The following is a 57,342-nucleotide window of genomic DNA, read 5'->3' on the forward strand; positions in this document are numbered from 1 at the left end:
CCCGAATGACCCACTCGCCGCGCACGGTTTCGGCGACCTTGAAGGCAGGAGAATCCGGATCAGCGACGATCTGGGTCAGGCCATAATTGTCGCGCAGGTCGATGAAGAGAAGGCCGCCATGATCGCGCACGCGATGCACCCAGCCCGACAGGCGAACGGTCGAGCCGACGTCGCTCTTCCTCAACTGGGCACAGGTATGGCTGCGGTAACGGTGCATTGTCATTGGTAAGGTCCGGGGTGCTGGGTTGCAGGCCGAAGCATCCGGCCTGAAAATTTGCGCGAAAAGCGCATGGGAGGCCGGATTTGTCAAGGCAACAGCCCGGGTTGGTATCTCGGCCCCGCTTTCCCAGGCGACCTATGAGCCCAGTGCCGATAGGCGAAGACGCTGAGCAAGGTGATCGACGACCAATGCAGCGCTGGCGGACGACGTTGCGGCACGATGAAGGCGAATCTCCGCCCCCGGCAGCGGCGGTACATGCCGGCCGGGATGGACATCTCGCAGGCCTGGCGCAAGCATGCTGCCTTTAACCACGGTGACCGCCAGGCCCTGTTCGACAATTGCCTCCGTGGCTGAGAGGCTCGGGCTGACATAGGCCAACCGCCATGGCCGGCCTGCCTTGTTGAGCGCCTCAATGGCCCAGGAACGAAACAGGCAATCGGGGCTCGACAGAGCGACGGGCAGCGGATCGAGTTCCTCGACGGCCCGCGTCGCCGCCGCCGCCCAAATCGCCCTTTCGCGGCATATCAAATCCCCCTCGGTTGTGCCTTCCGGGTGCATGGCGATGACGGCGTCGAACGACGACCCAAGCCGTTTCAGGAGCCGGGTGGTGAGACCAATCTCCATTTCGACCTGCACCAACGGAAATCGCTCGGCGATGCCGGCAAGGAGGCGCGGCAGGATCTTGGTGCCATAATCTTCCATGACCCCGATGCGAACCTGTCCGGCCACCTGCTGACCGGAAACACGCGCAATCGCCTGCTCATTGAGAGCAAGTATGCGGCGGGCATCGATCAGAAAGCCCTCCCCGGCGGCGGTGAGTTCAACGCGGGCTGTCGAGCGCGCGAACAAGATGGTCTCGATGCGCTCCTCAAGACGTTTCACCTGCAAGCTGACGGCCGCCTGCGTTCTATTGAGCTGCTCGGCGGCTCGCGTGAACGAGAGGCGCTCGGCAACGACGACGAAGGCCCGCAGAAGGTCCGGATCCAGATTCGGGATACTCATAGTGGAATGTTATCAAACTCATTGAGCTTATTCGATTCCTTATGGCCCGCCTTCCCGATATTCCCGGTTCCGAGCCAGCAAGGTCGGGAACCATGGAAATCACAGGAGTGCTCGCCGCGATTCTCTCCAGCGCTTTCGGGGGCACCGCCGTTGGCGCAACGCGATATCTCGCGGGCACGCTCGATCCTCTGGCTATCGGTGCGGTCCGGTTCGGCGGCGGCTTTCTGGTTTTGGCCGCCGTCGCTCTCTGGCGGCGAGACAGGTGGCCGCCGAAGAGCGACTGGCTCGGCACTGGCGCATTGGGTCTTCTGTTCTTCGGGCTGTTTCCGGTGCTCTTCGATGGAGCCCTTGTCTACACGACGGCCGCGCGAGGTGCGCTTGCGCTTTCGACACTGCCTCTGCTCACGATGCTTGCCGCGGCAGTTCTGAAGATCGAGCCGCCGACCATCCGCAAGATCGTCGGTGTCCTGATCGCAATGGCAGGAGTGGCCGTAGCGCTCGGCACGAGCCTGACGACTGCTCCCCCAGATGCCTGGCGCGGAGATCTTCTCATGGTCGCGGCCGCTTTCTGCATGGCGCTCTACAATGTCTGGTCGAGACCATTTCTATCCCGCACCGCGCCAATCCCGTTCGTGGCGTTTGGCATGGGCGTGGGCGCGGTCTGCCTATCGGTGCTGGTGGTTTCGAGCGGAGGCTTCGCGCGACTTGCCACTCTCAGCGCACCTCAGTGGATCGCGAGCGCTTATCTGGCCATAATTTGCGGCGCCTTCATTTTCTTCCTCTGGGCATTCGCGCTCGAGCGCGCGTCGCCGACACTGGTTGCCGTTTCCGTTGCGGTGAATCCGGTGACGGCATCGATCTTCGGTGTTGTCTTCCTGGGCGAACAAGTGAGCGCGAACCTGATTGTCGGGCTGATGGCAGTCCTCGCAGGAATAGGCGTCGCAACGGGAGCAGCCGAGCGGCTTGGCCTGTGGCCCGACGATCGGCAGTCACGTCGAAGGCAGCCCTGAGCGCTGACCAAGCAAAACGGGGGAAACGAATCCAGGCGAATACAGCGATCATCCCTGTTGGCGCAGGGAATTGCTGCTGGCGTTGGCCAGGGCGATGGTCCAAGAAGGGATCACCGACACGTGATCGCCTCTTCATGTCCTCCATCCGCCCGATGATCCCGCTTCTTCTCGCCGCCGGCATCCTGCTCGGCGGCAATGGGCTGCAGAGCACGCTGATCGCGCTGCGCGGCGCGCAGGAAGGGTTTTCGGCTTCCGACATCGGCCTGATGGGCACCTTCTACTTCGCCGGCTTCCTGCTCGGCTGCCTGGCCATCACCCGCATCATGAAGGCGGTCGGCCATATCAGGGCATTTTCGGCGCTGGCGGCAATCGCCTCGGTCGGTACTTTGCTCCTGGTGCTGGTCATCGATCCGGTGATGTGGTGCGCGGTGCGCCTCGCCGGCGGCTTCTGCTTCGCCGGGCTGTTCACCATCGTCGAAAGCTGGCTGAATTCCGGCGTCGGCAATCACGACCGGGCACGCGTGCTGGCGATCTACCGGATGGTCGACATCGGTTCGGTGACATCAGCCCAGTTCCTGATCCCGGTCTTCGGCGCCGGCGGTTTCGCCATCTTCGCCATCATGTCGATGATGATCACCTTGTCGCTGGTGCCGGTGTCGCTCGGCGACCGCTCCAACCCGGCACCACCCGATGAGGTCAAGCTCGACCTGGCGCGCGTCTGGCGGATTTCGCCGCTGGGCTGCTTCGGCTGCATCGCCGTCGGCGTCACCAACAGCGCCTTTCGCACCTTGTCGCCGGTCTATGCCGAGCAGATCGGCATGTCGGTCGCCGATGTCGTCACCTTCGTCAGCGTCGGCATCTTCGGCGGCGCCATCATCCAGTATCCGCTTGGCTACCTCTCCGACCGCTGGGATCGGCGCCGCGTGCTCTTGATCACGACCTGCTGCGCGATGCTTTCGGCACTGGCGCTGGTGTTCATCGCCGGCAGCAATCCGGCGCTCAACTTCATCCTCATCTTCATCTTCGGCTGTTTCGCCATGCCGCTCTATTCGCTGTCGGCGGCGCATTCGAACGATCGCGCCGACACGGGCGAGTTCGTGCTGATCAATGCGGCGCTGATGCTGTTCTATTCCTTCGGCGCCATTGGCGGCCCGTTCGCCGCCTCGACGGCGATGCAATATTTCGGACCGGGCGCCCTGTTTGTATTCAGCGCGGTGGTCTATGCGATCTTCATCGCCGTCATCCTTTACCGCATGCAGGCCCGGTCCGGTGTGCCGGCAGGCAGGCGCGGCCGCTTCACCGCGCTTCTGCGCACTTCGACGGTTTTCGCGCGGCTGGCCAGGAGAAACGACGATTCCGATGGTCCGGGAACCTGATGATGGCGGTGCCAAAGCTTGACGAAAGCCCCGGCGGCTGAAATCTAGGAAGACCTTACTCCTGTCAAAAGCGATTTGATGCACGTCATCACCACCCAGAAAGAACTCGAGACCGTTCTCGCCGCTTTCGAAAAGTCGGATTTCGTCACCGTCGACACCGAATTCATACGAGAAACGACGTTTTGGCCGATCCTGTGCCTCATACAGATGGCCGCACCCGGCGTGACGGCGTTGATCGATCCGCTGGCTCCCGATATCAACCTGAAGCCGTTCTTCAGGCTGATGGCCAACGAGGCGGTGGTCAAAGTCTTCCACGCCGCGCGGCAGGACATCGAAATCATCGTCCACCTCGGCGATCTGGTTCCGCATCCGGTGTTCGACACGCAAGTGGCGGCGATGGTCTGCGGCTTCGGCGACAGTGTTTCCTACGATCAGCTCGTGCAGCGCATCACCGGCGCACGGCTCGACAAGTCATCGCGCTTCACCGACTGGCGCCACCGGCCGCTTTCCGACAAGCAGCTCGACTACGCGCTGGCCGACGTTACGCATCTCATCGAGGTCTATCAGCACCTCAGCGCCGAATTGGAGCGAGAAAACCGCGCCCATTGGCTCAACGAGGAGATGGAGGTCCTGACCTCCCGCGAGACCTATGATCCTCATCCCGAGGACGCTTGGAAGCGGCTGAAGATGCGGTTGCGGAAACCGCAGGAACTGGCGATCGTGCAAGGCGTTGCGGCGTGGCGCGAGCGCGAGGCGCGCGAACGCGACGTGCCGCGCGGCCGCGTTCTGAAAGACGACGCGATCTACGAGGTGGCGCAGCAGGCGCCGCGCGACGCGGCAGCCCTCGGCAAGCTGCGCACGACGCCGAAGGGCTGGGAGCGCTCCTCGACGGCAACGGCGCTGCTTGGCGCGGTCAACACCGCGCTTGCCTTGCCCAAGGAAGAGATGCCGAAACTGCCAAAGAGTTTCCAGCCGCCCGAGGGCTCGAGCGCCGCGGCGGAACTGTTGAAGGTGCTGCTGCGGATCGTTGCCGAAAAGGAGGGCGTCGCTTCCAAGGTGCTGGCCTCCAGCGACGACATCGACCGTATCGCCGCCGAGGGCGAGGAAGCCGACGTACCGGCGCTGCAAGGCTGGCGGCGCGCGGTGTTCGGCGAGGCCGCGCTCAAGCTGGTACGCGGCGAGATCGGCATCAAGTTCGACAAGCGCAAGATCGCGGTGTTCGACCTTTAGGCGAACGGACTTCCCTTCTCCCCTGTGGGAGAAGGCAGAAGCGCTCTGCTCAGACCGCGCCGAGCAGGTGCAGCGCGAACCAGATCCATCCCAGCAGGAGAATCACCGCACTGACGAAGAATGACCGGCTGCGCAGCAGCAGATTGTTGCTGGTCAGGTGAATCCAGGCATGGAAATAGCGGGACGCGACGAAAACCCACATCAGCGACAAGGTCAGATAGTTGACGCCGTTGGTCAGGTGCAGCGTCAGGCACAGCACGTAAAACAGCACCGGCAGTTCGAACTGGTTGGTGAGATTGGCGGCAACGGTGACGCTGGAGGCCGGTTCGGCCGAACGCACCTTGAACTGACCGGCCTTCGCCTCGCCTGACCTTATTGCGCCGTATCTGCGACGACCCAGGACGCAGTAGACGATGTAGATCAGCAGCACATGCGCGAGAACGGGCCAGAAGATCGTGGTCTGGTTCATCAAGTGCCCCCTGCCCGGTTGGGCTTCGCGTGCGGCATCAGGCCTGGCGTTTCTGGCCCGCCAGCCAGAAGGCCGCGATGACGATCACCGGTATGGCGAAAAGCGCGAATTTGGTGACGGTGAGCGCCGAGGCGAAAGACAGCGAGTCCGGGTTGGCCGACAGGAAATCGGACAGAAGCCGCGCCACCGCAAAGTTCTGAACGTAATGTGCAAGCGTGTAGGGAAGCACCAGGACCAACGCGAAAATCGACTGCAGCTGCGCTGGCAGCACGCGGAAAGCCTTCAATCGCCGGCCGGTGGCCAGGATGAGGCTGACCAGCGTGACCGACAGCAGCGCCGGGAACAACAGATCGAAGGTCAGATAGTGCCAGACGAGAATGATCTCGCCGCCGCGCCGGCCGAGCGCCGTCAGCCAGGCCATGCCTTCGTCCGGCGTAAACCCTAAAATGCGCATGTCGAGCGACGGCAAGCCGCCGCTCAACTGGCGGAAATAGAAGAATTCCAGAGCCGTCATGGCGATGAAAACCACCGCCGACAGGAAACAGAGCGCGCCTGCGTGGCGAGACAGCCGCAGGATCGTTGCCGTCAGGTTCCGCCCGAGCCCGTACTGGTCAGGCTCCACCGGGATAGTTCGGGCTTTCGCGGGTAATCGTGACGTCATGGGCGTGGCTTTCACGAAGTCCGGCATTGGATATGCGCACAAAAGTGGCGCGCTCGCGGAAATCGGCAAGGTCGCGGCCACCAACATAACCCATAGCGGCTTTCAAGCCGCCCGCAAGCTGGTGCAGCACGCCAGACACAGGTCCCTTGTAGGGAACCTGCCCTTCGATGCCTTCCGGAACCAGTTTCAGCGTGTCGCGCACCTCGGCCTGGAAGTAGCGATCGGCGGAGCCGCGGGCCATCGCGCCGACCGAGCCCATGCCGCGATACGCCTTGAAGGAGCGGCCCTGGTGCAGATAGACCTCGCCGGGGCTTTCGTCGGTCCCAGCCAGCAGCGAGCCGATCATGGCGGCACTTGCGCCGGCGGCGAGCGCCTTGGCGAGATCGCCGGAATATTTGATGCCGCCATCGGCGATAACCGAGACGCCGGATTTGTGCGCCGTCTCGACCGCCGACATGATCGCCGAGAGCTGCGGCACGCCGACGCCGGCGACGATGCGGGTGGTGCAGATGGAGCCCGGACCGATGCCGACCTTGACGGCGTCGGCACCGGCGTCGATCAGCGCCTGCGTGCCCGCGGCGGTGGCGACGTTGCCGGCCAGGATGCGAACTGAGTTGGAGAGTTTCTTGGCGCGCGTCACCGCGTCGAGCACGCGTTGCGAGTGGCCATGCGCGGTGTCGATCACCAGAAGGTCGACGCCGGCATCGATGAGACGTTCGGCGCGTTCATAGCCGTCATCGCCGACGCTGGTGGCCGCGGCGGCGCGCAAGCGGCCCTGTGCGTCCTTGCTGGCGTGCGGGTTGAGCTGCGACTTCTCGATGTCCTTGACGGTGATCAATCCGACGCAGTTGCCCTGCCTGTCGACGACAACCAGCTTTTCGATGCGGTGCTGATGCAGAAGCCGCTTGGCCTCGTCCTGGTCGACGTTCTCCTTGACCGTGATCAGGTTGTCACGGGTCATCAGCTCATGGACCTTCTGCGCTGGATCGGAGGCAAAGCGCACGTCGCGATTGGTCAGGATGCCGATCAGCCGCCCGACTTTGTGGCCGCCAGTGCCACCATTCTCGACCACCGGAATGCCCGAGATCGAATAGCTGCGCATCAGGCCCAGCGCGTCGGCGAGCGTCGCGTCGGGGCCGATGGTGACAGGATTGACCACCATGCCGGATTCGAATTTCTTGACCTGCCGCACCTGCTCGGCCTGTTCGGCCGGCGAGAAATTGCGGTGGATGACGCCAATGCCGCCGGCTTGGGCCATGGCGATGGCGAGCCTGGCCTCGGTGACGGTGTCCATCGCCGCCGAGAGGATCGGCACGTTGAGGTCGATGTCGCCGGCGATGCGGGTGCGGACATCGGTCTCGCCGGGCATGACCTCGGAATGGCCGGGCTGCAGCAGCACGTCGTCAAAGGTCAGCGCCAATGCGCCAGTGGACGTTTCGATGATTTTTGCCATGGCCAGTCCCTTGAATATAAAACGCGGTGGGGGAATACAAAAAAGCGCTGGACCGGAATGGACAGCGCCGACTCGTTTCTTCCCTTTCAGGATTGGCGCTGGCTGGTACCACGTCCAAGCGCCAATGAAAAGCCGATCGTCTCGGTGTTTCGCGTTCTATCCAGAAGACTCCCCCAAGAGAGCATTGAGCAGTGCGTGACGCGGCGATGCGAAAGGGCTGACGACAGTTACCCCACCCCATGTGAAGCCATCTTGCAGGTCTTCCGAAAGGAGCATCCGACAACCGGTTTGGGAAGCGGTGGACAGAATGACCGCGTCCCAAATGCTGAAGTGGTGGTCCGTAGCCAGATCAGCCGCCATCATCATTACGTCTTGCACTGTCGCGGCAACTGGAAACGCGTCGCGCCAGCTCAGAAGGGCATCCCGAGCTTCCACAGGCGGTCTTCCGGCCTTGCGGACAAGAACATTGTACAGCTCACCAAGGACCTGGACAGGAATAACAGCAGCCTCTTGCGGCAGGTTGCGCAGCAGTTCGAGAACGATATCGCGCTTCTCGGCACCGTTGACCCCTTCCGCGTAGGCAAGGACATTGGTGTCGAGCGCGACCTTCATCGCTCGTCCCCGTAGAGCTCGTCACGGGTCCAACGTCCGACATCCAAAACAGGCTGGCGTTCGAGGCGCGACAACAACGCTAATCGCGAGCGCGAAGCCACACCCTGCTGTCGATCGGCGGGCACGATCCGCGCGACGGGTCGCCCATGACTGGTCACGACGTAGCTTTGTCCTTCGCGAACACCGCGCAGGATGAGAGAAAATCTACGGTTGGCATCGGCTGCCGAAACGGCTTCTTCCATGACAAAGTCCATATAGTAGTTATATACACTACAATAGCGTGGCGCATCTCCATTCGCAAGCTATTCTTTGCTGCTTGGCCAGCGCCTGGAGACGGAACGAGAAGACCTTGGCCGTCCCGGCAGTTCTGATTTAGGCACGGCGGCAGGCCAAGCGAACTGCCTGTCTCCCCGCAGTCGCACAAAAGTGACAGCAAATTAATGCGACATCAGAGCCAGCCCATGATAACCGCCCTGCATGTTGGCTTGCCTCCCGGTCAACCGTAAAAGAATCAAGTCGGACGCTTTTTGTGAACCGCACCATCCCGCTCATCCTGGCGGTCGCCCTTTTCATGGAAAACATGGATTCGACCGTCATTGCGACATCGCTGCCGGCGATCGCCGTCGACATCCACACCAGTCCGATCGCGCTCAAGCTGGCGTTGACTGCCTATCTCGTGTCGCTGGCGATCTTCATTCCGATCAGCGGCTGGATGGCAGACCGTTTCGGCGCCAAGAATATCTTTCGCGCCGCGATCGCGGTCTTCATCGTCGGGTCGATCGCTTGCGCCCTCTCCGGCTCGCTGCCGGCTTTCGTGGTGTCGCGCTTCCTGCAAGGCATCGGCGGCGCCATGATGACGCCGGTTGGGCGTCTGGTGCTGGTGCGCGCGACACCGAAAAGCGAACTCGTCGCGGCGATGTCCTGGCTGACCGTTCCGGCGCTGGTCGGGCCGCTGGTCGGACCGCCGGTCGGTGGCTTCATCACCACCTATTTCACCTGGCACTGGATCTTCCTGATCAATGTGCCGATCGGCGTGGTCGGCATCTGGTTGGCGACGCGTTTCCTGCCGGAGACCGAACCCGCGCAGACCCCGCCACTTGATTTCATCGGCTTCGTGCTGAGCGGGCTGGCGGCATCCGGGGTGGTGTTTGGCCTGTCGGTGGTCAGCTTGCCCTATCTGCCGCCAATCGTCGGTGTCACCACCGTAACGGTCGGCCTCGTGTCGGGGGCGCTCTATCTGCTGCACGCGCGGCGCGCCAAAAACCCGCTTCTGGCGCTCGAACTGTTCCGCAACCAGGTGTTCCGTTCTTCGGTGCTCGGCGGGTCGCTGTTTCGCATCGGCATCGGCGCGGTGCCGTTCCTCCTGCCGCTGATGTTCCAGATCGGCTTTGGGCTGACGCCATTCCAGTCCGGCATGATCACCTTCGTCTCTGCAATCGGCGCCATCGGCATGAAATTCGTCACCGCGCTGATCTTCCGCGTCGCCGGCTTCCGCCGCGTTCTGGTTGTCGGTTCGCTGGTCGCCGCCGCCTCGATCGCCATCAACGGCCTGTTCACACCCGACACACCTTATCTCTTGATGCTGGCCATGCTGCTCGTCGGCGGCTTCATCCGCTCGATGTTCTTCACTGGCGTCAATGCGCTCGCCTATGCCGAGGTTTCGGCTGAAGACACCAGCAAGGCGACGCCGATTACAGCCGTGTTCCAGCAGTTGTCGATCGCGCTCGGCGTGGCGCTGGCCGGCGGAATCCTGGAAGTATCGACGTCAATCCATGGCGGCCCGCTGTCGCTGGATGACTTCCACATTGCCTTCTTCATCGTTGCAGCGGTCTCGGCGGCGGCATCGCTATCCTTCGTCCGGCTGGCACCCGACGCCGGCAACGCCATTTCCGGTCACGGCCGGCTGACAACACCCAAGACGCTGGAAACGGTGAGCCCACCCGGCAACTGATGGCAGCCTACGCTTCGGCCTCGCCTTCTCGACGGCCCGATTCGCCCGACGGCGGACCGGCGGTGCCCTGTCAGTCGTCGGCGTCCCCCGGCCCTTCGCTATGGCTCCGGGCGCTCGAGGCCTTCGGAACGTCCACTGGACGTTCCGATCCGCCTGACGACGGACCGGCCTCTCGCCCTTTAAAATCTTTGGCCAGCAAATAGAGCTCGACCGATTCATCCCGCGACGCCGGCGGCTTGACGTGATGGACGGAACGGAAGTTCTTCTTGAGCATGGAGAGCAACTCGTTTTCGGCGCCGCCCTGGAAAGTCTTGGCGAGGAAATGCCCGCCCGGCTTTAGCACCGACAGCGCAAAATCGGCCGCCACCTCGCACAGATGCATGGTGCGGATGTGGTCGGTCCGCTTGTGCCCGGTGGTTGGCGCCGCCATGTCGGACAACACGATATCGGGATCGCCGCCCAGCGCCTCGGCCAGCTTTTGCGGTGCCAGCGGATCGAGGAAATCCATCAGCAGCACCGGGGCGCCTGGCACGGCGTCCATTTCCAGATAGTCGATGCCGATGACATGCGGCTTGTCGGCCGTCGATTTCGTCCGCGCGGCGGCGACCTGGCACCAGCCGCCGGGGGCGGCGCCGAGATCGATCACCTTCATGCCGGGTTTCAGGAGATGATGCTTGTCGTCGATCTCGATCAGCTTGTAGGCCGCGCGCGAGCGATAGCCGTCAGCCTTGGAGCGCTGGACATAGGGATCGTTGATGTGGCGCTGCAGCCAGCGGCGCGACGATTCCTTCAGCCCGCTCTTCTTCTTGATCCGCGTCTTCAGCACACGAATGCTGGCTGATCCTGGTTTTTCCGGTTTCTTGGTCATTGCTTATTTCTTCGGTTCGGGCTCACGCTCTGCCACGCCCATCGTTGCGCCAGACGCCATCATCGGCCATCAGTTCGCTCAAAATACCTTCGCGCAGGCCACGATCGGCGACTCGCAGCCGCTCGGACGGCCACACGGCGCGGATCGCCTCGAGGATAGCACAGCCGGCCAGCACCAGATCGGCGCGATCTGCACCGATGCAAGGGTTGGCGCAGCGCTGCTGGAAATCCCAGCCAACCAGTCTTTCGACCATGCGATCGACGCTGTCGCGGTCCATCCACAGCCCATCGACACGGCGGCGATCGTAGCGCTCGAGCTCGAGGTGGACACCGGCCAGCGTCGTCACGGTTCCGGACGTGCCCAGCAGATGGAAATTCGGGCTGGCCTTGAGATGGCTCAGCCGATCGCGACCGTCGAAGCTGGCCAGCCGGCCGGCAACGTCGTCGACCATGGCGGCGAAGATCTCGCGCGTCACCGTGCGGCCGCCAAAGCGCTCGGCCAGCGAGACGACGCCGACCGGCAGCGACGTCCACGACACGATGTGATTGGCCAACCTTGGCGAACGGCGGCCGGCGAGATCGATGAGCGCGATTTCCGACGAACCGCCGCCAATATCGAACAGGACGACGCCTTGGGTGTCGCGCTCGACCAGCGAGCCGCAGCCGGACACCGCCAGCCGAGCCTCGGTCTGGCGGTCGATGATCTCAAGCTTCAGGCCGGCCTCGCGTTCGACGCGGTCGATGAACTCGACGCCGTTTTCGGCCGTGCGGCAGGCCTCGGTGGCGATCAGCCGGGCTTTTCTGATCTTGCGGTTGCGCAATTTGTCGCCGCAGATTTTCAGCGCCTCGACCGCGCGGTCCATCGCCGGCTGGCCGAGCCGGCCATTGGCGGTGAGCCCCTCGCCCAGCCGGACGATGCGCGAAAAGGCGTCGATGACGCGGAACTGGCCATGCCGCGTCGGCACGGCGACCAACAGCCGGCAATTGTTGGTGCCGAGGTCAAGCGCCGCAAACACCGGAAGCTCCTGGACCGGCGGCCGACGGGCGCTCTGTTCCGGCCGTGGCACTACAGCGGCGGGCGAGGCCACCGATTCCGACGGTCTGTGGGCCTCCGCCGCCGGGGCACCGGTTTTGGCTGGCGCCGGCGATCGATTCTCCGCGGGACGCACTTCGTCGCGCGCAAAAACCTTGCGCCCGCGCCTTCGCTTGCGCCGCTTCTTGGGCTTGCCTTTGTGGGGTGCGTCGCCCGCCTGCCCGTCTGCGGAGCGGAGCTCCGTCGGGCGGCGTTGCTGCCAGCTTGCGTTCCCCGGGCCAGCCGACCGCTGGGAAGCGCTGGACACGCCCACCTCCGGCGCGCCCGCGCCGGTGTCGTGGTCTTCCACTGTCGTTCCTTCCGGCGCCGCGCGAACCTATGATGGACGCAGCAGGCGCTTCAGTGTTTTAAGTTGCCGCCAGACTAACAGCGCCGCGCCCGATCACCAAGAGCCGCATGCCGAATTTTGCCGGCAGGCCGCTGACCGCCGTTCCAGCGCGGCCGCGTAATGAACCCGCACGCCGCAGTTGCCGGCGCTACGCCTGCCGGCATCTCTTTCGGCCGCTCACTGCGGCAAATCTAGCCGGCCGACGCTGCGACAAGGGTTCGCGGTTGAATAGCCGGCTTCGATGAGGCATTTCTGAAATGAGCGGAAGAATCCGGCAAGGCCGGCCTCCCACCAGCCACGAAAAGGAAGCGGACCCGCAACGCATGGCAGTCAGGCAATGAACTGGAGACGCTATTTCTGGCCGGTTGTCGGCATCGCCGCCGTGATCTTCTCGCTGCTGCTGCTCTGGCACGAATTGCGCGGCGTTTCGCTCGACGACGTCTGGGACGGTATCACGGCCATTCCGACCCGGGGCTGGGTTCTTGCCGCGCTGAGTTCGATCATCGCCTATGCCTCGCTTGCCGGCTACGACCACATCGCGCTCCTGCATATCGGCAAGCGCGTGTCGTGGCTGTTCGTCACGCTGTGCTCCTTCACCACCTATGCGCTGTCGCACAACATTGGCGGTTCGGTGTTTTCGGGCGCCGTCATCCGCTATCGCGCCTATGGTACCAGGGGCCTGACCGGACAGGATGTCGGCGTGCTGGTGGCGGTCTGCTGGATCACCTTCGTGCTGTCGACGATTTTGGCCTCGGGCCTGGTTCTGGTGTTCGAGCCTGAGATACTCGACCGGTTTTCCGGCATCGCCCATCATGGCCTGTCGGAAGCGGCCGGCATCGCGATGCTGCTGCTCGTCGCCGCCTATGTCTTCGGCAGCTGGCTGCATCTGCGCCCGCTGAAGATCGCCAGTTTTCAGCTCCACTATCCGGCGCTGCCAATCGTCGCGCGGCAATTGCTGATCGGCCCGATCGAGCTGCTGGCCGCCGCCGCGATCATCTTCTTCGCCCTGCCCGCAGCCCAAAATCCCGGCTACTTCGTCATACTGGGCGTCTTCCTAGTCTCCTTCTCGATCGCGCAGATCTCACATGCGCCGGGCGGGCTCGGCGTGTTCGAGGTGGTGTTTCTCGCCGGCCTGTCGGACATGGATCCGGTCGGCGTGCTGGCGGCGCTGCTGGTGTTCCGGCTGTTCTACCTGATCATCCCGTTGATTCTGGGCCTGGGGGTGGTGCTGTTCTTCGAACGCTCGCAGTTCAGTCGGACGGAGGGTTGAGACGCGTCCAGCGGACTTCTCCCCGTTCGCGGGAGGAGGTGCCGGCAGGCGGATGAGGGGCAGCGCAAACTTGTGCGATTGCCCAATTTGAACCGCAGAGCAGGCTTGACTATTTTCCGCTGGCGGCTACAAGGCAGCGCTCAAGCGGCTCAGCCGCTCGGCCCGCGCGGTTCATTACCGCGCCTGCTGGGGAATAGGTTAACGGTAGACCCACGGACTCTGACTCCGTTAGTCCTGGTTCGAATCCAGGTTCCCCAGCCAGACATTTCTCAAGTATCTACCAGTGCGGAACCTCCCGACGCCGGCCACGTTCGGCTGCATGGCTTTCTTGACCGGGTTTTCATCTGCAGTGGTCGTTCTGTTTATCGTGCTGCTGTTCACCCACGCAGCCCGTGATCTTCAAAGCTCACCTATGTATCATCGGATATATCACCGACTCCGCCGAGGCTTTAGGTCTTCGTTTTGAAGCGCAACGATGGCTGAACGCGTTATCCCGCCGTCTGCGGCCTAACCGGCCCAGCAGTGTTCCACCGGATGAACTCGGCTTTCTTACGGGTGACGTGCCGCAAGGTCTTCAACAACACCTCATGCGGGACACCGGTCTGCCTGTAGTGGTCGTAATACGGCGATATGAATGGCTTAATGATGCTTAGGTGCAGCGCTTCCGCTGCCATTAGAAAGCGATCAATTTCAGCTTGTGATAATTGCTTTGAGGGTTTTGACCTAGTCATTGCGACACCTTTTGAGAGTCGCCACCCGAGGACAATTCCTACAGCACACCGAACCGGGCCGGCGAGCTTCCCGTCATGTCGAGATCGGCTCAGTCCGACGTAACAGGACCCGACTCGACGACTTGCGCCGTGACTGAGGAAAGGATTCCTCGCTTCGCCAGGACAGGCTTTTCATAGTTCTTTTTCATAAATGCTCCTCGCATCTTCCACTCGCCGAAGGTGCTTTGGAGCGATCAAGTTGTCAAGCTGATGCTAAAAAGCCGCCAAAAGGATAGGAAGTTGGCAAACTCGCCGGGCGAAGACCCCAACGCCCTCGGAGCCCGGCGAGCCTACTACCTAATCGGGTACGCGATCAGGACCGGGGTTCACCCAGTAACAGGTCCGGTGCAAGAGCAATGCCAGCAACCCTGTGCTGAAATGGGACGGGCGGCAAAATGACCGTAAACTTGGCCCCAGCGGAATATGGTCCTTTAATTAAATTAGCGTAGACGCATAAAAAGGCTTATAATTCGGACAGCCGGCACTGCCCCCTCCAAGCCGGTCAGGCTCGGCGCCAGTCCCCCTCGATACCCCCCGACGCCGGGCCGCTGCTCCTAAGCCGCTGGTCAGGACGAGCGCGCTAGCGATACGGCGCGTCATCGGTGTCTATGCGACGGAATCATGGAAGGCGAGATTGCCTGGTCGTTGCGTCCGCCTTAGTGAAGCTTCATGAAGGCTCCTCCACAAGGCCGCGTCATGCTCACTGATAGCCAGTACATTCTCGAACGCATGAGCCAAGGCTGCGTGACGCTCTCCGACGACGCGTTCGTCATCGACAGGCTGGTCAAGTATTTCGGCAATGGGAAGATCCGCTGGCATGTCGAAATCCGTGGGCATCGCATCGAGCTGACGACAGGCCAGCTTAAGAAGCAGCCGACCTTCCGCAGGAAGATACTCGAACAGGCTGGCGTGCTGCCGCCCCAGCGTGCCGGGACCGACTACAGGCGATGGGCACTCGATTTGAGGAAGAATGCCATCGAGCTTCCGTGGCGGGATAGGCCGGTGGACGTCGGCTTCGCCATCGACAGGCTCGCCAGCCACGGCGACGGGCGCTGGACGGTCGAATACCAGGGCAAGGCAATCAAATTCACGACGACCAAACTCCGCAGGCAGGTTAGTTTCCGCAAACGCATGCTGGCCAAGGCCAAGGTGCTGCCGCCCCAGTTGGACCCGGCTGCCTATCGCAAGTGGATGGACTGGATCATTCAAAACGCCACCGAGGCTGACCCGCAGGCCGGCGATGCCTCGATGACAGAAAAAAGTTGGCTGGACGACCTGCCAGAGCTGGCCGGCTGGCAAGACGAAACGCCGGCCAAACGACCAACCGGAGGTGGCGGAAATATCTAAGCAAAGCCGCAATGGCACTCGTTGCCACGCCTACGGATTTCGGCACACATCGATAGTGAGGACTCTGCGACAGGGGTCGCACCCCACAAGATTTGAGTGAGACCCCATGGACCGCTTCGACCTCGGCACCTACCGCCGCCCCATCTCCACTCGCTCCACAGAAACCCAGCGTTGGTTCGACGTTGGCCTCAACTGGTGCTACGGCTTCAACCATGAGGAAGGCATCAAGTGTTTTGAGAAGGCGCTCGAAACAGATCCTGAATGTCCGATGGTGCATTGGGGCATCGCCTATGCCGCCGGACCTTTCTACAATCTGACCTGGAAGGAACATGGCGAGGCCGAGGCCGACAGCGCGACAAGGCGCTGCTTCGAGCATGTCCAGCTGGCGCGGGCCAATGCGGCTTCCGCCAGTGAGATCGAGAAGCGGCTGATCGAGGCGCTGGCCGCCCGCTTTCAGAAGCCGCACCGGGTGAGCCCGGAGGACTTCGAACGGTGGGATGATGCCTATGCCGCCGCGATGCGGCTTGTGTATCGGGACTTTCCCGACGACCATGATGTGATGGCACTGCTGGTCGAAGCGCTGATGATGCGCACGGTGCGGCGGCTGTGGAACCTCAAGACCGGCGCGCCGGCGCCGAATTCCGATGTCGTCGAAGCGCTCGACGTCTGCGAGCGGTCGATCCGGCTTGCCGGTGCGGCCGGCGCAGCACAACATCCGGCGATCGTCCACCTGCACATCCATCTCCTGGAAATGTCCACCATGCCGGAGCGCGGCATCCGGTCGGCGGATTTGCTGGGCGAAATGTGCCCCGATGCCGGGCACATGAACCACATGCCGGGGCACATCTATGTGCTGTGCGGCGAGTATGAGAAAGCAAAACGTGCCAGCGAAAAGGCGGTACGCGCCAACGACCTCTATCTCGCCTATGCCGACGAGCCGACCTACTATTTGCTCGGCTGCTGCCACGATCTGCATCTGATGATGTTCACCTGCATGTTGTCGGGCCAATACCAGCCTGCACTGTGGGCCGCCGATCGAGTGCGCAGCCTGGTCGCGCGCGACGTGGTCGCCATCCAGGGCCGGCCCAAGCTCACGCAGACGGTCGAAGGCTACCATGCGATGAAATCGCATGTGCAAGTGCGCTTCGGCCGCTGGCAGGAGATCATCGACGAGCCTGAAACCGCGGAGCCGGGCCTCTATGTGCTGACGGCGGCCATGCAGCACTACGCCAAGGGTGTGGCGCATGCGACGCTCAGGCAATTTCCTGAAGCCGAGCGCGAGCGCGAAGCGTTCCATCGGCATCTGAAAGGCATTGCGCCCGAGCGGCGCTTCCTCAGCAACCCGGCGCAGGCTTCGCTGGCTGTCGGTGTCGCCCTGCTCGACGGCGAGCTGGCGTACCATCAGGGCCGGCATGACGAGGCCTATGGCCATTTGCGGCAGGCGGTCGAGCTTGACGACAATTTGTCCTACACCGAACCGTGGGCCTGGATGCACCCGCCGCGCCATGCGCTGGCGGCGCTGCTTCTCGACCAGGGCCACTCTGCAGAAGCTGAACAGGTCTATCGCGACGATCTCGGCCTGAGCGGCAAGGTGCAGCGCTGCGCCCAGCACCCGAACAATGTCTGGGCACTGCACGGGCTGGTGGAATGCATGAATCGGCGCGGCGAGACTGATGAATTGCCGATATTGCAGACAAGCCTTGCCGCGGCGCTGGCCAGGGCGGATGTGCCGATCACCTCGTCCTGCCTGTGCAGGACGGGCGCGCAGCAAGGCTGCTGTCACTGACGCGAAGTCAGCCTGCCGCCACTGTTGCGGCCGATCGGCTCGCCAAACAAATTGTCGACCGATCATCGTTGGCGGTGGAACCCTCGCCGCCCGGTCGTGTCACCTGCCGATCAGCCCAGGCTCCACGCTTTGTCTCGTATCACGCCTTCCTCGATCAGCACCGAGCAGTCTATCTCATCGTGAAGTTGGGCGTTTGGGTCGGACAAAAGCCAGGAAGCATAGGACCGAAGCTGCTTGAGCCTGGCTGTTTTCTCAAGCCGGGCCTGGCGCTCATCCTCGGCTGCCGGTCTTCTGTCCTTCTGGGCAGGAAATTGCATGCTGGCTCTCCTCGGTCACCGAGCTGCGCTTCGACTTGAAGCCAACACATGCGCTGGCGAGAGTCGCCATCCATCTGGATGATGGCGGACCCTTATCAACAATGCACCCGCGCCACCGCCGGGTGCTCCCTGGTCCGGGTTCGCTGCGGCGCATCGGCACTCGGCAGTCGGACGCAGCCAGGGGAATGGAACCAGATCGGCCGTGCGACGTCATAGAAGCAGGTGCTCATACAGGAGTGTGACCTCCATGATCAGGCTCGTTCTTGCCGCTGCCGCCATGCTCGTCATGGCATGGGATGCAACGGCGGCGGCAAAACTGGACGCGGTCACCGTCAACAACGCCCAATTTGACGGCAGCGAAGCGAAAGGCGTCAGTGCGACCGTTCTGAAGGCGCAAATCCTCCTGGATCGTGCACGCTTCTCGCCAGGCCTGATCGATGGCCGCCAAGCAGAGAACTTCAGCCGGGCAGTCAGTGCGTTTCAAGCGGCCAACGGATTGCCTGCCGACGGCAAGCTTACCCGCGAGACATGGGACAAGCTGGTCGCGAGCTCCTCGCGGCCCGCGCTTGAGACCTACGAGTTGACGCGCAAGGATGTGCAGGGACCGTTCACCAGGCGAATTCCGACGCGCATGGAGAGGATGGCCCGCCTGCCCAGGCTGGCCTACCACAATGCCCTGGAAAAGATGGCGGAGCGCTTCCACAGCAGCGAGGAACTGCTTGAACGCCTCAATCCCGGCATCGGCTTCAGGAGAGCGGGGCAAAAGCTGCTGGTGCCAGCTGTCGCCCGAGGTGATCCGCCGCAAGACATTGGGAACGTCGAGGTCGACAAGAGCGCTCGCCAGGTTCGCGTGCTCGACCCTTCCGGCAAAGTGCTTGCGACGTACCCCGCCTCGATCGGGAGCCAGGAGAAGCCCGCGCCGAGTGGCGAGGCAGAGGTCAAACGCGTGGTGCGCCACCCAACCTATCACTACGATCCCGAGTTTGCCTTCAAGGGGGTGAAGACGAAGCGCCCCTTCACGATCGCTGCCGGGCCAAACAATCCGGTGGGATCGGTCTGGATCGATTTGTCCATCGATAGTTATGGCATTCACGGGACTCCGGACCCAGGCAAGATCGGAAAGACCTTCTCGCATGGTTGCATCAGGCTGACCAACTGGGATGCCGAAGACCTCGCCTCCGAAGTGCAAAGAGGCACAAAGGTCGTCTTCAAAGAAGAAGCGGCAGGATCGGTCGAACAAGGATCGCAGTAGGCAGGCGCCACGGGCTAACTTTCGACCGTGTGACTGGCGTCACCGAAGGCGTAGGGCGGCGCCCCTACCCCAGCCACTTCTCGTAGTCGGACACCAGCAGATGGACCGGGGCAACGTCTTCGTCGATGTTGGAAAAACGGCCGATCGGTTCGCGAAACACATTGTCGGTGAGATCGTCATTGACGGTCGAGACCTCGCCGATCAGCACGTCCTTGCCCTCGGCCCAGAAGGCATGCCAGACGCCGGGAAGCAGCGTGACGCTCTGGCCCGGGTCGAGCTTCAGGAGCCCGCCCGCAGGCAGCCTGTGGATGGTTCCGTCGACCGGCACCGAAACCTCGGCCTTGGGATCGATGCCGCCGTCGCGGTCATGCATGAACAGTTCCAGCACCAGCTTGCCGCCGCCACGGTTGATGATGTCCTCGGCCTTGATGTTGTGGCGGTGCATCGGCGACAGCTGGTCCTTGCGCGAGATCATGATCTTCTCGGCATAGAGCATGCCCATGCCCTTCTTCATGTCCTCGTAGCGGCCGTTGCGAACGGTGAACAGGAACAGCCCGAGCTCCTTGAACTTCTCCTGGCCGTAATCGGTGATGTCCCAGCCGAGTCGCGAGGTAAACACGGCCGCGGAATCGGCTTGGCGTGCCTTCGCCTCCTGCGGCGACCAATAGGCGAAGGGCGGCATGATGTAGCCGAACGAGCGGATGAAAGCGTCGGCTTCGCGGATAATGTCGTTGATGGCGGAGCGCTTCATGATCATGATCCCTTCGTATCGATTTGTCTGGCAAATCGCATAGCCGAACGTCGATGCTGTGTCGATCCATCTCGCCGTCCAGTCCGGCGTTGCGCAGGGCGTATGGACCACAGATCCGCTTGCCTGGCCGCGTGACATCACGGATTTTCAGGGCCATAAAACCCGCGGTTCCTCATGGGGTGAAAGATGATGCCGACCGTCCAAGATCTCGATACGCCATCCATCCTGATCGACGCCGCGCGCGCGGAAGCCAACATTGCCCGCGCCCAGGCGCATGCCGACAAGAACGGGCTGAAGCTCCGGCCGCATATCAAGACGCACAAATTGCCCTACTGGGCGAAGAAGCAGATAGCGGCCGGCGCCGTCGGCATCACCTGCCAGAAGATCGGCGAGGCCGAGGTGATGGCCGATGCCGGGCTGACCGATATTTTTCTTCCCTACAACATCCTTGGGCGCGCCAAGCTGGAACGGCTTCTGGCGCTGCACGGGCGCGTCACCCTGTCGGTGACAGCGGACAGCATGGAGACGCTCGAAGGGCTGGCAACCACCTTCACCGATGCCGGCCATCGACTGCCGGTGCTGGTCGAATGCGACACCGGCATGGGCCGCTGCGGCGTGCAGACGGCTGATGAAGCAGTTGCGCTGGCAAGGCAGATCGACAGAGCCGGTGGCCTCACCTTCGGAGGACTGATGACCTACCCGGCCGCCGGGCGGGCGGCGGAGGCCGAAGCCTGGCTCGCCGGGGCCAAGCAGGCGCTGGCCGCGTCGGGCCTCGCCTGCGACCGCATCTCCAGCGGCGGCACGCCGGATATGTGGCGCTCCAGCGATACATCCGTTGTCACCGAGTATCGTCCAGGCACCTACATCTATCTCGACCGCTATCAAGTCGCCAAAGGCGTCGGCGGCCTCGACGACTGTGCGCTGACGGTGCTGTCGACGGTGGTCAGCCATCCCACAGCGACGCGCGCTATCCTCGATGCCGGGAGCAAGGCGCTGTCCAGCGACACGCTGGGTCTCGCCGATTTCGGCGAGTTGCTCGGCGTGTCGGGAGCGCGGGTGACGGGCCTGAGCGAGGAGCACGGCACCGTCACGCTTTCGGGCGAAGGCAAGCTGCGCATTGGCGAGCGCGTGCGTGTCGTGCCCGACCATTGCTGCGTCGTCACCAATTTGTTCAACGAGGTCAATCTGGTCGACGGCGACAAGGTGCTGGAAACGCTGCCGGTGGCCGCGCGGGGAAGGATGGGGTGAACTAAGAAGCGTCTTGCCTTCTTCCCCTGTGGGAGAAGGTGAATCGGCGCGCAGCGCCGAGACGGATGAGGGGTGTTCCAGCGGAATGAGACGTTGGCGTTCCCTGGAACACCCCTCATCCGTCGCCTTCGGCGACACCTTCTCCCACAAGGGGAGAAGGGGGAGAGCGCTCGGCCTGCCGAGCCGCGACCCGCCTCATGGCAATCACCCGGCGGCGGCGGATTTCGGTGCGCATCGCCATCAGGTGCAGCGCGAAGAACAGCACGGTGAAACCGAGCGCCATCACCAGCAGCGGCCATAGCAGGCTGGGGTCGATGGTGGAGCCGCCCATGCGGAACACCGAGGCCGGCTGATGCAGCGTGTTCCACCAGTCGACCGAGAACTTGATGATCGGGATGTTGATGAAGCCTACCAGCGTGATGATGGCCGCGGCCCAGGCGGCGCGGCTGGCATCGTCGAGCGCGCGGGTCAGCGCGATGATGCCGAGATACATCAGGAGCAGCACGAACACCGAGGTCAGCCGAGCATCCCAGACCCACCAGGTGCCCCACATCGGCTTGCCCCAGATCGAACCGGTGATCAGCGCCAGCGCGGTGAAGACGGCGCCGATGGGTGCGGCTGATTTCAGCGCGACATCGGCCAACGGATGCCGCCAGACGAGCGTGCCGAGCGCCGAGACCGCCATCAGCGTGTAGCACATCATGGCGAGCCAGGCGAAAGGCACGTGGATGTACATGATGCGGACGGTGATTCCTTGCTGGAAATCCTCAGGCGCGGCGAAGCTCATATAGAGCCCCACGGCGAGGATCAGTGTGGCGATCGTGGCCAGCCATGGCACGACCTTGTCCGCCAGCCCGACGAAGCGCGTCGGGTTGGCGAGGTCCATCCAGCCGGTCAGGCGTGAAGTCGTGTCGCTCATGCGGTTCTACATAAACCGCCGCGGCGTTCGGGGCAATCGAGCGGTGGTGTCGCAGACGCAATCGGGGCGGCCGTGCCTGTACTCTCACCCGGACCTAGGGTCCGACCTCCCACAAGAGGAGGTCGGAGAAAGAAGCTCAGGCGGCTGCTTCCTGCTGTTGCTGTACGGTGCGGCTGAGGCGGCGAACCTCCTCGTCGTTGAGCAGGCCGCCGGCGCGCAGCAGGCTGGCGAAGCGGCCATTGCGCAGCGACAGCTCGGTGAAGCCGCCCATCTCGACCACCCTGCCCTTGTCCATGAACACGACCAGATCGGCGTCGCGAACGGTGGTCAGGCGGTGGGCGATGATGAAGGTCGTGCGGTCGCGGCGCAACTCGTCGATTGCTTCCTTGACGCGGTCCTCGGTCTCGACGTCGAGCGCGCTGGTCGCCTCGTCGAGCACCAGGATCGGTGCGTCCTTCAGCACGGCGCGGGCAATGGCGATGCGCTGACGCTCGCCGCCCGAGAGCTGACCGCCACGTTCGCCAACCACCGTGTCGTAGCCATTGCTCTTGGACAGGATGAAGTCCTGTGCGGCAGCCGCATTGGCGGCGGCATGGATCTCGTCATTGCTTGCATCGGCGCGGCCAACACGGATGTTGTCCTCGATCGAGCGGTTGAGCAGCCCGGCATCCTGGAACACGGTGGCAATCGAATGGCGCACCGACTTGCGGGTCACGGTGCGGGTGTCGATGCCGTCGATCAGGATACGGCCATGGGACGGCGAGAAGACACGCTGCAGCAGGTTGATGAGCGTGGTCTTGCCGGCGCCCGTAGGGCCCACGATGGCGACGGTCTGGCCCGCCTGCACCTCGAAGGACACGTCGTCGATGCCTTGGCCGGAATTGGCGAATTCGAAGCCGACATTCTCGAAGCGGACATGGCCGGTGACGTTGGCAAGATCGCGCAGGCCGTCCGGCTCGGCGGCATCAGCCGCGGAGTCCTCGAGATGGTAGAAATCCTCGAGCTTGGCACGGGCCTCGGAAATCTGGTTGGCGAAAGCCGACATCTGGTCGAGGCGAGCGATCAACATCGTGGCAAAACCGGTGAAGGCAATGACGTCGCCGACACCCAACTGACCACGGGTGACGAGATAGGAGCCGATCGACAACACGATCAGCATCGAGATTGCCGATGACAGACGGTGCAAGGCATTGGCCAGCGCCCACCAGTCGAGAACAGGGTTCTGCGCGTCGAGCAGGTTCTTGACGTAGCGGCGCAGCGTATCGGCCTCGTGGCCGAGGCGATTGTAGCTCTGCAGCACCGCAACGTTGCTGACCGAGTCGGTCACATGCGCGAACACCTTGTGGTAGTGGCGCTCGACCGCGGCCTGACCCGCCTTGGTGCGGCGCATGACCATCCGGCCGATGCCGACATAGAGCAGCCCGAGGCCAAGCAGCACCAGCGACATGCGCAGGTCCATGCTGATCGCGGTCGGGACCAGCAGTACGAGGGCGACAGCCGTGGACAGATGCTGGCGCATGAATTCGAGCCAAAGGCTGAACAGGGTTTCGACGGCGCGCAGCATCGTATGCAGCGCATTGGAGGTGCCGTGCTGATGGTGCCAGGCGAGCGGCATGGTGATCACACGCTCGAAGGACTCGCAAAGCACTTCGCTGCGCCGCGCGTGTGCAAAGCGGTCAGCGCCGCGCGCCACCATGACGAAGGCAACGATGTTGAAGGCTCCGAGACCGGCCCACATGACCAGCGTGGTGAAGACAGAACCACGCTCGGAGATGGCGCCGATGACGCGACCGAACATGATCGGCTCGAGAAGCGCTACGATGGCGAGAGCCACGTTGGCCGAACAGATCAACGCAACGCGTTTCCTGTCCGCCGCCAGATAACCGAGAGCTCGCCAGTAGATTTGCAGAAGGGTCACCCCAGTTACTCCGCCACGCTGTTTATTGTGCACTGCATCATTTTATTCGTACCGGTTGATACGTCGCAAAACAATGGCCGTGTACCCCTTCAGTTCCCCTAGAGCGAACAAAAGATGGCGACGTTCCGAAATCTGCCGTGATCACCTAACGGTTTGAGAAGACAGGTAAAATGTCAGGCATGCGGCGAAATCATGGCAGTTGGCACGTACTGCCACAATTTTAATCAGCAACAATGTCGGGCGGATGACTAAGGCCGAAATCACCTTTTGCGAAGTATAGAGCGAAACAAAGCTGCAGTGCGCCCTTCCAGGTGAAGGGAGGCCAAACTCTCACTGCTCGTGGCGCCCCTGTCGGACGCCTCAAGCCTTTGATTTCATGCACTCCTCGGTGGCATGTCCTTCAATCGGCAGGCGGCAACGCCGGGCGGGACGGCCTCTCATCCCGCCGTGGCGGCAAAAGTCGCGCCCAAGATCCCAGGCCCGAGCGCATAGTTTTTGAGCAACATGCATCAGGCCGGGATCCTGATGACCACCTCGGCAACTTCGCCGTCCTTCAGTTCGACTGCCGAACCCTTGGTCTTTGCCCCATTCACCTCCAGCGACACGGCCTTGGCCTTATTGTCGCGGATCACGCGAATCTTGAGTTCCGCCCCCAGCATTTTGAGATTTGCCGAGTACCCATCCCAGTGTCTGGGTAGCTTCGGCTTGAACTGGACACGCTTGCCGCGCCGCTCGATGCCCAGAATGCCTTCGACCGCAGCCCTGTAGAGCCAGCCGGCGGAGCCGGTGTACCAGGTCCAGCCGCCACGGCCGCCCTTGCCGTTGCCGGCATTGTCGTCCCCGGCATAGATATCGGCCGCCACGACATAGGGCTCGACACGATAGTGCTCGGCCGTGGCCTCGTCGGTCGCATGGTTGACGGGGTTCAGCATCGAGAAACAGCGATAGGCCTCGTCGACCTGTCCCATCTCGGCGAGCGCGATGACGAACCATGTGGCGGCATGGGTGTACTGGCCGCCATTCTCGCGCACACCGGGCGGATAGCTCTTGATGTAACCCGGGTCCTTCTCCGTCTTCGAGAAGGGCGGCGTGAAAAGTTTGACGATCTTCAGCTTGTCGTCCACAAGCAGCTTCGTTGCTTGCTCCATCGCGGTGGTCGACCGTGCCGGATCGCCCTCTCCCGAAAGCACGCTCCAGGACTGGGCGATCGAGTCGATCTTGCACTCCTGCGAGTTGCGGGACCCCAAAGGGGTGCCGTCGTCGAAACTGCCGCGCCGGTACCATTCGCCGTCCCATGCGGTGCTCTCAAGCGCCCGCTTCAGAACATCGGCATGCTTTGCCCAGGCCTGTGCTCGCTTAGCGTCGCCCTCGGCCTTGGCGACGGGGGCGAAATCACCAAGCGTCTTCAGCAGGAACCAGCCGAGCCAGACGCTCTCGCCCTTGCCGTGCTCGCCGACGCGGTTCATGCCGTCGTTCCAGTCGCCGCCGAGGATCAGCGGCAGGCCCGCGGGGCTGCTGCGCTTGATGGCGAGATCGAGCGCACGCGCGCAATGGTCGTAGAGCGACGCCGTCTTCTTCGAGATTTCCGGGGTGAAGAAGGCATCGTGCTCGCCATCGCCCAGCGGCTGTCCATCGATGAACGCCAATTGCTCCTTGAGGATGGTGGCATCGCCGGTGACCAGCAAATAGCGCGCCGTGGCGTGGGCAAGCCAGACCACGTCGTCGGAGATCAGCGTGCGTACGCCAGCACCCGTGCGCGGCAGCCACCAGTGCTGCACGTCGCCTTCGGGGAACTGCCGCCGTGCCGCATTGAGTATCTGGTCGCGCGCCAGTTGCGGGTCATGCGCCAGCAGCGCCAGCGTATCCTGCAACTGGTCGCGGAAGCCGAAGGCACCGCTGGCCTGATAGAAGGCGGAGCGGGCACGGATGCGGCAGGCCAGGCTCTGATAGGGCAGCCAGTGATTGACCATGGCGTCGAGCGCCTTGTCAGGCGTCTCGACCTGGATGGTGTCGAGGAAGCCGCGCCATTCGCGCTCATTGTCGGTCAGCCGCTGGTCGAAGTCCTTGACCTTATGCTCCTGCACCAGCGCGCTCGCCTCCTCGGCGGACTCGGCGTCACCGAGCAGCCAGAGCAGCGTCACGTCGCCGCCAGCCGGGATCTCGACGTCGCGGGCAATCGCCGCGCATGGATCGTCGCCGGCCTCGACACGGCCAGACAGCGCTGCACCACTCAGCACCGCCTGCGGCAGCTCGCTGGAGCCATGCCGGCCCAGGAACTCCGTCCGGTCTGTCGTCACCGAATGAACGCCGCCGTCAGCCGCGAGGAATGCAACGCGCTCGCCGAAATCCAGCCCGTAGGGGTTTTGTGCCAGCAGCGCCCCGCTGGCGGCATCCCGCGACGGGACGATGGTTGCCGCAGTGCGCGACCGGTGCCCGCCGAGCACCCATTCGGCATAGGCATAGACACGCAGCCGCGCCGGCACCGAACCGGAATTCTGGATGCGCAGCCGCGAGATCTTCAGCGGATCGACCGGATCGACGACATGGGTGAGATCCATCGACAATGGTCCGCGCTTCGAGCGGAAGGTCGAGAAACCCTGGCCGTGCCAAGCCTCGTAGGTCATCGTGGGATCGCGCACCACGGCAGCGAGCGGCGAGAATGCCTTGCCGCTGGCCTGATCGTAGATATAGAGGCCCTCGCCCGGCCGGTTCGAGACCGGATCATTCGACCACGGCGTCAACTGGTAGTCGCGGCTGTTTCGGCTCCAGGTGAAGGCAGCGCCCTCGGCGGAGGTATGGAAGCCGAACGAGGCGTTGGAGACGACGTTGATCCACGGCTGCGGCGTCGTGCGGCGGCCGGCCAGGCGCACGACATAATGCCGCCCGTCGCCGTCGAAACCGCCAAAGCCGTTCCACTGGCTGAGACCGCTTCCATCGGCGCTGACATTGGCCACTGCCTGCGAGGCAGGAGTATGCGTCGTGGGTGTCGGCGACGGCAATTCACGCGGAATTGGCAATGCTGCCAGAGCGTCGCGCGCCTGCAGAGCCGCGGCCTCGGCGCGCTCGATCTGGTCGAAGATGGTGCCGTTGCGCGTGTGCAGGACCACCCGGGCGACAGCGAGCAGCGTCTTGTAGGTGGTCTCGTCCATGAGATCGCGGCGCACCGCGAATATGTGCTGGCGAGGTCCGAGCTCCTTGCCGCGCAGGCGGCTGTTTTCGCACAGCGTCTCGACCGCCCGCTGCAGGTCCTGGACATAGGAGGACGCCTGCTCGTTGACGACGACGAAGTCGATCATCATGCCGCGGGTGCGCATATATTCCTGGAAACGCAGCGCCTGGGCAACGATTTCGAGATCGGCGACGTCGCCGATCCTGACCAGGAAGATCGGGAAATCGCCGGAAATGCTTGTCGGCCACAGGCTCGACTGCTTGCCCAGCCCCGAGGCGATGGATTCAGCGGGAAGACGCAGGAACGGATCCGGATAGATCAGATAGCGCGCCAGCTTCTGCACATTGGCGGCATCGGTCAGACTGAGGCCCATATGGCGGGTCTGCACCTGGCTGCGCGTCCAGGCAAGCATGGCCTGGCGGGCAAAGCTCTCCGGATGGTCGAGGCGGGCGATGGCTTCGTCCAGCTCGGTGCGGCCAGCGCCGACGACGGTCCAGAAGGTCAGCGATATCTTCTTGTTGGCCGGCACGCGCACCTGGCGGCGCAGCGAGGCGACGGGATCGAGCGTAAAGCCTGAGTGGCCGCCCAGCCTGGCGCCCGGGTCGAAAGCGGCCGCATCGACGATGGTACGGCCACGGCCGATGAAGGCGCGCCTGTCGGTTTCGGCCTCGGCATCGCGCGCCGATCCGGACGGATCGGTGACGAAATGCACCATGGCGATATCGGGCTCACTGGTCTCGCGCTTGCGCCGCGTGGCGAAGATCGCCGCGTTGTTGGCAGAGATTTCGGTTTCCACGAACATCTTCGAGAAGGCCGGATGCGCGTTGTCGGACGCCTCCAGGCCGAGCACCAGTTCGGCAAAGGAGGTCACTTCGATGTGACGGTCGGACGGACCGTCATTGTAGAGCGTGACCCGACGACCCTCGCCATTGCCTTCCGAGATGACAATGCATTCGACCTCGGAGCGCAACGTGCCCACGGATTTGACGAAGCTCGCCTTGTCGTCGGAGAACAAGGTCTGCGCCTTTTCCTCGGCGGCGCGCTTCGGCTCGGCCGTAGCCGACCACCAATCGCCGGTGCCGGCGTCACGCAGGAAGATGTAGGAGCCGAGCCGGTCCTCGGTCGGATCCGGCTGCCAGCGTGTGACGGAGAGATCGCCCCAGCGGCTGTAGCCCGAGCCGGTCGCGGTGACCATCACCGAATAGCGGCCGTTCGACATGACGTTGGTCGACCGCAGAGACTGCAGCGGATTGAGCACGATGCGGGTGTCGGGGCTGTCGACTTCGGTCTCGTCCTTGGAGCGTTCGTCGGCCTCGGTCCTGACGGTCGCGGTCGGGATGTCGCGCGGCGCCCTCTCCTGCAGCAAGAGTTCGGCCGATTCGATGACCGGATCGCTGTGGAAGCGGTCGCGCATGCGACCTTCGAAGATGGCGTCGGCAACCGCCGCGATCGACATGCCCGAATGATGGGCCATGTAGTTCTGGACGACGACATGATCCGTGCCTTCCGGCACGCGCTGCGGCGTGAAGTCGACGGCATCGTAGTAGCCGTGGCGGCCGAGCGCCCCGATCTCCCGCAATCGGGCGAGATTCAGCACGGCTTCACGCGGATTGAACTGGGCCGCCAGTATGGTGGCGTAGGGCGCGATCACCGTGTTCTGGCCAAGGCCGCGCTTCAGCCCGAGGCCTGGAACGCCGAAATTTGTGTATTGGTAGGTCAGTTCTCGGTCGCGCGCATTGTAGGCGGCCTCCGAAATGCCCCACGGCACGTTCTTCTGGCGGCCATACTGGATCTGGCGCTTGATGATCAGCTTGCTGGTCTGGTTGAGGATCGAGCCCTGCGGCTCCTTCATCACCAGCGGCGGCATCAGATATTCGAACATCGAGCCGGACCAGGACATCAGGGCGCCCTGGAAACCGATTTCGACGATCGGCCGGCCAAGCCGGAACCAGTGCTCGGTCGGCAGGTCGCCCTTGGCGATGGCGAACAGGCTGGTCAGCCGCGCTTCGGAAGCCAGAAGGTCGTAGCAGCTCTCGTCGAGCTGGTGTTCCTCGACCCGGTAGCCGATCGACAACAGCTTGCGCTCCGGCCGCATCAGGAAGGAGAAATCCATCTCGAAGGCGTAACGGCGCGTGCGCTCGCGCAAGGTGAGCAGCTTGGCACGCAGCGCCTCGACGGCATTGTCGTCGCTGTGCGCGTCATGGACGTGCGCTTCGCAGGTGGCTTCCAGCCTTGCCGCCCAGTCGACGATAACGTCGCTCTGGGGCGACACCGCCTCGGTATGGATGGCGGTGGCCAATTTGCGGATCTCGCCGGCCAGCACAGCCAGGTTGATGGTGCGGATCGACGCCATTTCGGGCTGCGCCTTGATGGTGTCGACAGCGCGCCGCATGCCGTCGAGGCGGTCGGCGAGACGCTGGCGCAGCGGGCGCAACTGACGGCGGTCGTCGGGCAGATCATCGAGGCTTTCGCTGAGGATGGTGACCGTGTCGAGAATGCCTTCGAAATCGCCCTGGAGATGGACGGAAGGTGCTTCGGCCCATTCGGCGCAGGCCGCCGCCACCGCCACCAGATGGCCAGCGAGATTGCCGCTGTCGACAGCCGAGATGTAAAGCGGATAGAGCGGCTTCAGTGTCGTCGTGTCGTACCAGTTGAAGAGGTGACCGCGCTCACGCGGCATGCCCTCGATCGTCGCCATGGTGGCGTCGATGCGGGTGATGGCGTCGGACAGGCTGATCCAGCCGAAGTCGCGGGCGGAAACGACGGACAGCAGGTAGACGCCGATATTGGTCGGCGAGGTGCGTGGCGCCACCACCGGCGCCGGGCTTTCCTGGAAATTGTCCGGCGGCAGATGGTGATGCTCTGCCGTCACGAAGCTTTCGAAATAATGCCATGTGCGCCGCGCCACCGTGCGCAACGTATGGATGTCGGCCTGCGATATGCGCAGCCGATCCTCGGTTTCAGCCGAACGGCTGATCCAGCTGGCGATGGCCGGCGAGCCAATCCAGAACAGGGCGAAGAAGAAGGCGACGAAGGCGCCGGTCGAATCGGCCAACACCGGAATGGCAAGGCCGACGAAGCCGATGATCACGGCGCCATACATCATGCCGTAATACGACCCGACATCGTTGTCGCCCGCCTTGTGCGCCTGCGAGGCGGTGCGCCATTCCAAAAGGTTCTGGCGGCTGACGAACAGCCGGTAGAGCGTGCGCACGATGGCATCGCCCATCATCCAGGCATTGTGCGCCATCAGCACGATTTTCAGCGCCACCATGGCGGTGCCGAAGGCGACGTCGCGTGCCAGGGCCGAGAAATGGCCGCGTGGCGTCTGGTCGCCGCTCTTGGGCAGGATGGCGTTGACGATGTCGAATGTCGGCGCCATGAACAGGCTGAGGATCAGCAGGGCCTGCCATTGCGCGGCTTGCGTGAAGGGCAGCAGCGTCCAGCCGGCGATCGCCGCCATCACCCAGAAGATCGGCGTCAGCGAGCGGCGCAGATTGTCGATCATCTTCCAGCGCGACAGCGCCGGCACGCCGGAGCGCGGATCGAGCATGAAGCCGAGCAACTGCCAGTCGCCGCGCGCCCAGCGATGGTGGCGCGAGGCGTCCACCGAGTAGCGGGTCGGATAGTCCTCAACCAGTTCGACGTCGGTGACCAGCGCCGCGCGCGCCAGCGCGCCTTCCAGCAGATCGTGGCTGAGGATGGTGTTCTCCTCGATGCGGCCCTGCAGGGCGGCCTCGAAGGCGTCGACATGATAGAGGCCCTTGCCGGTGAAGGACCCGTCGCCGAAGACGTCCTGGTAGAGATCAGACACGGCAAAGACATAAGGGTCGAGGCCGCGATTGGCCGAAAAGACCCGCTGGAAGAACGACGCATCGTCGCCTGAGGTCAGCGACGCGGTGATGCGCGGCTGCAGGATCGCGTAGCCGGCGGTGACGACGCGCTTGCTGGCGTCGAAATGCGGCCGGTTGAGCGGGTGGCAAAGCTTGCCGACAAGAGTGGCGACCGCGTCACGGGTGGTGCGCGTGTCGGCATCGAGCGTCATCACATGGACGACGTTCTCCGGCAGCGGCACGTCGAGCGGCAGGAACGTGGTGTCGCTGTCGCCGCGCAGCAGAAGATCGAGCTCGTGCAGCTTGCCGCGCTTGCGCTCCCAGCCCATCCAGGCCCCTTGCGCCGCATTGAACAGCCGGCGCCGGTGCAGGATGTAGAAACGCGGCGCGCCTTCGGACGGATAGCGGGCGTTGAGACGAGCGATTTCGGTACGGGCGAATTCGAGGATTTCGGTGTCCGCCGCATCGATCTCGGTCTTCGAGTCTGGCCAGTCCGACAGCAGCGCGAAATGGATTTCATCGGCCGTGTTGGCGAGATGATGCACCTCGATGTTGCGGATGTTTTCCTCGACGTCGTCGCGCGAGCCGATCAGCGACGGCACCACCACCAGCGTGCGCGCCTCGGGCGGAACGCCGTGCCGGTAATCGTAGCCGACGAGACGCGTCGGTTTCAGGAACAGCGATACGACCGTGTTGAAGAAGGCGAGCGCGCCCTCGCTGGCCGGCACGGCAAAAAGCGCCAGCATGAGGACGATCGAGGGCACCGACAGGCCGAGATTGGCAAGCGCGTTGCCGGAAAGGACGAGAAGCAGGGCCGTCAGCGCAAACACGGGCACGACGATGCCGAGCCACCCGGTCTTGCGGAAGGCACGCTTGACTGTCTGGCTGATGGTGGGCCGATAGCCGATCGCCTTCTCCAGCTCCAGCCGGCGTGGGCCGACGAGAAAGAAGCCGACATCGGTGTGGGCGGACCCGGTTAAAACGACGTCGCCGTCACCATCGCTGGCGGCGTGGCCGGCCAACTCAATGGCCATCTCGGCAACGCGATATTCCGAAAGGTTCGAGCGGCGCGCCAATTCCTCGATCGCGGTCCGGTACTGATCGCGCGAGAAGAAGTCGAGCGCGGCGAAATCGGTGCGCTCGCGCAGCACGGTGTCGATGCGGCTGACGCCTTCGAACCACACCGTCCAGTCGACGTCGTTGATGAGGCGCAGGCCGCGGATGATGTTGCCCGTCGTCACATTGCCGCTGGACAGCGTGTGATGTTCGGAAATGATGATTTCCTCGGCATCGGAGCCGGTCTTTTCGAGCTCGCCTTCCAGCCATTCCAGAGCCTTGCCGGCATTCTGCGATCCATCGCGCAGGCGGTAGAGCAGTTGGGTGGCGAAGGTGGTGTCCTGCGCATGCGCGCTGAAATTGGACAGGATCGACTGCCGGTCGGCGCTGTCGTCGGTCGCCAGGACCTTGTCGGCCACATCGTTGGCGATCTGGCGCATCTGGCGGGTGCGATTGACCCTGACGGCCAGCCGGCGGAGATTTTCGATCAGGACGAAGCGCAACAGCGAAGGCAGCGCCCAGAGTTCGCCGATCTTCAGCGGCTCGACCGACTGAAAACCCTGAACGATGGACTTGAACATCGTCGCCGAAACGGAACTGTCTGAATGCGCCACATAGGTCCAGGCCAGCGCCAGCGCGCGCGGCACGCTGCCGTTGTCAGGCAGTTTCAGCGTCGGCAACTGACGATAGAAGCGGCGCGGCAGGTCGCGCTTGACCTGGAAAATGGTCTCTTCGACCAGGTAATTGTTGTCGAGCAGCCATTGTGCCGCCGGCGTGATCGTCTCGCCCCTCGCCTGCGCCGCATTGGTCGACCGGTAGACTTCCAAAATCTTCTTGGCGCTGTCGCGGACACGCGCCTGAAAATCGAAGGGCGTCAGGCCGAACAGATCGGTGAGGTCGCCTTTTGCCAGGCTTTCGCCAAGCAGCCGAAGGCGCTCTTCGGGCAGGTAGTTGGAGCGAATCGGCTCTTCCGTGATGGCCGGGAAGCTCGCGCTTGTCTTCTCGATTTGGGCAGGAGTCGTCTGAATATTCATTGAAAATTCCGTAAGCGGGCACTGAGCGGCGTCACCGCCACGGCAATGGCCCTAAAACCGGTTCAAATGCAATTGGTTGCATAAACCCCACTTGCCGAAAGTTTGTTTCCGCACCACGACAGGGCGACGTCTCTCAGCAAAACTCAAAGACAAGCACCCCACTTCCCGCCAGGCCAGATCGGCGGAGAGGATTCAGGCTTTTTCGTGATGCCGCCAGCAGCTTACGCTATATTTCGCCGGTGCCGCGATCATGTTTGGAAACAAGCGTTAATCGTTGCCGGCGACAGACCCGATCCGGATCACGAACAGCGTTGCCTCGTGGGCGGGTTGGACGAGCAGGCCGGTGCTGACCGGACCGGATAGCAACGTGTCGAGCGGACCGAGGCGGACCGGTTCAGCGGCGGGCACGCTGACGTCGCCGTTCAAGCACAGGATGAGCGTTGTGCCGGCTTCAGTCCGGATTTCCGCGGGGGCCGAAATCACCAGGCGTTCGACCGAATGCGTCGTCCGACTTCGGCGGGTCATGACATTGAGATCGGTGATCGGTCCGCCGATCAGCGCGGCCGAGGTCTGCACGTCGGCAGGGAAAGAAAACAGGGCAGTCGTCCTGTTTATGGATGTCGGCGGGTGGCCGGCAATATCGAGGACGATGCCCTCGCCTTCGAGCACGGCAAGGGTGCGATCGATCCCGGCAAATTGCGAGAAAGGACCGCTCGATTCGACGCGCGCCATCGACACGCGCCAGTCGAAATCGTCGAGCCCGGCACCGGTGGGCGAGACGGCGATTTCCGTCGTCACGCCGCCGCCGTTCTTCCACGGCATCGACCGGTATTCGGCTGCCCGCAGGATGCGCATGCCTAGCCCTCCGCTATGGCTACGGGCGTTCGAAACTCGAAAAGCCGATTCCGCGGCTTTTCGCCTGCCTGCGGCCGGACGTTTCTCACCCGAGAATGCCGGGCAGGTTGAGCTGGTGCTCCTTGGCGCATTCGACGGCGATGTCGTAGCCGGCATCGGCGTGGCGCATGACACCGGTCGCCGGATCGTTCCACAACACCCGCTCCAGGCGCCTTGCGGCGTCCCGCGTACCGTCGGCGACGATGACCATGCCGGCGTGCTGCGAGAAACCCATGCCGACGCCGCCGCCATGGTGCAGCGACACCCAGGTGGCGCCGGACGCCGTGTTGAGCAACGCGTTGAGCAGCGGCCAATCGGACACAGCGTCCGAGCCGTCCTTCATGGATTCCGTTTCGCGGTTTGGCGAGGCGACCGAGCCGGAATCGAGGTGATCGCGGCCGATGACGACAGGCGCCTTCAGCTCACCCTTGGCCACCATCTCGTTGAAAGCGAGTCCGAGCCTGTGGCGGTCGCCAAGGCCGACCCAGCAGATGCGCGCCGGCAGGCCCTGGAAGGCGATGCGCTCGCGCGCCATGTCGAGCCAATTGTGCAGATGGGTGTTGCCGGGCGTCAGTTCGCGCACCTTGGCGTCGGTCTTGTAGATATCCTCAGGATCGCCGGAAAGGGCTGCCCAGCGGAACGGCCCGATGCCACGGCAGAACAGCGGGCGGATATAGGCCGGCACGAAGCCGGGGAAGGCAAAGGCGTTCTCGAACCCCTCCTCCTTGGCCACCTGGCGGATGTTGTTGCCGTAGTCGAGCGTCGGCACGCCGGCGTTCCAGAACGCCACCATCGCCTCGACATGTTCGCGCATGGAAGCGCGTGCCGCCTTCTCGACCACCTTGGGGTCGCTGACGCGCTTCTCGCGCCACTCGGCCATCGTCCAGCCCTTCGGCAGGTAGCCGTTGATGGGATCATGCGCCGAGGTCTGGTCGGTGACCATATCGGGGTGAATGCCACGCCGGAACATTTCCGGGACGATCTCGGCCGTATTGCCAAGCAGGCCGACCGATTTCGCCTCGCCGGCCTTGGTCCAGCGTTCGATCTTTTCCAGCGCCTCGTCGAGCGTGTCGGCGCGCTCGTCGACGTAGCGGGTGCGCAGGCGGAAATCGATCGAGTCCGGGTTGCATTCGATCGCCAGGCAGCAGGCGCCGGCCATGACGGCGGCGAGCGGCTGGGCGCCACCCATGCCGCCGAGACCGCCGGTCAGTATCCATTTTCCCTTGAGATTGCCGCCATAGTGCTGGCGGCCGGCCTCGACGAAGGTCTCGTAGGTGCCTTGCACGATGCCTTGCGTGCCGATGTAGATCCACGAGCCGGCCGTCATCTGGCCGTACATCATCAGGCCCTTCTTATCGAGCTCGTTGAACTTTTCCCAATTCGCCCAGTGCGGCACCAAATTGGAGTTGGCGATCAGCACGCGCGGGGCGTCCGGGTGGGTCCGGAACACGCCAACCGGCTTGCCGGACTGGACCAGCAAAGTCTCGTCATCGGCCAGCGTCCTCAAGGAGGCGACGATGCGGTCGAAGTCGTTCCAGGTGCGCGCCGCCCGGCCGATGCCGCCATAGACGACCAGCTCGTTGGGATTTTCTGCAACATCCGGGTCGAGATTGTTCATCAGCATGCGCAGCGGCGCTTCCGTCAGCCAGGAGCGCGCGCTGATTTCGGTGCCGCGCGGGCTGCGGACTTCGCGGATGTTGTGGCGAGGATTGTTCATGGCGTCACTCCATAAAGGACCTGATGTCAGACGCGCGCCCAGGATGTCGCGGTCTCGAGGATTTTCCGCAGCGTGGCGCGGATCGGTGCTGCGAACTCGGCGTCATAGGGCACCGGCCAATTGTCCGGCGTACCCTTGCCATCTGGCTCGCGCATATAGCCGCGGTTGGAGAGTTCCATCTGCAGCGCATGCACGCCTTGTTGCGGCTGGCCGAAATGGCGTGTGATCCAGCCGCCCTTGAAGCGGCCGTTGATGACAAAGGTTTCACCGGTTTCGGCCATGATCTGGCCGACCATCGCCTGCAGCGTCGGATCGGCGCTCCTGCCGTCATTGGTGCCGAGGTTGAAAACCGGCAGCGTGCCTTCAAACAGGCGCGGCAGCACTGAACGGATCGAGTGGCAGTCATAGAGGACGATCTTTTCGTGCAGGCCACGCAACCGGTCGATCTCGACCTGCAAGGCGGCATGGTAGGGCACGAAGAATTTCTCGCGACGCTCGTCGATCTCCGACGGCCCCGGTTCTTCGCCCTCGCGATAGAGCGGATCGCCATCGAAAGTCTCGGTCGGGCAAAGGCCGGTCGTCGCCTGGCCGGGGTAAAGCGAGGCGCCGGAGGGATCGCGGTTGACGTCGATGACGGTGCGCGAGATCGCGGTGTGCACCACCGTCGCCCCGAGGCCGGCAGCAAAGTCATAGAGATTATCGATCCACCAATCGCAGTCGCGGCGGCCGAGCCAGGGCGAGACCAGCCGATTCTCAAGGCCGGCGAGGTCGATGCCGGTGTGCGGGATCGACACCAGCAACGGCGCTGTGCCGGGCGTGACCGTCAGCCAGGGCGCGCTTGCCATCACATCGCTCCGGAAACCGACGGCAGAGCCACGCCGCCGGCGGCCTCGATGGCCGCACCGCTGCGCACCATGGCGATGGCTTTTTCCATATCGGGGTGGAAATGGCGGTCATTGTCGAGATGCGGCACTTCGGCCCGGACCAGCTTGCGCACTGCCTCCAGGGCGTCGCTCGAGGCCAGCGGCGCATGGAAATCGCAGCCTTGGGCCGCGGCCAGCAATTCGATGCCGATCACGGCGGTGGCGTTCTCGACCATCCCGATCAGCCGGCGCGCACCGTGCGCGGCCATCGAAACATGGTCTTCCTGGTTTGCCGAGGTGGGGATCGAATCGACGCTGGCCGGATAGGCTTTCTGCTTGTTCTCCGAAACGAGCGCCGCCGCCGTCACCTGCGGGATCATGAAGCCGGAGTTCAGGCCGGGCTTCGGCGTCAGGAAGGCCGGCATGCCGGACAGCGCCGGATCGACAAGCATGGCGATGCGGCGTTCCGACAGCGAACCGATTTCGCAGATGGCGAGCGCGATCATGTCGGCGGCGAAGGCCACCGGCTCGGCGTGGAAATTGCCGCCGGAAAGCGCGGTGTCATCCTCGGCGAAGATCAGCGGATTGTCGGTGACGCCATTGGCTTCGGTGCCCAGCGTGTCGGCCGCCTGGCGCAGCACGGTGAGTGCAGCGCCCATCACCTGCGGCTGGCAGCGCAGGCAATACGGATCCTGCACGCGTTCGTCGCCAACCCGATGCGATTCACGGATGGCGCTGCCGGCCATCAGATTGCGCAGGGCGTCGGCCGTCTCGATCTGGCCGGGATGCTTTCTCAGCACATGGATGCGCGGATCGAAGGGGGCGTCGGACCCTTTTGCCGCGTCGGTCGACAGGGCACCGGCGACCAGCGCCGATTGGTAGAGCACTTCGGCCTCGAACAAGGCGGCCAGCGCATAGGCGGTCGAAAACTGGGTGCCGTTGAGCAGCGCCAGGCCCTCCTTGGCGCCCAGCGTCACCGGTTCCAATCCATGCGAGACGAAGGCGACCTTGGCCGGGAAACGGCCATGCGGGGTGAAGCATTCGCCGACGCCGATCATCACCGCCGTCATGTGCGACAGCGGGGCGAGGTCGCCGGAGGCGCCGACGGAACCTTGCGCCGGCACCACCGGGATGACGTCGTTGGCCAGCATTGCTTCCAGCAATTCGATGGTTTGCGGCCGCACGCCCGACGCGCCCTGCGCCAGGCTGGCGAGCTTCAGCGCCATCATCAGCCTGCAGACAGCAACCGGCATCGGCTCGCCAACGCCGGCGGCGTGCGACAGGACGATGTTGCGCTGCAAGGTCTCGAGATCCTCGGCCGGGATGCGGACGCTGGCCAGTTTGCCGAAGCCGGTGTTGATGCCATAGACCGGCTCGCCCTTGGCAACGATCCTGGCGACAGCCTCGGCGCTCGCCTTGATCTTTGGCCGGCAGGCATTGTCCAGCTTGGGCACGGCGCCACGATAGATGGCGCGCCAGTCGGCCAGCGTCGCATTGCCGGGCTTCAGGGTCAGTTCGGTCATTGTCCTCTCCAGATGCGGGCATGCAGTGGGTTGAAGCCCATGCGATAGACGAGTTCGGCGGGGCGCTCGATGTCCCAGATCGCCAGGTCGGCGGATTTTCCGGCTTCCAGCGTGCCGGTTTCACCCAGCAAACCAAGCGCGCGGGCGGCCTCGCGGGTGACGCCGGCGAGGCATTCATCGACCGTCAGGCCGAACAGGGTCGCGGCCATGTTCATGGTCAGAAGCAGCGAGGTCAGCGGCGAAGTGCCGGGATTGTTGTCGGTGGCGACAGCCATCTTGACGCCGTGCTGGCGAAACAGGCCGATCGGCGGCTTCTTGGTTTCGCGAATGAAATAGTAGGCGCCGGGCAAGATCGTCGCCACGGTTCCGGCCTTGGCCATCGCCGCTGCACCGGCATCATCGGTGTATTCGAGATGGTCGGCCGACAGCGCACCGTAACGGGCGGCGAGTTCGGCGCCATGCAGGTTGGACAGCTGGTCGGCATGGAGCTTGACCGGCAGGCCTGCTGCTTTGGCCGCATCGAAGACGCGCGCCATCTGTTCCGGCGAAAAGGCGATGCCTTCGCAGAAACCGTCGACGGCATCGGCCAGCCCCTCGGCGGCAACCGATGGAAGAATCTTATTGGCGACCAGATCGATAAAGTAGTCCTTGTCGCCCTTGGCTTCCGGCGGCAGCGCGTGAGCGCCGAGGAAGGTGGTGCGGATCGTCACCGCCCGTTGCGCGCCCAGTTGGCGGGCTGCACGCAGCGATTTCTTCTCGTTTTCGAGGTCGAGGCCATAGCCGGACTTGATCTCGACGGTGGTCACGCCTTCGGCGATCAGCGCATCGAGGCGCGGCAGCGATTGAGTGACCAGTTCGTCTTCGCTGGCAGCGCGCAAGGATTTGACCGACGAAACAATGCCGCCGCCGGCCCGGGCGACCTCTTCATAGGTGGCGCCGGCCAGCCGCATCTCGAATTCGTTGGCGCGGTTGCCGGCGTGGACCAGATGGGTGTGGCAGTCGATCAGGCCAGGCGTGATCCAGCGGCCCTCGCAATCGACCGTTTCTGCGGCCAGGGCAAGTGTTGGGGGCAGCTCCGACTCGGGGCCGGCATAGACAATGCGGCCGTCACGCGCAGCGACCGCGCCATGTTCGACGACGCCAAGTCCGGCAGACCCGTCGGCCATTGTCGCTAGCCGCGCATTGCGCCACAGACGAAGATCCCCTGCCCGGCTTTTGCTCTGTCCAGCCATCATCTTTTCCGTTTCAATCGATGACGATTATGTATATACATATTGAAACGCACTGCAAGTGCCATCATCGCATGAGAGACAGAGAACCGGAGAGAAAAGTGGCAGCGATCTTTGCGGAACAGGCGCTCCTTCCCGATGGCTGGCGCGATAATGTGCGGCTCACCCTGGCCGAGGGACGCATTACAGCCGTTCAGCCTGGCGCCGCAGCAGCAGCCGGCGACGAACGCCACGCGATCCTGTTGCCCGGCATGCCCAATTTGCACAGCCACGCCTTCCAGCGCGGCATGGCCGGCCTTGCCGAACTTCGCGGCCCCTCCGCCGACAGTTTCTGGAGCTGGCGCGAGGTGATGTACCGTTTCGCCCTGTCGATGACACCCGATCAGGTCGAGGCGGTTGCCGCACAACTCTATGTCGAGATGCTGGAGGCCGGTTTTTCCCGCGTCGGCGAATTTCACTATCTACATCACGACCGGGATGGAAAATCCTACGCCAATCTTGCCGAGATGGCCGAGCGCATCGCGGCGGCGGCCGGCGAAACAGGTATCGGCCTGACGCTGCTGCCAGTGTTCTATGCGCACTCGTCTTTCGGCGGCGCCGCGCCAAACCAAGGCCAGCGGCGATTCATCAACGATGTGAATCGGTTCTCGCGGCTTGTTGAGAAATGCCGCGAATCGGTTCGCGCGTTGAATCAGGCTGTCGTCGGCGTCGCTCCGCACAGCCTTCGCGCCGCGACGCCGGAAGAACTGATTGAGGTGACTGCCCTAGCGCCGGATGGGCCTATCCACATCCACATTGCAGAGCAGGTGAAAGAGGTCGAGGATTGCCTTGCCTGGTCGGGCGCGCGGCCGGTCGAATTTCTGCTTGGCCATGCCAAGGTGGACAAGCGCTGGTGCCTAATCCACGCCACGCACATGACCGATGCTGAAACCGTTGCCATGGCCAGGAGCGGCGCCATCGCCGGTCTCTGCCCGATCACCGAAGCCAATCTCGGTGACGGCACTTTTGCCGCGCCACTGTTCAGAGACCATGGCGGCCGCTTTGGCGTCGGCTCCGATTCCAACGTGCTCATCGGCCTGCCCGACGAATTGCGCCAGCTCGAATATTCACAGCGCCTCGCCCACCGCGCCCGCAATGTGCTGGCGGTCGCGGGCGGCTCGACCGGCCGGGCGCTGTTCGATGCCGCGCTGGACGGGGGCAGCGTCGCCCTTGGCGCCGGCATCTCGCAGATCGCCGCCGGCGCATCCGCCGATCTCGTCTCGCTCGATCCCAAAAATCTCTCGCTGGCCGGCAAGAGCGGCGACGCGATCCTGGACGCCTGGATCTTCGCCAATGGCGGCAAGGTCGACTGCGTCTGGGTGCATGGGCTCAAGCAGGTCAGCGGCGGCAGGCATGTGGAGCGAGAGGCTATCGCCGAGCGGTTTCGCAGCGTGATGACGGCGCTTTCGGCATGAGCATGGCCGGCACAGTGGTAGCGGAAGGTGGCGGCTCGCTGCACCAGCGCATCCTGACCGACATTAGCGAGAAGATCACGTCCGGTGCCTGGGCGCCCGGCCATCGCATCCCGTTCGAGCACGAACTGAGCGTGCAATACAATTGCTCGCGCATGACGGTGAACAAGGCGCTGTCACAGCTTGCCAAGGCCGGGCTGATCGAACGACGCCGCCGCTCAGGCAGCTTTGTGCGCCGGCCGCAGTCGCAAGCGGCGGTGCTGGAAATCCACGATATCCGCATCGAGGTCGAAGCGCTCGGCTTGCCTTACCGCTACGAGCGCGTCGCTCGGCACAAAAGGCGCAGCAGCGCCGAGGATCGCGCCCTGCTGGAATTGGGCTTGGCCGGACCGGTTGTGGCGCTGGAATGCGGGCATTTCGCCGGCGAGCGGCCGTTCGCGCATGAACAGCGGCTGATCAACCTCACCGCCGTACCCGAGGCAGCAGACGTGGAATTCGTGGCCATCGCACCAGGACCATGGCTGATCGGCCGCGTGCCGTGGAGCGAAGCCGAGCACCGGATTCGCGCTGTCGCCGCCGACAGACATATAGCGGCCGCACTCGACATCGAAGCCGGCGCGCCGTGCCTGGTGGTCGAGCGACGGACATGGAGCGCCGAACATCCGGTCACCCATGTGCGCTTTACCTACGCGGCCGAGAGCCACACGCTGGTGGCAAGGTTCAGGCCGCAGGGGTAGTCTTTCTTCACCCTCCCCCTTGTGGGGAGGGTCGGCGAGCCGGCATTGCGAAGCAATGGTGGCGAAACGGGGTGGGGGTGCGGCGCCGACCCCCACCCCGCTGCTTTGCAGCGACCCTCCCCACAAGGGGGAGGGTAAAAACTCAAATCGCGGCGGTAATAATAATCTCGACCAGATAGTCCGGGGTGGCGAGCTTTGCTTCGCCGGTGGCACGGGCTGGCGTGTTGCCCTGCGGCACCCACTTGTCCCATTCCGCGTTCATCTCGGCAAAGGTGCTCATGTCGGCCAGCCAGATGATCGCCTGCAGGATCTTGGTCTTGTCGGAGCCAGCCTTGGCCAGCAATTCGTCGACAGCCGCCAGGATGTCCCTGGTCTGCGAAGCGACGTTGCCGGTTGGCTGGCCGACCTGACCAGCCAGATAGACGGTATTGCCATGGATGACGATCTGGCTCATGCGCGGGCCGACATCGATGCGACGAATGCTCATTGGATGGTTCCTTCCTGTGACGGTTGCGCTTCTTTAGAGTCGCGGCCGGCTTGGGGCAAGGTCGCCAGGTCAAATCCCCTTGGGCCAACGGCATATGGCATGCACACACGGCAAGTTGCCCCGCGGCCGCAATTCCGCCGGATTGGCTTGTTGACTAATGTAATAACATCACATATCCAATCGGCCGCTGCCAGCAGCCGGATTTCGCCGCCTACGGATCGCAGAATGACAAATACCTGCCTGACATTCCGCGACCTGACGCTTGGCTACGGCAGCCATCCGGCGATCCATCATCTCGACGGCACCATCCGCAAGGGCTCGCTGACCGCTGTGGTCGGCGCCAATGGCTCCGGCAAATCGACGCTGATGAAAGGCATTGTCGGCGTCCTGAAGCCAATGGCCGGCGAGGTTATCCGCGCGCCCGGTGTACGTGCCGCCTATCTGCCGCAGCAATCGGAGCTCGACCGCTCCTTTCCGGCACGGGTGGTCGATCTGGTTTCGCTCGGCCTGTGGCCACGACGCGGCCTGCTTGGCCGCTACACCAAGGAAGATCGCGATGACGTCAGCAAGGCGCTGATGGCGGTCGGCCTCGGCGGCTTTGAAAAGCGCCCGATCGACACGCTGTCGGGCGGTCAGTTGCAGCGCACGCTGTTTGCGCGCGTCCTGCTGCAGGACGCCGACCTCATCCTGCTCGACGAACCCTTCAACGCCGTCGACGCCAAGACGGTCGGCGACCTCATTGCCCTGATCAAGCACTGGCACGGCGAGGAACGCACCATCATGGTTGTCGTCCACGATCTGGACCTGGTGCGGCAGAATTTCCCCGAAACGCTGCTTCTCGCCCGCCAGCCGATCGCCTGGGGCGAAACCAGGGAAACGCTGAAACCTGACAACCTGTTGCGCGCCCGCCGCTTCCACGAAGCCTGGGAAGAAAATGCACCCTGGTGCGAGCCGGGCGAGGACGCTCATGGTGACGATCACCATGGCCACGATCACCATGACCATCGACACGGCGTCGGACCGAGGGCTGCCTGATGGACATGCTTTACGGTCTTGTCATCGCGCCCTTCGCCGATTTCGGCTTCATGCAGCGGGCTTTGATCGGTTCGCTGATGCTGTCGCTCGGCGCCTGCCCTATCGGCGTCTTCCTGATGCTGCGGCGCATGAGCCTGTCGGGCGACGCGATGGCGCATGCAATCCTGCCCGGCGCGGCCGCCGGCTTCCTGTTCTATGGGCTGGAGATCCTGCCGATGACCATCGGCGGCCTGATCGCCGGCGTCATCGTCGCGCTCGGCGCCGGCGCCGTCTCGCGCTTCACCATACAGCGCGAGGACGCCTCGATGGCGGCGTTCTATCTGATTTCGCTCGCCATCGGCGTGCTGATGGTTTCGATCCGCGGTTCCAGCGTCGATCTCATGCATGTGCTGTTCGGCACCGTGCTGGCGCTCAACGATGAGGCCCTGACGCTGATCGGCGGCATCGTCGCGGTGACGCTGGTCAGCCTCGCCATCTTCTGGCGGGCGCTGGTCGCCGAATGCCTCGACCCGCTGTTCCTGCGCTCGGTCAGCCGGCTCGGCAGTCCGGTGCATTTCATCTTCCTCGGCCTTGTCGTGCTAAACCTTGTCGGCGGCTTCCAGGCACTCGGCACGCTTCTGTCGGTTGGGCTGATGATGCTGCCGGCCGCAGCCGCCCGCTTCTGGACAGTTCGCGTCGAGCCGATGTGCGTGCTGGCGGTGCTGATCGGCTTTGCGTCCTGCGTCGCCGGGCTGCTTTTGTCCTATCACGCGTCGCTGCCATCCGGCCCGGCCATCATCCTGTCGGCCGGCGTCGTCTATTTCGCCTCGATCCTGTTTGGCACGCGCGGCATTCTGCGCGCGCGCATCATCCATCACCGTCACAGAACGGCCTGATCCCCGCCCCTAGAAGGAGACCCGTCTATGCTGAAATCGATCCATGCCGCCCTGGCGATGAGCGTTATAACATTAACCGCCTTTGGCGCATCGTCGGCCTTGGCGGCACCGCTGAAAGTGGTCGCCAGCTTCACCGTCATTGCCGATTTCGCCAAAAATGTCGGCGGCGACCGTATCCATGTCACCACCATTGTCGGGCCGGATGGCGACGCCCATGTCTACGAGCCTAGCCCGGCCGATGCGGTGGCCATGGCCAAGGCCGACATCGTTCTGGTCAACGGCCTGCATTTCGAAGGTTTCCTGCAGCGGCTGGTCGATGCCAGCGCCACCAAGGCGTCTATCATCACCTTGACCAAGGGCGTGACGCCGATCGATTTCAAACCTGAATTCGCCGATGCCGACGCGGCCGAAGGTGCCGGCACCGGCGGCGGCAAGACGGTCACCGATCCGCACGCCTTCCAGTCGATCGCCAATGCCAGGATCTACGTGAAGAACATCGCCGAGGCTTTCTGCGCGGCGGATGCGGAAGGCTGCGTCAGCTACCAGACCAATGCCGCCACCTACACGAAGAAGCTCGACGCGGTCGAAGGCGAAGTGAAAGCGGCGATCGCCTCAATCCCGGAGAGCAAACGCGTCGTCATCACCTCGCATGACGCCTTCGGCTATTTCGAACACGCATACGGCCTGACCTTCCTCGCTCCGCAAGGCATCTCGACCGACTCCGAGCCATCCGCCGCAGACGTCGCCAAACTGGTCAATCAAGTGAAGCAGGACAAGGCGGCTGCGATCTTCGTCGAGAACATCACCAACCCGCGCCTGATCGAACAGATCGCCAGCGAAACCGGCATCAAGGTCGGCGGCACGCTCTATTCGGATGCGCTGTCGCAGCCCGACGGCCCGGCCGCGACCTATATCGACATGATGCACAACAACATCCGTCAGATCAAAGGCGCCATTCTCGGCAGCTGAGTTTGAAGGATTGTCCAGCCGGGCCGCTCGGCCCGGTTGGATTTTCCGGCAAGCAATGTCTATTTGGCAGAGAATTCCCTCGGTACGGATTGCCGCCCATGTCGGGGAGTGGCAAGACTGCCACCTGACCAGTTTGCGAGGATGCTGCCATGGAATACCGCGAAATCAGCGAGGACTATTCGGTTTCGGGCCAGATCCAGCCTGAGGACGTCGCCGCCATCAAGGAAGCCGGCTTCAAAAGCGTGATCTGCAACCGGCCCGATGACGAACAGCCCGGCCAGCCTTCTGCCGACACCGTCAAGGCAGCGGTCGAAGCCGCAGGGCTCGCTTTCCGCTACATTCCGGTGATCAGCGGCCAGATCACCACCGAGAATGTCGAGGATCAGGCCGAAGCGCTCGAAGAACTCGATGGCCCGGTCTTCGCCTATTGCCGCTCCGGCGCCCGCTGCACCAATCTCTATGGGCTGATCCAGCAGTCGAAGGGTTGAAGAGCCACGCAGTTCCAATACGGCTGGCCGATTCAGCTCCTTGCCCCTCTATCTTTGATGTACTCGAGGTAGAGCAACGCCAGACCTATACTAATGAAGGTTCCCCTTACACCATCGTTGCCGTCTGCTACCAAGTATGCAAAGAAGCTTCCTATCATAAGATACACCAACGACGACAGCAAATTTCTGAAGGAAATTCTCTCGCCAACTGGCTTTATGTATCCTATTACTACAACAATCGGAGGCACAAGATAGATGGATTTTGGCACAAGGTAAACGGCAATGAGCGTTGTCGCCAATAAAACGGCAGATATCGATAGAGACAACAGCATATAGTATCGCGTTGACTTTCTTTCCATGTCGCTTCCTGTATCTATAATCAAATCGGTAGCGCGCCGGTTTCCTTCAGCGTTTCCAGCACGATCGCCGTTTTCACGTGCTGCACGGATTCATGCGGCAGGAGCACGCCGTTGACGAATTCCGACAGCGACTTCAAATCGGGCGTCACCACTTTCAGGATGTAATCCATCTCGCCGGTCAGCGCGTGCGCCTCCTGCACTTCGGGCAGCCGCGCCACCAGTTCGCCGAAGCGCCGCGCATTGTCGCGGTTGTGGGTGGCGAGCGTGACCGAAATGACATTGACCAGGGAAAAACCGAGCTTGTCGCGGTCGAGAACGGCGCGATAGCCCTTGATGAAGCCGTCCTCCTCCAGCCGCTGGCGGCGGCGCGAGCATTGCGACGCCGACAGGTTCACCCGCTCCGAAAGATCGTTGTTGGTCAGCCGCGCATCACCCTGCAACAGCGCCATTATCTTGCGGTCAAACTGGTCAATGCGCGCCTCATCCATGGTTTTTCCTCACATCATGCACGCTTCACGCATGACATCATCATTTCAAGCGTTTGAATGCAAGCACCGTGCGCCTCCTCCGCGTTATGATCGTGTCAAATGGCCTTTTCAGGCCAGGCCAGCTTTCGGAGGAATATCATGGGTCCCTTCCCGCACGACGCCCCGCCCGCCACGATCAGCAAGGACAACCCCGCCGGCACGGACGGTTTCGAGTTTGTCGAATTCGCGCACCCGGAACCGGAAAAATTGGCTCAACTGTTCACCCGTGTGGGCTATGTCGCGGTGGCCAAGCACCGCACGAAAGACGTCACCATCTGGCGGCAGGGCGACATCAACTATGTCGTCAATGCCGAGCCCGGCTCGCATGCGATGAAGTTCGTCGACAAGCACGGCCCCTGTGCTGCGTCTATGGCCTGGCGGGTGGTCGATGCCAAGCACGCCTTCGACCATGCCGTTGCCAAGGGCGCCACGCCTTACGAAGGCGCCGACAAGGCGCTCGACGTGCCGGCAATCGTCGGCATTGGCGGCTCGCTGCTCTATTTCATCGAGACCTATGGCAAGAAGGGTTCGGCCTATGATGCCGAGTTCGAGTGGCTGGGCGCTCGCGACCCACGGCCGCAAGGCGTCGGCTTCTATTATCTCGATCACCTGACCCACAATGTCTATCGCGGCCAGATGGACAAATGGTGGGATTTCTACCGCAATCTGTTCGGCTTCAAGCAGATCCATTTCTTCGACATCGACGGCAAGATCACCGGCCTGGTGAGCCGCGCCATCACCTCGCCCTGCGGCAAGATCCGCATTCCGCTCAACGAGTCCAAGGACGAGACCAGCCAGATCGCCGAATATCTGAAGAAGTACAATGGCGAGGGCATCCAGCACATCGCTGTCGGCACCGACGAGATCTATGCCGCCACCGACAGGCTGGCCGAGAACGGGCTGAAATTCATGCCCGGTCCGCCGGAGACCTACTACGATATGTCGTACGACCGCGTGAACGGCCATGACGAACCGATCGAGCGGATGAAGAAGCACGGCATCCTGATCGATGGAGAAGGCGTCGTCGATGGCGGCACGACCAAGATCCTGCTGCAGATCTTTTCGAAAACCGTGATCGGGCCGATCTTTTTCGAGTTCATCCAGAGGAAGGGCGACGAAGGTTTTGGCGAAGGCAATTTCCGCGCGCTGTTCGAATCGATCGAGCAGGACCAGATCAAGCGCGGCGTGATCAAGGTGGACGGCAAAGCGGCGTAAGGTTACTCTCGCTGCGGCCCGGCTTTGGCTTAAGGTTGGGCCTAGCGAGGTCGAGCCGTGCACGTCTCTATTACGGAAGCGAGAGCCAAACTGTCGGAACTCGTCAGGCGTGCAAATGCCGGCGAGGAGATCGTAATCACCCGGCGCGGCAGGGTCGTAGCGCGTCTCTTGCCGCCCCCCGGCAAGGAAAGACCAATCGGCGCCACCGCTGCTCTGAAAGGGCCGAGCGGCTTGACGATTAATTAGAGCCCCAACCGCTCGACCTCTCTCTCCCTCAGCTTCGCATCATAATAGAGCAGAAACTCATCCAGTTGCGGCGGCTTGACCGACGTCCCCGAAAGCATGGCGTGCACCTGGCCGCGATGATGGATGTCGTGCAGGAAGACATGGGCGAGGATGTCGCCGATGCGCTCGGGGATCATGCCGTCCTCGCGCCGGTCGGTGATAACCTGCCGATCGAGGTCGTCGGCCGACAGTCTATCGCAAAAGGCGATCAGCCGCCGGTCGGCTGCGACCTGCACCGCAAACAACGCCCCCGGCTCGTCGAGGGGCACGAAGTCGTCATGGGCGGCAGCACCGAGACCACCCTCTTCGAGAAAATCGAGGTAGAGAAGATCGACCGCAAGGATGTGGTTGAGCGTCGCCTTGATCGATGGAAAGAAGCTGGTGCGTTCGGCCTCGAACTCGCCTGGCTGGAGCGACAGCACCGCGCGGTAGAGCCGGTCGTTCGACCACAGATTGTTGCCGGCCATACGGCGCAGATGGTCGAGCAGGTTCACGAGATCATCCCCCTGCCCGCATCAGATGCAAGCCTGCCCCCATGATCTCGAATCCGGCAAGAACGATCAGCAGAAGCCGGTTCATGCGCCGCCGCATGGCTTGCGTTTCCTCGTCGCGCGCGACGTTCATGTTGGTGATGGTGTGGAACATCATCGCCTTGCGCGGAAAGCCGCTGCGGTTGGTCAGGCCGGGCGATCGCGCCTCAATGCGGTAGCTCAGCCGGATCGCCTGGATGAAGACCGCCAGTATGGCGAGTGCCCAGACACCGGCCAGAAGATAGTCCCCCGTCATGCCCTTACCTCTCGTATTTCTCGACCTTCTGCTCAATGGCGCCGAAGATCGAATGCCCGGCTTTGTCCTTCATCTCGATGCGCACCGTGTCGCCGAAGCGCAGGAACGGCGTTTTGGGTTCGCCTGACACAATGGTCTCGATCATGCGCAGTTCGGCGATGCAGGAATAGCCAGCGCCACCGGCCGAAACAGGCTTGCCCGGCCCGCCGTCGAGCTTGTTGGAGACGGTCCCCGAGCCGATGATCGTGCCGGCCGCCAATGGCCGTGTCCTTGCTGCGTGAACGATCAGCGCCGGAAAATCGAAGGTCATGTCGATACCGGCATTGGCCCGGCCGAACGGCTTGCCGTTGAGATCGGCGAGCAGCGGCAGGCTGACCTTGCCGCCGTCCCAGGCATCACCCAGTTCGTCCGGCGTCACCGCGACAGGCGAAAACGCCGAGGACGGTTTTGACTGGAAAAAACCGAAACCTTTGGCCAGTTCCGGTCCGGTGAGCGCGCGCAGCGTGACGTCATTGACCAGCATGACCAGCCGGATCGCCGCGCGCGCCTCATCGACACTGGCGCCCATCGGCACGTCGTCGACAATGACGGCGACTTCGCCTTCCATGTCGATGCCGAAGGCTTCGTCAGCCATGCGGATCGGATCGCGTGGCGGAATGAAAGAATCTGAGCCGCCCTGGTAGATCAGCGGGTCGGTCCAGAAGCTCGCCGGCATCTCGGCGCCGCGCGCTTTGCGCACCAGTTCGACATGATTCACATAAGCCGAGCCGTCGGCCCATTGATAGGCGCGCGGCAGCGGCGAGTGGGCGTCATGCTCGTGGAAGCGCTCCGCCGGCATCGCATTGTTCTCAAGCGATTCCGCTATTGTCGCGAGATGCGGGGCGACGCGGCGCCAGTCGTCGAGCGCCGCCTGCAGCGTGCGCACCAGGAACGAGGCGTCGGTGAAGCGTGTCAGGTCGCGCGAGACGACGACGAGTTTTCCATTGCGCGTCCCGTCCTTCAATGTGGCAAGCTTCATGCGGTTTCCTCTCCTGCTGCAGCTTTGGCGCTGCTTAAGCCCACAACAAGACCGTCGCGGGCGATCGTCAAGTCGCCGGCCCATGTTTTCCTGACAGCGGCAGTCCAATCGGCCTCCCCGATCCCGGGATCGTCGGCCGGAATGAGGTGATTGAGCACCAGTCTCTTGACGCTGGCATCGCTGGCGATGCTGCCGGCCTCTTCGGCAAAGCTGTGGCTGGCGAGCAGGTGGTCTTTCAGCCGCGCACCATTGCCGGTCCTGGCCACTAGCCGCTCGATGCCTTCCTCCAGCATGGCTTCGTGGACGAGGATATCGGCGCTTTGGGCAAAATCCGCCAGCGGCGGAAAGAAGGCCGTGTCAGCGGAGAACACCACGCTTTTTCCGCCATGCTCGAAGCGCAGGGCAAAACAGTCGGTCACCGGCGGATGCTCGACGCGCAGCGCCGAAACCGTCAAGCCGCCCTGTTCGACCACCTGGCCTTCGCCGAATTCGCTGATCGAAACCAGGTCGCGAATATCCGGTCGGCCTTCATCGACGATGCGGATTTCGATATCGAACTCCATCGCCTGGCAAAAGCGCCGCCAGTAGTGGCCAGTGCCGGGCGGACCGAAGACGCCGACGGGCGTGGCCAGACCCGCCGTCCAGGCGGTGTGGATCAACGGCCCCAGTTCCAGGACATGGTCGGAGTGCAGATGCGTGATGAAGATCAGGTCGAGCGCCTTCAGGCTGATGCCCGCGTCGACCAGACCGCGCGTCACGCCAAGCCCGCAGTCGACGACGATGCTGCGGCCTCCGATCTGCAGCAGCGACGAACTCGGCCACGGACCACCCGGCCGCAATGCCGGGCCACCCTTCGAGCCCAAAAGCACCAGCCGATCCGGCATTGGCTCGGTGCTCAAGACCAGTCGCCCTCGGGCGTGCCATTGAAACGCTTCTTCAGATCCGCCCAGCAGTCGATATAATTGTCCTGCCGGGTTTCGAGTTCGGCGCCGTAGCGGGTCAGCATTTGCGGAAATCGGGTCTCGAACATGAACGCCATGGTGTTGTCGAGCTTGACCGGTTTCAGGTCCGCGCGCGAGGCCTTTTCGAAGCCAGGCGCATCCGGTCCATGGGCCAGCATCAGATTGTGCAGACTGATGCCGCCGGGCACAAAGCCCTCTTCCTTGGCATCGTACTGGCCATGGATCAGGCCCATGAACTCGCTCATGATGTTGCGGTGGTACCAGGGTGGCCGGAACGTGTCTTCGGCCACCAGCCAGCGTGGCGGGAAGATGACGAAGTCGATATTGGCCGTGCCCTCCTCGCCGCTGGGTGCCGTCAGCACAGTGAAGATGGACGGGTCGGGATGGTCGAACAGCAGCGCGCCGACAGGCGAAAAGGTAGCCAGATCATATTTGTAGGGGGCGTAATTGCCGTGCCAGGCAACGACGTCCAGCGGCGAATGGCCGATCTCGGTGACATGGAAATTGCCGCACCATTTCACCGTCAGCCGGCACGGCGTTTCCTTCTCCTCGAACCAGGCGCAAGGCGTCTTGAAATCGCGCGGATTGGCCAGGCAGTTGGCGCCGATCGGGCCGCGGTCGGGCAGCGTCAACTTGGCGCCGTAGTTCTCGCAGACGTAGCCGCGCACTTCCTTGTCGACCAGCTCGACCTTGAAGACCAGACCGCGTGGCAGCACCGCGATCTCGCCGGGCCGCAGCTCAATGACGCCCATCTCGGTGACGAAGCGCAATGCGCCGACCTGCGGTACGACCAGCAATTCACCGTCGGCGTTGAAGAAATGGTCGTCGACCATCGAGGTGTTGGCGACATAGACATGTGCCGCCATGCCCGTCTGCCCGAGCACGTCGCCAGCGGTGGTGATGCTGCGCATGCCGGCGATGAAATCGGTCGGCTCCTTCGGCATCGGCACCGGATTCCAGCGGTATTGGCCAAGCGCCAACTCATGGTCGCCGACATTGGGCGCACTCTTCCATAAGGGATAGCTCGCAGGCTTGAAGCGGCCAGTGTGCTTGACGCTCGGTCGGATGCGGTACAGCCAGGAGCGCTCATTGGTGCCGCGCGGCGCGGTGAAGGGAGAGCCGGAAAGCTGTTCGGCGTAAAGACCGTAGGCCGGCCGCTGCGGCGAATTCCGTCCCTGCGGCAGCGAGCCGGGCAGCGTCTCGGTTTCGAAGTCGTTGCCGAAGCCCGGCATATAGGAAAAGGCCATTGCTTCCTCCCCGGAATGGATCTCAATTGACCAAACTGGTTTCATTTGTAACCATTGAAAATGTAACCATCAATGGCGGCTTTGAAAAATGGCGATCAAGAGCGAAGCGTCCGACGCGCCTGAAATTCTCAATCTGGAAAATTTCCTGCCTTACCGGCTCTACCGGCTTGCCGACGCCGTCAGCCGCGAATTTTCGCGGATTTACAAGGATAGCCACGGCCTGACGCGGCCGGAATGGCGCACCCTTTCGGGGCTGGGGCAGCATGGAACGATGACGGCGTCTGCAATCGGTGAGCAATCGGCCATGCACAAGACAAAGGTTTCGCGCGCTGTCGCCGAGCTCGAACGGCGTCGCTGGCTGACGCGAAAACCGGACGAAAAAGACGGCCGTATCGAACATCTGACGCTGACCGGAACGGGACTTGCCGCCTATCGCGAGATGGTGCCGCTGGCCAAGGCGTTCGAAGGGGATTTGCTGGCAAGGCTCAGCGCTGAAGAGCGCAAGGCGATCACCAGCGGACTGGCTGCATTGGAGACCAGCCTGGTCCCGAGCAAGGGTTAGTCCAAGATCAAGCCAATCACCCTGAACGACAGAGTTCGAGCGAGACTGCGTGGGAGCTCCCACCACAGCCAAAGCATAGCATTGCCTTCGATTTGTTCGTGATTTGCGTTGTCAGGCCGCGTATAATGCCCATTACACCGACGGGAGGACTACGATGAGCATTCGCACATTAAGTGTCCTGGTGACGCTGCTTTTAGGCACCTGCACATTTGCGCAGGCCGAGCAGACAAAGCCGATGTCGATCGAAGTGTTCCCTTTCGAATTGGAGGATAAGAGCGCCGGGGCGGGAATAATTCCCCCGGATGAATATGACAGGCGCTATCTGTCCGAATCGGCACAAATTGCAAGGGACATGCTCTCCCAGTCTGGGCGCTTTACAGTAATTGATGTGCCGGCGCGGGATACACAGGCTGCTGCGCCGCACGGATTGCGCAACTGCGCTGGTTGTGAAGGACCGATTGCCAAGGAGCACGGCGCGTCGCTTGCCTTGCTTGGCGTCGTAACGCGCGTCAACCGAACAGAACATACTATGTTCATTCGCATCCTTGACGCCGAAACCGGGAGACATGTTTCGGAGGGGTTTACCGATCTTCGCATGGGTGCGAACCACGCGTGGCCCCGCTCCGTGAAATGGTTGATGAAAAACAGAATCCTGCGCTAGGCGGCATCTACCAGTCCATCACCACCTTGCCGGAACTGCCGCTGCGCATCGCATCGAAGCCGGCTTGGAAATCGTCGATGCCGATGCGGTGGGTGATCAGGCCGGAGACATCCAGCGGGCCCTGCACAAGCGCGATCATCTTGTACCAGGTTTCGAACATCTCGCGNAAATCGTCGATGCCGATGCGGTGGGTGATCAGGCCGGAGACATCCAGCGGGCCCTGCACAAGCGCGATCATCTTGTACCAGGTTTCGAACATCTCGCGGCCGTAGATGCCCTTGAGATGCAGCATCTTGAAGATGACCTTGTTCCAGTCGATCTCGAAGCCGGTCGGCGCGATGCCCAGAATGGCGATCTTGCCGCCATTGTTCATGGTGTCGATCATGTCGCGGAAAGCGGGGGCGGCGCCCGACATTTCGAGGCCGACGTCGAACCCCTCGGTCATGCCGAGCACCGGCATGACGTCGCGCAGCTTTTCCTTCGAGGCGTCGACGACATGCTGGACGCCRAGTTTCTTGGCCAGCGCCAGCCGCACCGGGTTGATGTCGGTGATCACCACTTTGCGCGCGCCGACGCATTGCGCGACGAGCGCGCCCATGATGCCGATCGGCCCGGCGCCGGTGACCAGCACATCCTCGCCGACCAGATCAAATGACAATGCGGTGTGAACGGCATTGCCCAGCGGATCGAAGATCGCGGCGATCTCGTCGGGCACATCATCGGGGATCGGCACGACATTRTGCTGCGGRATCGCCAGATACTCGCCGAARGCGCCRGGACGGTTGAGGCACCGGCACCGTCTTCTGCGCCCACTGGTCCCAATTGTAGATGTGCACGTCGGTGCCGCAGATCGCCGTCTTCTTGATCTTGATCAGCACGTCGTTKGGGCCGATCTCCGGCACCGGCACCTCTTCCATCCAGATGCCCGGTTCGGCCTTGGCCTTCACCAGCGCCTTCATCATGTTCGACATGCTTTTGTCCCTTGAATCTCTTGATCCGGAATCGCTTTTCGGTTCCGGCCTTTCAGGAAATGACCCCGAGTTCGCGCCCGACGGCGGCAAACGCTTCGACTGCCCGATCGATATCCGCGCTGGAATGCGCCGCCGACATCTGCGTGCGGATGCGCGCCTGGCCTTTCGGCACCACCGGGAAGGAAAAGCCGATGACGTAAATGCCGCGCTTCAGCATGCGCGCCGCCATCTCCTGCGCCAGGCTGGCATCACCCAGCATCACCGGTATGATCGGATGATCGGCTCCGGCCAGCGTGAAGCCGAGCTTGCCCATCTGCGACCGGAAGCGCGCCGCATTGTCGTAGAGTTTGCTGCGCAGCCCATCGCCGTCCTTGATCAGTTCGAACATCTTGATCGAAGCGCCGGCGATCGCCGGCATGAGCGTGTTGGAGAAGAGATACGGCCGTGAGCGCTGGCGCAGCCAGTCGACCACCTGGCCTTTGCCCGAGGTGTAGCCACCGGAGGCCCCGCCAAGCGCCTTGCCGAGCGTGCCGGTGATGATGTCGACCCTGCCCTCGACGCCGCAATGTTCGGCCGAGCCGCGGCCATTCCGGCCGACGAAGCCGACGGCATGACTGTCGTCGACCATCACCATGGCGTCGTATTTCTCGGCGAGGTCGCAGACACCCCTGAGATTGGCGATGATGCCATCCATCGAAAACACGCCGTCGGTGGCAATCAACCGGAAGCGGCAGTCCCGTGCTTCCTTCAGGCGCGCCTCGAGATCGGCCATGTCGTTGTTGGCGTAGCGGAAACGTTTGGCCTTCGACAGCCGCACGCCATCGATGATCGAGGCATGATTCAAGGCATCCGAGATAATGGCGTCTTCCTCGCCCAGCAGCGTCTCGAACAGGCCGCCATTGGCATCGAAACAGGAGCCGTAGAGGATAGTGTCTTCCATGCCGAGGAAAGAGGAGATCGTGGATTCGAGCTGCTTGTGCTCTTCCTGGGTGCCGCAGATAAAGCGCACCGATGCCATGCCGTAGCCATAGCGGTCGAGCGCCTGCTTGGCAGCATTGCGCAAATCGGCGCTATCGGCGAGGCCGAGATAGTTGTTGGCACAGAAATTCAGCACCTTGTCGCCGCCGACCTCGATCTCGGCCGACTGCGTCGAAGTGATCACCCGCTCCGACTTGTAGAGGCCTGCCGATTTGAGGCCCGCGAGCTCGCTGTCGATGTGGGAAAGGAATGCTGCGGTCATGGTCGGCCTCGTTTGATGTGGGCTGACTGTCGTCTCGTCCGCGTGAAAAATCCATCGCAAAAACGACCGGACCGGTGGCAAGCAGCACGATGCCGCCCCGATGTCGATCATCATGCGGCGGCGGAAACGACGCCGCGACAAAGGGTTCTGGCCGATGACCGCTCAAATGCCGGTACGGCGCTAAACGAGCCGATAACCATTTCGCGATCTTTCGACAGCCGCCCCTCGCCGGGCAGCCGTCGATTTCCGGTCCTGTTAACGTTTGCAGTTCAATGGTGCTCATACAAGAATCTTTACGCAAGAATCCGTAGGCGAGAGGGCCGCCCCCGAAAATGTCGCAGCAGCCGGTGCAAACCGTTTCAGGCAAGCTCATACTGCTGATCAAGGCCGGTTATTGGCTGGCCCTGCTGATCATTGCGGCCATGGTGATCGCCTCCTTCATCCTGCTGCAGCAGATGATGGCCACCCAACAGCACAATCACACCTTGCTCGACATCGTCAGCACACAAAAGACGCTGTCGCAGCGCATCGTCTTCCTTGCCGGTGCAACGGGCGCCGGCTCACGCGACAAGCAACCGGCGCTGGTCAGCGCGCTCAAGCAGGCAACGGCGGAGTTCGAGACCAACTACGACCTGCTGCTCGATCAGACAGGAGCCGATCCGCAATCGCCGGCCAAGCTTGACCCGAAGTCGATCGAAAGCGTCCTTTTCGCCAAGCCCTTCCACCTCGACTATTTCTCGGTCGGGCTGATCGCCAATGGCGAACGCCTGATCTCGGCCTATGAATCGCAATTCAGCGGCAATGGCGGTTACAAGGGCGGCGACGAACGCGTCAATCTCGACGCCTCCGTCGCCAATGCGACCTTGTCGGGCTACGCCGCGCTTGGCCAGCGCATCACTGCCGACGCCGACGACCGCTCCGAGAAGCTGCTCGCACTCCACCGCACTTTGTTCTACGCCACAATCGGCGTCATCATACTGGTGGCGCTCTTCATCTTCAGGCCGATGTCGAACGCCATCCTGCGCAAGACGCATGAACTGATCGACGCGCGCAATTCCATGGCCTTCATCGCGGTGCATGACGGCCTTACCGGCCTGCACAACCGCACGTTCCTGACCGATCATTTCGACACGCTGATCAAGGGCACGCACCGGCGTCGCGAACGCCTTGCCGTCGTCCAGCTCGATCTCGACCGGTTCAAGCAGATCAACGATACGCTCGGCCACGCCGCCGGTGACTATGTGCTGGTCGTGACGGCACAGCGCATGCGCGATTCCTGCCGGGCGTCGGATCTGTGCGTGCGCCTGGGCGGCGACGAGTTCGTCATGATCCTCGGCGGCGCCGGCGGCACCGAAGACATCAATATGCTGGCGCGACGCATCCTGGCACATATCAACGAGCCGATCGTCTTCCAGGGCACGACCATTCTCCCAGGCGCCAGCGCCGGCATCGCTGTCTATCCGATCGACGCCGACAATGCCGGGGATTTGCTGGTCCACGCCGATCTGGCGCTTTACTCCGCCAAGAAGCTTGGCGGCGGCAACTTCTCCTTCTTTTCCGAGGAGCTGCGCCGCGAACTCGACTATCGCAAGCAGCTCGAGCACGACATCAAGGTCGCCATCGCCGAGCGGGCGTTCCAGGTCTATTTCCAGCCGCAGGTCTCACTGACCCACGGCACGATCAGCGGCATCGAGGCGCTGGTGCGCTGGAACCATGCGGAGCGCGGCATGATCCCGCCCGGTGAATTCATTCCGGTCGCCGAGAAATGCGGCTTCATGCCCGAGATCGGCCGCATCGTCATCACCAAGGCGATCAACGAGGCGGCCGAATGGAACCGCGCCGGCATTGCCTTCGGACGGCTTGCCGTCAATGTTTCCGGCACCGAGCTGCGCGAGCACGATTTCGATGCGTTCTTGTTCGAGACGCTGGAAAAGGCCGGGCTGCCGCCGCAGAAACTGTCGCTGGAAATCGTCGAATCCGTCATCCTCGATGACGAAAAGACGGGTATCGCGGCCAAGCTGCGGCACATCCGGGCAGCCGGCGTCCATCTCGAACTCGATGATTTCGGCACCGGCTATGCTTCGCTCAGCCATGTCAACCCGAACGAGATCGATCGGCTGAAGATCGATCGCCGCTTCGTCCAGAACATCCATGAGAATGGCGACAACTCGAAGATCGTCCGCGCCATCACCGAGCTGGCGCGTGGCCTTGGCATCTCGATCGTCGCAGAGGGCGCCGAAACCGAGGCCGAGCTCAATTCGCTGATGGCGATCGGCTGCGACCAGGTGCAGGGCTACTC

General features: G+C 63.0%; 48 protein-coding genes, 1 tRNA gene and 1 pseudogene (2 of these 50 cut by a window edge). 21 read left to right on the top strand and 29 right to left on the bottom strand.

Translation table 11 applies throughout. From position 1 onward, the window contains the following. A protein-coding gene (gene aspS, locus EJ079_RS27860; protein ID WP_164873999.1) for an aspartate--tRNA ligase crosses the window boundary here: on the bottom strand, window positions 1-217 show its 5' end (the start). Its footprint begins 1,571 nt before the window's first position; 217 of the gene's 1,788 nt are visible here — the first part of the coding sequence; it begins with the start codon at window positions 215-217; its stop codon lies off the left edge, out of view. Window positions 218-355: 138 nt separating this feature from the next. Further along, the gene (locus tag EJ079_RS27865; protein ID WP_127810720.1) at window positions 356-1,222 is read right to left on the bottom strand and encodes a LysR substrate-binding domain-containing protein; all 867 of its coding nucleotides are present in this window, start codon (window positions 1,220-1,222) and stop codon (window positions 356-358) included. 92 nt (window positions 1,223-1,314) lie between these two features. On the opposite strand from EJ079_RS27865, the gene EJ079_RS27870 reads away from it, so the two are divergent. The 3 genes from EJ079_RS27870 to rnd all read left to right on the top strand — a co-directional run bounded on the left by EJ079_RS27870 (window position 1,315) and on the right by rnd (window position 4,838). Then, window positions 1,315-2,232: a DMT family transporter gene (locus tag EJ079_RS27870; RefSeq protein WP_127810721.1), complete on the top strand. Its 918-nt coding sequence runs from the start codon at window positions 1,315-1,317 to the stop codon at window positions 2,230-2,232. Between the two features lie 134 nt (window positions 2,233-2,366). Beyond that, window positions 2,367-3,608: an MFS transporter gene (locus tag EJ079_RS27875; protein WP_127395849.1), complete on the top strand. Its 1,242-nt coding sequence runs from the start codon at window positions 2,367-2,369 to the stop codon at window positions 3,606-3,608. A 78-nt stretch (window positions 3,609-3,686) separates the two neighbouring features. After that, window positions 3,687-4,838 (top strand): ribonuclease D, encoded by a 1,152-nt coding sequence (gene rnd / locus EJ079_RS27880; protein WP_127810722.1) that lies wholly within the window; start codon window positions 3,687-3,689, stop codon window positions 4,836-4,838. A gap of 49 nt (window positions 4,839-4,887) precedes the next feature. On the opposite strand, the gene EJ079_RS27885 is transcribed toward rnd, so the two are convergent. The 5 genes from EJ079_RS27885 to EJ079_RS27905 all read right to left on the bottom strand — a co-directional run bounded on the left by EJ079_RS27885 (window position 4,888) and on the right by EJ079_RS27905 (window position 8,275). After that, window positions 4,888-5,307, bottom strand: coding sequence for an MAPEG family protein (locus EJ079_RS27885; protein WP_127321444.1), 420 nt, complete (start codon window positions 5,305-5,307; stop codon window positions 4,888-4,890). Between the two features lie 37 nt (window positions 5,308-5,344). Next, window positions 5,345-5,968 (bottom strand): hypothetical protein, encoded by a 624-nt coding sequence (locus tag EJ079_RS27890; RefSeq protein WP_127269488.1) that lies wholly within the window; start codon window positions 5,966-5,968, stop codon window positions 5,345-5,347. After that, window positions 5,919-7,421, bottom strand: a complete 1,503-nt coding sequence (gene guaB / locus EJ079_RS27895; RefSeq protein WP_127269487.1) for an IMP dehydrogenase — start codon at window positions 7,419-7,421, stop codon at window positions 5,919-5,921. The genes EJ079_RS27890 and guaB overlap by 50 nt, the downstream gene beginning before the upstream one ends. A 156-nt stretch (window positions 7,422-7,577) precedes the next feature. Continuing rightward, window positions 7,578-8,033: a PIN domain-containing protein gene (locus EJ079_RS27900; protein ID WP_127329885.1), complete on the bottom strand. Its 456-nt coding sequence runs from the start codon at window positions 8,031-8,033 to the stop codon at window positions 7,578-7,580. Next, window positions 8,030-8,275, bottom strand: coding sequence for a type II toxin-antitoxin system prevent-host-death family antitoxin (locus EJ079_RS27905; protein ID WP_127810723.1), 246 nt, complete (start codon window positions 8,273-8,275; stop codon window positions 8,030-8,032). The genes EJ079_RS27900 and EJ079_RS27905 overlap by 4 nt, the downstream gene beginning before the upstream one ends. Before the next feature lie 287 nt (window positions 8,276-8,562). Between EJ079_RS27905 and EJ079_RS27910 the strand changes: the two genes are divergently transcribed. Continuing rightward, complete coding sequence (locus EJ079_RS27910; RefSeq protein ID WP_127810724.1) at window positions 8,563-9,984, top strand: MFS transporter; 1,422 nt, start codon at window positions 8,563-8,565, stop codon at window positions 9,982-9,984. Between the two features lie 70 nt (window positions 9,985-10,054). Here EJ079_RS27910 and EJ079_RS27915 read toward each other — a convergent pair whose 3' ends face one another. Together EJ079_RS27915 and EJ079_RS27920 are read right to left on the bottom strand one after the other, a co-directional pair. Then, a complete protein-coding gene (locus tag EJ079_RS27915; RefSeq protein ID WP_127810725.1) occupies window positions 10,055-10,852 on the bottom strand; it encodes an RlmE family RNA methyltransferase in 798 nt (265 codons plus the stop codon). A 22-nt stretch (window positions 10,853-10,874) separates the two neighbouring features. Beyond that, complete coding sequence (locus EJ079_RS27920) at window positions 10,875-12,233, bottom strand: Ppx/GppA phosphatase family protein (RefSeq protein ID WP_127810726.1); 1,359 nt, start codon at window positions 12,231-12,233, stop codon at window positions 10,875-10,877. Window positions 12,234-12,609: 376 nt separating this feature from the next. Between EJ079_RS27920 and EJ079_RS27925 the strand changes: the two genes are divergently transcribed. Both EJ079_RS27925 and EJ079_RS27930 read left to right on the top strand, forming a co-directional pair. Continuing rightward, complete coding sequence (locus tag EJ079_RS27925; RefSeq protein ID WP_127810727.1) at window positions 12,610-13,542, top strand: lysylphosphatidylglycerol synthase domain-containing protein; 933 nt, start codon at window positions 12,610-12,612, stop codon at window positions 13,540-13,542. 187 nt (window positions 13,543-13,729) lie between these two features. Further along, a tRNA-Gln gene (locus tag EJ079_RS27930) sits at window positions 13,730-13,803 on the top strand. 227 nt (window positions 13,804-14,030) lie between these two features. Here EJ079_RS27930 and EJ079_RS34040 read toward each other — a convergent pair. Next, a complete protein-coding gene (locus EJ079_RS34040) occupies window positions 14,031-14,273 on the bottom strand; it encodes a hypothetical protein (protein WP_127810728.1) in 243 nt (80 codons plus the stop codon). 735 nt (window positions 14,274-15,008) lie between these two features. On the opposite strand from EJ079_RS34040, the gene EJ079_RS27945 reads away from it, so the two are divergent. Further along, entirely contained in the window at window positions 15,009-15,659 is a 651-nt protein-coding gene (locus EJ079_RS27945) for a hypothetical protein (protein ID WP_127810729.1), read from the top strand. Between the two features lie 106 nt (window positions 15,660-15,765). After that, window positions 15,766-17,445 (top strand): hypothetical protein, encoded by a 1,680-nt coding sequence (locus EJ079_RS27950; protein WP_127810730.1) that lies wholly within the window; start codon window positions 15,766-15,768, stop codon window positions 17,443-17,445. A gap of 110 nt (window positions 17,446-17,555) precedes the next feature. Here EJ079_RS27950 and EJ079_RS27955 read toward each other — a convergent pair whose 3' ends face one another. Beyond that, window positions 17,556-17,762, bottom strand: coding sequence for a hypothetical protein (locus tag EJ079_RS27955; RefSeq protein WP_164873861.1), 207 nt, complete (start codon window positions 17,760-17,762; stop codon window positions 17,556-17,558). A 277-nt stretch (window positions 17,763-18,039) separates the two neighbouring features. Between EJ079_RS27955 and EJ079_RS27960 the strand changes: the two genes are divergently transcribed. Beyond that, window positions 18,040-19,014: a L,D-transpeptidase gene (locus EJ079_RS27960; RefSeq protein ID WP_348629722.1), complete on the top strand. Its 975-nt coding sequence runs from the start codon at window positions 18,040-18,042 to the stop codon at window positions 19,012-19,014. 64 nt (window positions 19,015-19,078) lie between these two features. On the opposite strand, the gene EJ079_RS27965 is transcribed toward EJ079_RS27960, so the two are convergent. After that, entirely contained in the window at window positions 19,079-19,765 is a 687-nt protein-coding gene (locus EJ079_RS27965; protein ID WP_127395494.1) for a D-lyxose/D-mannose family sugar isomerase, read from the bottom strand. 189 nt (window positions 19,766-19,954) lie between these two features. On the opposite strand from EJ079_RS27965, the gene EJ079_RS27970 reads away from it, so the two are divergent. Next, a complete protein-coding gene (locus tag EJ079_RS27970; RefSeq protein WP_164874000.1) occupies window positions 19,955-21,013 on the top strand; it encodes a D-TA family PLP-dependent enzyme in 1,059 nt (352 codons plus the stop codon). A gap of 115 nt (window positions 21,014-21,128) precedes the next feature. On the opposite strand, the gene EJ079_RS27975 is transcribed toward EJ079_RS27970, so the two are convergent. From EJ079_RS27975 to hutI, 8 genes are all read right to left on the bottom strand, one after another. Continuing rightward, window positions 21,129-21,932, bottom strand: a complete 804-nt coding sequence (locus EJ079_RS27975) for a heme ABC transporter permease (protein WP_127322087.1) — start codon at window positions 21,930-21,932, stop codon at window positions 21,129-21,131. Between the two features lie 136 nt (window positions 21,933-22,068). Next, window positions 22,069-23,850, bottom strand: a complete 1,782-nt coding sequence (locus tag EJ079_RS27980; RefSeq protein ID WP_127267279.1) for a glucan ABC transporter ATP-binding protein/ permease — start codon at window positions 23,848-23,850, stop codon at window positions 22,069-22,071. 509 nt (window positions 23,851-24,359) lie between these two features. Further along, a complete protein-coding gene (locus tag EJ079_RS27985; protein WP_127810732.1) occupies window positions 24,360-32,942 on the bottom strand; it encodes a glucoamylase family protein in 8,583 nt (2,860 codons plus the stop codon). 267 nt (window positions 32,943-33,209) lie between these two features. Continuing rightward, entirely contained in the window at window positions 33,210-33,797 is a 588-nt protein-coding gene (locus EJ079_RS27990; RefSeq protein ID WP_127810733.1) for a HutD family protein, read from the bottom strand. A gap of 85 nt (window positions 33,798-33,882) precedes the next feature. Continuing rightward, on the bottom strand, window positions 33,883-35,553 hold the full coding sequence (hutU, locus tag EJ079_RS27995; protein ID WP_127810734.1) for a urocanate hydratase: 1,671 nt from the start codon (window positions 35,551-35,553) through the stop codon (window positions 33,883-33,885). Window positions 35,554-35,579: 26 nt separating this feature from the next. Then, window positions 35,580-36,398 carry an N-formylglutamate deformylase gene (gene hutG / locus EJ079_RS28000; RefSeq protein WP_127810735.1) on the bottom strand — a complete coding sequence of 273 codons (819 nt, stop codon included), beginning with the start codon at window positions 36,396-36,398 and terminating at the stop codon, window positions 35,580-35,582. Then, window positions 36,398-37,939 (bottom strand): histidine ammonia-lyase, encoded by a 1,542-nt coding sequence (hutH, locus tag EJ079_RS28005; RefSeq protein ID WP_127810736.1) that lies wholly within the window; start codon window positions 37,937-37,939, stop codon window positions 36,398-36,400. Before hutH ends, hutG begins: the two co-directional genes overlap by 1 nt. Next, window positions 37,936-39,171 carry an imidazolonepropionase gene (gene hutI / locus EJ079_RS28010; protein ID WP_127810737.1) on the bottom strand — a complete coding sequence of 412 codons (1,236 nt, stop codon included), beginning with the start codon at window positions 39,169-39,171 and terminating at the stop codon, window positions 37,936-37,938. Before hutI ends, hutH begins: the two co-directional genes overlap by 4 nt. Window positions 39,172-39,269: 98 nt before the next feature. Here hutI and EJ079_RS28015 point away from each other — a divergent pair, with 98 nt between their 5' ends. Next, on the top strand, window positions 39,270-40,622 hold the full coding sequence (locus EJ079_RS28015; protein ID WP_127810738.1) for a formimidoylglutamate deiminase: 1,353 nt from the start codon (window positions 39,270-39,272) through the stop codon (window positions 40,620-40,622). Between the two features lie 2 nt (window positions 40,623-40,624). After that, entirely contained in the window at window positions 40,625-41,356 is a 732-nt protein-coding gene (gene hutC, locus EJ079_RS28020; protein WP_164874001.1) for a histidine utilization repressor, read from the top strand. A 142-nt stretch (window positions 41,357-41,498) separates the two neighbouring features. Here the strand turns inward: hutC and EJ079_RS28025 are convergent, their stop codons facing one another. Then, complete coding sequence (locus tag EJ079_RS28025; protein ID WP_127271894.1) at window positions 41,499-41,843, bottom strand: RidA family protein; 345 nt, start codon at window positions 41,841-41,843, stop codon at window positions 41,499-41,501. Window positions 41,844-42,068: 225 nt separating this feature from the next. Here EJ079_RS28025 and aztA point away from each other — a divergent pair, with 225 nt between their 5' ends. The 4 genes from aztA (at window position 42,069) to EJ079_RS28045 (ending at window position 45,210) form a co-directional block, all read left to right on the top strand. Next, on the top strand, window positions 42,069-42,878 hold the full coding sequence (aztA, locus tag EJ079_RS28030; RefSeq protein ID WP_127322948.1) for a zinc ABC transporter ATP-binding protein AztA: 810 nt from the start codon (window positions 42,069-42,071) through the stop codon (window positions 42,876-42,878). Beyond that, entirely contained in the window at window positions 42,878-43,753 is an 876-nt protein-coding gene (aztB, locus tag EJ079_RS28035; RefSeq protein WP_031212890.1) for a zinc ABC transporter permease AztB, read from the top strand. Before aztA ends, aztB begins: the two co-directional genes overlap by 1 nt. A gap of 27 nt (window positions 43,754-43,780) precedes the next feature. After that, window positions 43,781-44,722, top strand: coding sequence for a zinc ABC transporter substrate-binding protein AztC (gene aztC, locus EJ079_RS28040; protein WP_127396745.1), 942 nt, complete (start codon window positions 43,781-43,783; stop codon window positions 44,720-44,722). 149 nt (window positions 44,723-44,871) lie between these two features. Then, window positions 44,872-45,210 (top strand): TIGR01244 family sulfur transferase, encoded by a 339-nt coding sequence (locus EJ079_RS28045; protein ID WP_127810740.1) that lies wholly within the window; start codon window positions 44,872-44,874, stop codon window positions 45,208-45,210. Between the two features lie 379 nt (window positions 45,211-45,589). On the opposite strand, the gene EJ079_RS28050 is transcribed toward EJ079_RS28045, so the two are convergent. Beyond that, window positions 45,590-46,057, bottom strand: a complete 468-nt coding sequence (locus tag EJ079_RS28050) for an Lrp/AsnC family transcriptional regulator (RefSeq protein ID WP_127270128.1) — start codon at window positions 46,055-46,057, stop codon at window positions 45,590-45,592. A gap of 138 nt (window positions 46,058-46,195) precedes the next feature. Between EJ079_RS28050 and hppD the strand changes: the two genes are divergently transcribed. Continuing rightward, a complete protein-coding gene (gene hppD, locus EJ079_RS28055) occupies window positions 46,196-47,311 on the top strand; it encodes a 4-hydroxyphenylpyruvate dioxygenase (protein WP_127810741.1) in 1,116 nt (371 codons plus the stop codon). 57 nt (window positions 47,312-47,368) lie between these two features. Further along, window positions 47,369-47,557 (top strand): type II toxin-antitoxin system prevent-host-death family antitoxin, encoded by a 189-nt coding sequence (locus EJ079_RS28060; RefSeq protein WP_127270132.1) that lies wholly within the window; start codon window positions 47,369-47,371, stop codon window positions 47,555-47,557. Here the strand turns inward: EJ079_RS28060 and EJ079_RS28065 are convergent. Genes EJ079_RS28065 through hmgA form a run of 5 tightly spaced genes read right to left on the bottom strand, consistent with a single transcriptional unit; the run spans window position 47,554 to window position 51,609 of the window. Then, window positions 47,554-48,090, bottom strand: coding sequence for a DinB family protein (locus EJ079_RS28065; RefSeq protein ID WP_127381852.1), 537 nt, complete (start codon window positions 48,088-48,090; stop codon window positions 47,554-47,556). The genes EJ079_RS28060 and EJ079_RS28065 overlap by 4 nt on opposite strands. 4 nt (window positions 48,091-48,094) lie before the next feature. Then, window positions 48,095-48,382 (bottom strand): hypothetical protein, encoded by a 288-nt coding sequence (locus tag EJ079_RS28070; protein WP_127810742.1) that lies wholly within the window; start codon window positions 48,380-48,382, stop codon window positions 48,095-48,097. 4 nt (window positions 48,383-48,386) lie between these two features. Then, window positions 48,387-49,400: a fumarylacetoacetate hydrolase family protein gene (locus EJ079_RS28075; protein WP_127810743.1), complete on the bottom strand. Its 1,014-nt coding sequence runs from the start codon at window positions 49,398-49,400 to the stop codon at window positions 48,387-48,389. Next, window positions 49,397-50,284 carry an MBL fold metallo-hydrolase gene (locus EJ079_RS28080; protein WP_164874002.1) on the bottom strand — a complete coding sequence of 296 codons (888 nt, stop codon included), beginning with the start codon at window positions 50,282-50,284 and terminating at the stop codon, window positions 49,397-49,399. The genes EJ079_RS28075 and EJ079_RS28080 overlap by 4 nt, the downstream gene beginning before the upstream one ends. 11 nt (window positions 50,285-50,295) lie before the next feature. Beyond that, entirely contained in the window at window positions 50,296-51,609 is a 1,314-nt protein-coding gene (gene hmgA / locus EJ079_RS28085; protein ID WP_127810745.1) for a homogentisate 1,2-dioxygenase, read from the bottom strand. Window positions 51,610-51,697: 88 nt separating this feature from the next. Between hmgA and EJ079_RS28090 the strand changes: the two genes are divergently transcribed. Together EJ079_RS28090 and EJ079_RS28095 are read left to right on the top strand one after the other, a co-directional pair. Next, a complete protein-coding gene (locus EJ079_RS28090; RefSeq protein WP_127810746.1) occupies window positions 51,698-52,171 on the top strand; it encodes a MarR family transcriptional regulator in 474 nt (157 codons plus the stop codon). Window positions 52,172-52,325: 154 nt separating this feature from the next. Further along, window positions 52,326-52,832 (top strand): DUF2380 domain-containing protein, encoded by a 507-nt coding sequence (locus EJ079_RS28095; protein WP_127810747.1) that lies wholly within the window; start codon window positions 52,326-52,328, stop codon window positions 52,830-52,832. A gap of 7 nt (window positions 52,833-52,839) precedes the next feature. On the opposite strand, the pseudogene EJ079_RS28100 reads toward EJ079_RS28095, so the two are convergent. Both EJ079_RS28100 and EJ079_RS28105 read right to left on the bottom strand, forming a co-directional pair. Further along, a pseudogene (locus tag EJ079_RS28100) lies at window positions 52,840-53,803 on the bottom strand (zinc-binding dehydrogenase). Between the two features lie 52 nt (window positions 53,804-53,855). Then, the gene (locus EJ079_RS28105; RefSeq protein ID WP_127810748.1) at window positions 53,856-55,043 is read right to left on the bottom strand and encodes a glycine C-acetyltransferase; all 1,188 of its coding nucleotides are present in this window, start codon (window positions 55,041-55,043) and stop codon (window positions 53,856-53,858) included. 332 nt (window positions 55,044-55,375) lie between these two features. Between EJ079_RS28105 and EJ079_RS28110 the strand changes: the two genes are divergently transcribed. After that, on the top strand, window positions 55,376-57,342 hold the 5' portion of the coding sequence (locus tag EJ079_RS28110) for an EAL domain-containing protein (protein WP_127810749.1). It continues 100 nt past the right edge of the window; 1,967 of the gene's 2,067 nt are visible here — the first part of the coding sequence; its start codon is at window positions 55,376-55,378; its stop codon lies beyond the right edge, outside the window.

Source organism: Mesorhizobium sp. M7A.F.Ce.TU.012.03.2.1 (assembly GCF_004006095.1).
Classification (GTDB): domain Bacteria; phylum Pseudomonadota; class Alphaproteobacteria; order Rhizobiales; family Rhizobiaceae; genus Mesorhizobium.

What these genes read in the sequence shown, in the direction of transcription:
- EJ079_RS27925 (WP_127810727.1), top strand. Translation starts at nt 12,610, where the DNA reads ATGAACTGGAGACGCTATTTCTGGCCGGTTGTCGGCATCGCCGCCGTG.
- EJ079_RS34040 (WP_127810728.1), bottom strand. Translation starts at nt 14,273, where the DNA reads ATGACTAGGTCAAAACCCTCAAAGCAATTATCACAAGCTGAAATTGAT.
- EJ079_RS27915 (WP_127810725.1), bottom strand. Translation starts at nt 10,852, where the DNA reads ATGACCAAGAAACCGGAAAAACCAGGATCAGCCAGCATTCGTGTGCTG.
- EJ079_RS28075 (WP_127810743.1), bottom strand. Translation starts at nt 49,400, where the DNA reads ATGAAGCTTGCCACATTGAAGGACGGGACGCGCAATGGAAAACTCGTC.
- EJ079_RS27970 (WP_164874000.1), top strand. Translation starts at nt 19,955, where the DNA reads ATGCCGACCGTCCAAGATCTCGATACGCCATCCATCCTGATCGACGCC.
- EJ079_RS27905 (WP_127810723.1), bottom strand. Translation starts at nt 8,275, where the DNA reads ATGGAAGAAGCCGTTTCGGCAGCCGATGCCAACCGTAGATTTTCTCTC.
- EJ079_RS27870 (WP_127810721.1), top strand. Translation starts at nt 1,315, where the DNA reads ATGGAAATCACAGGAGTGCTCGCCGCGATTCTCTCCAGCGCTTTCGGG.
- guaB (WP_127269487.1), bottom strand. Translation starts at nt 7,421, where the DNA reads ATGGCAAAAATCATCGAAACGTCCACTGGCGCATTGGCGCTGACCTTT.
- EJ079_RS28095 (WP_127810747.1), top strand. Translation starts at nt 52,326, where the DNA reads ATGAGCATTCGCACATTAAGTGTCCTGGTGACGCTGCTTTTAGGCACC.
- hutG (WP_127810735.1), bottom strand. Translation starts at nt 36,398, where the DNA reads ATGGCAAGCGCGCCCTGGCTGACGGTCACGCCCGGCACAGCGCCGTTG.
- EJ079_RS27955 (WP_164873861.1), bottom strand. Translation starts at nt 17,762, where the DNA reads ATGCAATTTCCTGCCCAGAAGGACAGAAGACCGGCAGCCGAGGATGAG.
- EJ079_RS27975 (WP_127322087.1), bottom strand. Translation starts at nt 21,932, where the DNA reads ATGAGCGACACGACTTCACGCCTGACCGGCTGGATGGACCTCGCCAAC.
- hppD (WP_127810741.1), top strand. Translation starts at nt 46,196, where the DNA reads ATGGGTCCCTTCCCGCACGACGCCCCGCCCGCCACGATCAGCAAGGAC.
- aztB (WP_031212890.1), top strand. Translation starts at nt 42,878, where the DNA reads ATGGACATGCTTTACGGTCTTGTCATCGCGCCCTTCGCCGATTTCGGC.
- aztC (WP_127396745.1), top strand. Translation starts at nt 43,781, where the DNA reads ATGCTGAAATCGATCCATGCCGCCCTGGCGATGAGCGTTATAACATTA.
- EJ079_RS27985 (WP_127810732.1), bottom strand. Translation starts at nt 32,942, where the DNA reads ATGAATATTCAGACGACTCCTGCCCAAATCGAGAAGACAAGCGCGAGC.
- rnd (WP_127810722.1), top strand. Translation starts at nt 3,687, where the DNA reads ATGCACGTCATCACCACCCAGAAAGAACTCGAGACCGTTCTCGCCGCT.
- EJ079_RS27950 (WP_127810730.1), top strand. Translation starts at nt 15,766, where the DNA reads ATGGACCGCTTCGACCTCGGCACCTACCGCCGCCCCATCTCCACTCGC.
- EJ079_RS27865 (WP_127810720.1), bottom strand. Translation starts at nt 1,222, where the DNA reads ATGAGTATCCCGAATCTGGATCCGGACCTTCTGCGGGCCTTCGTCGTC.
- EJ079_RS28025 (WP_127271894.1), bottom strand. Translation starts at nt 41,843, where the DNA reads ATGAGCATTCGTCGCATCGATGTCGGCCCGCGCATGAGCCAGATCGTC.
- EJ079_RS27945 (WP_127810729.1), top strand. Translation starts at nt 15,009, where the DNA reads ATGCTCACTGATAGCCAGTACATTCTCGAACGCATGAGCCAAGGCTGC.
- EJ079_RS27885 (WP_127321444.1), bottom strand. Translation starts at nt 5,307, where the DNA reads ATGAACCAGACCACGATCTTCTGGCCCGTTCTCGCGCATGTGCTGCTG.
- EJ079_RS27990 (WP_127810733.1), bottom strand. Translation starts at nt 33,797, where the DNA reads ATGCGCATCCTGCGGGCAGCCGAATACCGGTCGATGCCGTGGAAGAAC.
- EJ079_RS27960 (WP_348629722.1), top strand. Translation starts at nt 18,040, where the DNA reads ATGCTCGTCATGGCATGGGATGCAACGGCGGCGGCAAAACTGGACGCG.
- aztA (WP_127322948.1), top strand. Translation starts at nt 42,069, where the DNA reads ATGACAAATACCTGCCTGACATTCCGCGACCTGACGCTTGGCTACGGC.
- hutC (WP_164874001.1), top strand. Translation starts at nt 40,625, where the DNA reads ATGGCCGGCACAGTGGTAGCGGAAGGTGGCGGCTCGCTGCACCAGCGC.
- EJ079_RS27890 (WP_127269488.1), bottom strand. Translation starts at nt 5,968, where the DNA reads ATGACGTCACGATTACCCGCGAAAGCCCGAACTATCCCGGTGGAGCCT.
- hmgA (WP_127810745.1), bottom strand. Translation starts at nt 51,609, where the DNA reads ATGGCCTTTTCCTATATGCCGGGCTTCGGCAACGACTTCGAAACCGAG.
- EJ079_RS28105 (WP_127810748.1), bottom strand. Translation starts at nt 55,043, where the DNA reads ATGACCGCAGCATTCCTTTCCCACATCGACAGCGAGCTCGCGGGCCTC.
- EJ079_RS28080 (WP_164874002.1), bottom strand. Translation starts at nt 50,284, where the DNA reads ATGCCGGATCGGCTGGTGCTTTTGGGCTCGAAGGGTGGCCCGGCATTG.
- EJ079_RS28090 (WP_127810746.1), top strand. Translation starts at nt 51,698, where the DNA reads ATGGCGATCAAGAGCGAAGCGTCCGACGCGCCTGAAATTCTCAATCTG.
- hutH (WP_127810736.1), bottom strand. Translation starts at nt 37,939, where the DNA reads ATGACCGAACTGACCCTGAAGCCCGGCAATGCGACGCTGGCCGACTGG.
- EJ079_RS27875 (WP_127395849.1), top strand. Translation starts at nt 2,367, where the DNA reads ATGTCCTCCATCCGCCCGATGATCCCGCTTCTTCTCGCCGCCGGCATC.
- EJ079_RS27900 (WP_127329885.1), bottom strand. Translation starts at nt 8,033, where the DNA reads ATGAAGGTCGCGCTCGACACCAATGTCCTTGCCTACGCGGAAGGGGTC.
- hutU (WP_127810734.1), bottom strand. Translation starts at nt 35,553, where the DNA reads ATGAACAATCCTCGCCACAACATCCGCGAAGTCCGCAGCCCGCGCGGC.
- hutI (WP_127810737.1), bottom strand. Translation starts at nt 39,171, where the DNA reads ATGGCTGGACAGAGCAAAAGCCGGGCAGGGGATCTTCGTCTGTGGCGC.
- EJ079_RS28070 (WP_127810742.1), bottom strand. Translation starts at nt 48,382, where the DNA reads ATGACGGGGGACTATCTTCTGGCCGGTGTCTGGGCACTCGCCATACTG.
- EJ079_RS28050 (WP_127270128.1), bottom strand. Translation starts at nt 46,057, where the DNA reads ATGGATGAGGCGCGCATTGACCAGTTTGACCGCAAGATAATGGCGCTG.
- EJ079_RS27965 (WP_127395494.1), bottom strand. Translation starts at nt 19,765, where the DNA reads ATGAAGCGCTCCGCCATCAACGACATTATCCGCGAAGCCGACGCTTTC.
- EJ079_RS28045 (WP_127810740.1), top strand. Translation starts at nt 44,872, where the DNA reads ATGGAATACCGCGAAATCAGCGAGGACTATTCGGTTTCGGGCCAGATC.